Origin of the sequence: Streptococcus sp. CCH8-H5 (assembly GCF_001556505.1) — a bacterium.
Lineage (GTDB): Bacteria > Bacillota > Bacilli > Lactobacillales > Streptococcaceae > Streptococcus.
Genome location: NZ_LSIZ01000032.1, coordinates 1 through 57,671, shown reverse-complemented (window position 1 = coordinate 57,671; position 57,671 = coordinate 1). Strand labels below are relative to the sequence as shown.

Sequence of the window (57,671 nt, the reverse complement as noted above, 5' to 3'; positions counted from 1 at the left end):
CTTTCCGTCAAGTCAAAGGTAGCCATAAGATTAGTCAAACGTTCCTCAACCTGACTAGCTTCCAAATCATAGATACGTGTCAAAAAGTACCAATAGTCATTAGCAGTTAAATTTAAGAATAAGTCTGGTGAATCTGGCACATAAGCGATTTTTTTCTTGATAGCATCACGATGTTGGCTGAGGGCCATATCATCGACGTAAACTTCACCGTAGCTAGCTTCAATAATAGACGTCAAAATGGAAATAGTCGTGGTCTTACCAGCCCCATTGTGACCAATCAGACCAAAAATCTCCCCATCTCGAATCTCGAGGTTAAGATCTGAGAGAGCATCCTTATCTTCATAACGTTTCGTTACGTGTTCAAAACGAATCATCTTTTATCCTTTCTTGAGAATCTATTTAACAATAGTCTCATTTTGCACTTTATATTAGATTATAAATTAGAGTTATTACCTTGTTTTTTATGGACAATACTCTAAGAACACTGGCAATAGATTTAGATAAGGCTATTGCCTTACCTTCTCATTTATTGTATCATTTCAAAGGTACAATTTCAAGAAAACGTTTGTAAAAACGAGACAATTTTGCATTCGATTTTTGATAATGCTAAACTTATAGTATTTAGAATAAATAGGAGGAAAATCACTGATGCCAACTGGAATTATCATCAACTCGCTATCTATTATCTTAGGAGGAATCGCTGGAGGGCTCTTCGGGGACTATCTCAGAGACGATTTCAAGGAAAATCTTAACCTTATCTTTGGTCTAGCCTCTATGGTTATGGGGATTAGCGCTATTATGAATATGGTTAACATGCCTGCCGTTATCTTTGCGGTAGTTATCGGTACCATCATTGGGCTGGCCCTAAAGTTTGGAAACCTCATCAACAAGGGAGCTGGGCTTATGGAAAAAGGCTTGTCCAAGATTACACCAAGCAAGCAAACAGGGTTAGCTCACGATGAATTTTATGCGCAGCTCTTGACAGTTATCGTCCTTTTTTGTGCGAGTGGTACAGGAATTTACGGGAGTCTTGAGTCTGGGATGACAGGCGATGCTTCTATCTTAATTTCTAAATCTATCCTAGATTTCTTTACGGCTATGATTTTCTCTTGTAGTCTAGGCTACATCGTCTCCATGATTGCCATTCCACAATTTATCGTTTTCTTCCTCCTCTTTGTTAGTGCTGGTTTCATTCTCCCTCTAACAACAAAAGCCATGATTGGAGACTTTAAGGCTTGCGGGGGCTTCCTCATGATTGCGACCGGTTTTCGTATTATGAAACTGCGTCAATTCCCAACAGCAGATATGATTCCAGCCATGATTCTGGTTATGCCTATTTCCTGGGCCTGGGTCAATTGGGTAGTGCCTTTGATTAGTTGATATTAGGATTAAAATAAACTAAAACCGTCAGTCTAATGCTGGCGGTTTTTGTCTCTATTTATTGCTATTATGGATTCTAACTATTAAAAACTAGTAATATTTGTGGCAGTTATTTCTAATTTTTCTAACCTTGTTTAGACTAAGATGAGTTTGTTATAATAGCCCTTGTAGGCCTAAGCAACCTACAAGATACTTTTTTTCATAACTATTTCCATCCTCTAATATTTTAACGAACTTACAATACTGATGGAAATCTATCGAAAAGACTGGTGTGTGCACACCGGTCTTTTTTGGTGGGATTAAGACACAAAAAAACCACTCTTTCACTATGAAAGAATGGTTATGTTATAGCTTATACTTCTACGACTTCCAGGTCTTTTCCACCTAGGAGAATAAGGTATTTATCAATCTTATCGATTTGATAGGCTTGGCTGAGTGCTTTAGCATAGAGGCTCATTTGCCCTTTGTAACGTTCCTTAAGTTCACTAGGATGAGTGAAGCGGTCCGTCTTATAGTCAAAGAGGACAATACGGTCTTCAAGAAGAAGGTAGCCATCGATGATACCACGGACGACAAAGTCTTCTTTACTAGCGGGATCTTCTGCCAACATAGCAAATGGTGCTTCACGACGCAACTTACCACGGTTAGCTAGAATGAGCTTCCCAAGTTCGGTGTCAAAAAAGCCTAATAGCTTTTCTAACTGCACACGCGCCTTAACTTGATCATCTGCCGATACCCGACTCAAGGCCTGTGTCAAATCTTGGAGGGTCACCTTGTCAGAAAGAATCAAGCGTTGCATGAGTTCATGGGTGGCTGAACCAACTGCAGCTCCAGTGACCTTAGTTTTTTGCCCAAAGTCTGGAAGCTCAAAGGTAGCGGTAGTCTCAAGAGGTTGCACTTCCTCTTTCTTGTCCATAATATCCACCCCTTCGGTATCCATAACAGGTTCGTAGAAGGCTTTGAGCTGGCTCGGCGTACGCACAGATGGTAGGTCAATCGCTGGTGCATAAAGCTGGTTGAGTTTTTCAACACTTTCTAAGACAGTTAGGGCACGCTTAATGTCTTCCGTCTGGCGGTTGTTAGATAAGTCATCGGCATCTACTGCCGCCTTGACTTGAACCTGACCAATAGCCTCTGGTGTCAACTCCTCAGCCTCAACAAAGCGAACAGTAAACTTGAGGTCCTTTCTCATAAAGGCGGTATCCAAAGCCATGACCCAATCCTGATAAGTAGCGATTTGGTCACGTAGAGCTACTGGTAGGCGATTATTTTCGACATCCGTGCCAAATTGCTGGGTTAATTTTTCCTTACTACCCTTACCAACCAGGTAGAGTTTTTTCTCTGCACGAGTCATTGCAACATAGAGCAGACGCATCTCTTCTGAGATACTTGCTCGACGCTCTTCCCTACGATTTTCCTGGAAGGTTAAGGTCTCTAGAACAACATTTAACTTGGGCAAATTGGTGTTTATCTGGTCTTTAAGGTCAGCTAGGTACTTAATGCCAAGTCCTTTTTCACGGTTGATAATATACTTACCACTTAGTCCATCCCTACTGTGACCAATGAACTTGCGATTCATCTGCAAGACAAAAACATACTTGAATTCTAGCCCCTTGGACTTGTGAATCGTCATAAGGCTAACGGCATTTTTAGGAACCAAGTCTGTCACTTCCTCTAGGTCGTTACCGCTAGAAATGATCTTATCAATCATACCAATAAAACGAGAAAGTCCCTTAAAACCAGTCTTTTCATAGGCATTGGCACGCAAAGCAAGGGCGTAGAGATTAGCCTGACGTTGCTCAGCTCGAGGGAGACTTCCAACATAATCATAATAGAAACGATCGTCGTAAATCTTCCAAATGAGGTCGTAGAGCGAGTGCCACTTACTGTAATCACGCCAATCTGCCAGAGTCTCAGTGAAAAGAGTCAACTTGGCATCAAGTCCTTGTGTGACAACTTCCGGATGAAGCCCTGTTTTAGTGCAAGCTACAAGAAGCTTGTCATAGAATTGTCCTTCGTCAGCCTGGACAGCAATACGAGCCAAATCATCCTCGTTGAAATTAAACATCGGTGAACGAAGGAGGGCAACGAGTGCATAGTCATTAAGAGGATTATTGATGGCACGAAGGGTATCCAACATAATCATAACTTCTAGCGACTCTAGGTAACTTGACTTGTACTCGTCAGGAACCAAAGGGATTCCATGCTCCTCGAAGCTTGCCATCAAGTCCAGATAGGTGTTGCGGGTTGGTGCTAGGAGGGTAATGTCCTCAAAACGTACACCCTGCTTATGAAGGTTGATAATTTCTTTGATAACCAAGGAAATCTCACCACTACTGATAGGTTGATCAGAACCTTCCTCGTCAGGAGTCACACTTGCTTCATCACTATTGTAAATCAGAACCTCAGTCTCATTTTCAGGATGGGGCTCTTTTTGCTTCTCGCTACCTGCTACCAACATATGCGTCTTGTCATAAAGGATATCTCCGATTTCCTGATCCATGAGGTGGCTGAAAACACCATTGGTCGCATCAAGAACTTCAGATTGGCTACGGAAGTTCTCTTTAAGGAGAATTAGCTTACCTGCATCTGGATTTTCAAGGAAGAGCTGGAACTTGCCATTAAAAATCTGAGGGTCTGCCTGACGAAAACGATAGATGGATTGCTTGATATCTCCCACCATGAATCGGTTGTGACCGTTAGAGAGGAGCTCCAACATGCGTTCTTGGGTATGGCTATTGTCTTGATACTCGTCTACCATTACTTCATGGTAACGGTCACGGTAGCTGGCTGCCACCTCTGGATTTTCCTCCAAAATACGGATGGCAAAGTGGGCAATATCTGAGAATTCAAAGGCATTTTCCTGAACCTTGGCCTGTAAATACTGGTCTGAAAAATCAAGCACAAAGGCCTGAAGCAGCTCTAACAGAGGTAGGATGTCATCATTATGCTTGGTCAAAACCTCGAGGACCGTTAGTTGGGTATCAATCTCACGCAACTGGGCCACAAACTCATTTTTGGTCTTGTTGTAAGCTTCCTTGTAGGCCTTGAGTTCCTCGTCTTTAGGACGGGTCATATTTGTCAAGCCAGTCCCTCCTGACAGAGTCAAGAGTTGTTTGAGCAAGTCCTCCATATCGGTTTGGTCATTGGCCAAGGCTCCCTCCAGAAGGCTAATGGCATCTGACACATTAATCAGATACTTGGCCTTGGCAAATTCACGCTGAGCTAGACCTAAATGGTCTCTTAAGAAGGCTAAGAAATCAGCCAACAAGCCATCTTTGAGACCCTCTAAAAGCTCAACTTTAGCCTTGTCTGGATTAGCATCCGTCTGCCCTTTTAAGAGATTCTGACGTAGCCATTTTTCAGGACCTGCAGTAGCCTGAGAAAAGTTATAGACATCGTAAACTAGATCACGGAAGGCCTTACTAGTCTTACCATTTCCAGCGAAGTTGCGGACCAATTTTTGGAAAAGTTGGGCATCCTTGGCTTGCATGTAATCATTGAAGAGATCAACATAAACCTCATTTTTCATGAGTATCTGCTCAGCAGGATCTGTCATGATGCGGAAAATAGGTGACACACCCAGGAGATAGCCATACTGATTAACCAATTTCTGGGTGAAGGCATCCATGGTTCCAATATCAGCCGTCCCAATCTTGGCTATCTGGTCTGAAAGAAAGGCACGCTCTTCATCCGTCTCAACTTCTCCCAACTGCTCTGTCAGACGCTTTTCCAGACGCTCTTTCAACTCACCTGCAGCCTTTACCGTAAAGGTTGAGATAAAGAGTTGGTCAATACCAACGCCACGTCCAATCATATCAAGGATACGCTCAACCATGACAAAGGTTTTTCCTGATCCGGCCGAAGCTGACACAAGAATATTGCTACCATTACTGTAAATGGCTTCAATCTGCTCAGGTGTTAACTTGCGTTCCTTGTCAGAAGCTGCTTCTTGGGCAATGCGTTCCTTAATCTCTGTTGGACTTAAAAAAGCTTTAGTCAACATGGTTGTCCTCCTGGTCTTTTTTGTCTGCTTTTACAGCTTGATCAGTGACTGGAAAGGGGATGATATTTTCAGCAACTTGCATCTGATTATTGTCCTCGTCTTTTGTCATCAGCTCCAAATAGGCTTCCTTCTTGCCCTTACTTGGTAAACGCAAGAGTTTACGAGCCTGTCCCATGTGGCGGTCGGCCTCAAAATGAGTAATAGACTTGATTTGATCCCCTTGAACAGACTTGCCATCCTCGGTATAAGGATTGACCGCAAAATTCCCACTTCGAATAATCTCAGCAGCATCTGTAAAGAGTTTTATATTGTAGTCTAACAAGGTTTCTAGGTACTCCTTATCATAGGTGACAGTCTTTTGTAAATCATAGTTTCCACCAGCCAGATGCTCTGTTTCTGAAGCCACAAAGAGCCCCTTATAGGTCAATTCCTTATGAGCCTGAGCTGCTAGCTTATCCAGACCAAACTGAGCCAAGTTAAGCTGTGGGTCCTGCATGTGAAGATACATGGCACCAAAAAACTGGTCAGCATCGACCTTATAGGTTTGTCGAAGGGCCTCCAGATAGGTCACCAATTGCGGACTGAGGCCATTGTAGAATTTCTGAATGTCAAAGACATTTTTACCTGATTTGTAGTCAACGACACCCAGAGCCCCATCCGTTAAACGGTCCACTCGGTCAATAATCCCTGTAATCTTGATGCTATTTGCTAAAAGCAAGTCAAACTTGGCTTCCTCACGCTCAACCTTAACCGCCGCATTGTCACGCAAAACACTGGCAGTTGAACGGGCGATATCTTCCAAGATCTGACGAGACAAGCGACTCTCTTGGTCCTCGGTATAGAGAATTTCAAAGGGTTGTTCCTGATTGGTCTGAGCAATAGCCTTTTCCAATTTATCATCGAAGTTTTCTGACGAAGAATCACCCATCACACGCTCAAAGACACGGTGTAAATAAGTCCCGTGGTGTCGGGCATCTGGATGGATGGATTCCAACTCTTCAAGTCCCAAAACATAACGCAAGAAATAAAGATATTGGTTGTTATAGAAGGTCGTCAGAGCCGAAGCTGATAATTTTAGTGGTTCTTCCCCCGGAAAGACCAGCTGCATGACCTGATCATCCACCTTGGTCGTCGTCACATCGTCAATCACATTTGGAATCAAGACTTGGTCCTTATCAAGTCGCTTACGGAGATAACGCACAGCAACTGACCAAAACGTCTGCGTTTCCTTGTCCAAATCAGCATCTAGATGGCTACTGTTAAGGGCAATGACAGTCGATAGGAGGTCCTTGTAGTTCCCAATCTGGTCACCCTTAGCCTCGAAACGATTACGTCCCTTTTCAACCAAAGGAAGACCAAGGTCAAGAAGTTCCTTCAAATAAACCGACATGTCATCCTGCGTCTCATTGAGAATTTGTGGCTGACTAAGCACCAATTGTTCACTAGCCGCATTGAAAAGCGACATAGCCACAAAATGCCCCCGCTGACTATTGCTCTGCGTAACAATATCCAAACTCCTATGCTCATCCGTCGCCTCATTGATACGACTACGTTCCTCATCAGACAGGAGACTCTTATTTTCCCCAACCTTTGGAAAATGCGACTGAGTCATGCCTAAGGCAAAAACGTAAGGAGCTGAATGTGGTTGAATCAAATCGTATTTCTTCACATTGACCACATCAACAGTGGCTGGAACCGTACGGTAATCACAGGCCAACATTCCCGAACGCAAGATGGACAAAAAGTCGTCCACTGACAGTGTTTCTTCTCCAAAAATAGTCTCAACCTGTTCCAAGAGTTGGGTGAAAGACTTCCAGACCTGTTCATTCTGCTCTTTTTCAGCTTCACTGGCCTTGGCAGTCAAACTAGCCATCTGACTTGGCACTTGCACAGCCTCTAAAAAGACCGCAAGTTTCTTAAGCAGACTAGAACCCTTTTGTTTGCGACTGTTAAGCAACTTGTCCAAAGGCTCTACCAGTTGTGAGCGCAAGGCATTAAGCTGGTCTAAATCATACTTATCACGACTATTGGCCGTAAAATCAGACAAGAACTTGTGACGCCCCTTGATATCTGCAAAATTGACATAATACTCAAAAAGGTCTAAGTCCTCTTGAGTAAAACCACCATAGAGACCGGATTTTACGAGATTAAGCAAATCCTCAGCACGATAATTATAGCGCTTGATACGCTCTAGCGAATCCACAAACTGCACTAAAGGATGGCTAGACATGGTTTCTTCCTTACCGAAATAATAGGGAATATCAAATTTTCGGAAAATCTGACCCACCTGAAGCTTATAACTCTCCTCATCACCAAGCAGGACCAAGATATCCTTGTAGCGCTTACCATCCGCCAGCAACTGACGAATACTCTTGGCAACCTGAGCCACCTCTTCCTTTTGGTTGACCACTTCCCAGACCTGCAAGGCTTGCTTGTCTTGATCAGTAACCTTCTCATCTACCGTACTAAAATCATGACGGCTCTCCAAAAGACGACTAATACGTGCAAAAGAAGGATTGCCCTCTTTGTCTGTCGTCACGTAGTCAGGTGTCACCTTATAGGTCTGAGCCAAAGTCCTCAAAAAATCCACTGAGGCCTGATAAACATTGCCATAAACAAAGTTAGCCTTATAAGCTTTTTGACTGGCATAAGTCCCAATGACAATCTGGTGGCACTTATCATTCAAGAGTGCAACCAGTGCTTCCTCCTCGGCAGAGAAACGCGTAAAGCCATCAATGACCAAAACCGTGTTACTCAAGGCCTTATCTAGGTGGCCTGAGGTAATCTCCTTGAAGAAGGCACTGAGTTTTGATTGATTGTCGAAATCTCCCGCCAACAAGAGATCCTGAGCCGCACTGAAAATCCTTACCAAATCCTCTTGTTTCTCCGCCTGATCCAAATGCTGCAAATCCAGAACTGTCATATTAGCCTGCTGCAACTCTTTGTAAAGGTCCACCAATTGATTAATAAAGTTACTATCCTTGCGTAAACGACCATAAACCTTGAGGTCATCATCACCCATATGTGACAAGACCTTATAAAAAATCATGGCCAGACCAGTATCATCCAGCTGAGTTTTCGGGTTACTCGTATTGAGAATAAAATACCTAGCCATCTGAGTAAAACGAGTCACCGTAATCTCAAAGGACGCTGACTGAGGCAGGTATTCCAAGACCTTACGCTCCTTCTCAAATGATAGGGCATTAGGGGCAATATAAAAGACCCTCTTCCCCTTTTGAGCATAGCTAGTCGCCTGCTCCGTCAGAATTTCAGTTAAATCCTGAGACATATCCGTATAAAGTAATTTCATAAGACGTCCCTTTCTTGTCTCTACACCAGTCGTTAGGCTAAGCAATCGCCATTCACCTAGCGCTAACAACCACTAATCCTTGCTATTATAACACAGAATGAAGCAACAATCAGACTCCTCCCTCACCCCTTCCTCCTCCGATGTCCTAAGGTTCAGACATAAGCATAAGCTCAGCAGCAAAGAGCCCTACTTTATGGATCTGTAACGAAAAAAAGAGCCAAATCCTTTGATTTAGCTCCATATATTTATTTAAAAATCAATTCCTGTTTGAAGAGGTAATCACCACTGCTTGTAATCAGATTGGCATCACTATACTTCCTAAGAATATCCTTGGCTGAGTGAAGGTTAAGACCAGAGGTCTTCTTCTGATTTTCTTCCTGCATAATGGCATCAAGGTCAACTTTTTCTTCTTGCGTCCTATTTTCCATGACGAAATGGTAACTCCCATCCTTATCATGACGATGAAAACTAAAATTGATTTGACTGGCAGGCACCTGCTTACTCTCATCAATCGCATTACTAAAGAAAATGGACACCAGCAAGGTCAAGTCAACCACGTTCATGGTAAAGCCTGAAATCTCCTCAGGAATATCACAAGTCACTGGAATATTACTACGTTTAGCCTCCATTATACGAGCCGAAAGAAGACTACGTAAGGGCAAGGATTGAATATTTTCTAGCTTAGGATTATCAATGACACGGAAACGTTCAAACTCCTTGGCACTCTCTCTAAGAACATTCTGATACACCTGTTCAGCAAGGGCCTCTTCCTGGTCACGCACTTCCTCTGAAAATTGTTCCACAACCGTCTGATAAGACTGTCTGTATTGTAACAATTCATTGTAGAGAAGATCAATCTTTTGGTTGGCCTTGGTCAAACTATTCAAATGCCGTTTTTCCTCCATGGCCAAACTCTCTTCCAAATACTGCCTAGACAGTTGATTAAGATGAGCAACTAGGAAAATAAAGGCCACTGCAGACAAGAGAACCCCTAACATACGAAGTCTCAATTCCAAATCTAAAGAATAACCAGGTAACCAGTCATCTAAATTCATACTGAGAAAGATTCCCACTAAATAAGTAGCCATGGCTAAGGCAGCTCTTCTAGAAATCTGGAGGTTATGGAAAGAGTCATCACTATAGACCTTCCAACGCTTCAAATCCAAGCCCAAGAAACGGTCAAAAACAAAATAAAGTGGCAAAATCAAACCGTAAGATAAGAGATAGAAAAGTGCATTAGACCCCACCTCAGCTACAGGGAGATTTAAGAGAAGGGGAATAAAGAAGAGCCCCAATAAACGATAAAGCAAATCTGATGTCACCACTGGAAACAAGGTATGAAAAGCATACTGCGTTACCGTCCAAGTCTTTCCTTTAGCCAGAATAGCCAAAACCATCAGAATAAAGACATCAGCAATCATGTTCATACTCTTAATATTATACTGAAGGACCACATCTAGCAGGGCTAAGGTCAGAAACACCGTCCAGGAGATACGAATGTCTGTCATTCGTTTGAAAATAGCACAGTTTATCGTCAGCGTTAAAATAATCTGAATGGCTAGAAAGGCATCTGTATTATAGAGATTTAAAAAATTTATTCCCAAAAACGATTCAAACATCGAATCTCCTTTCTATATATTTTTTCAAGTTGTTTAGTATTCAAATTGCTGTCTATAGATGAACTTATCATTCTTAAAGCTAAGTTTAGACTGAGGGTAACGCTCCATAATATCTTCGAACTGTTCATTGATTGACAGATGATTCTCGTACGCCTTGTGAGGTGCCTCAGCACTGTCTTGCGAAAGGGTTGTCTCTACAGAGAGGACCTGAACCTCTCCACTTTGGTAATAAGACAGACGAACTAAGCTATTTTCTTGACCATGAGCTCTCAATAAGGCATTGTCCAAGAAGGTCGTTAGGACAGCTGATAAATCCACTATATCAATATGGGATGGGGATATAGGGTCTGGAACCTCCATGATAAAATCAACTCCAACAGCATGAAACTCCATATACTTACTCTCAATGACGGAACGTAACAATTGAGAAAGCAGGTTGGGAATATCTGGCATAACCTTGCTGAAGGGAACTTCTTCCTCAGATAGGTTTTGACTGTCTCCCTCTTGACTAGTAGCCAGAACAGTCTTAGCCTTCTTAGGTACAACTACCTTAGGCACTCCATCACGGTATAACTCCTGATAAAGATGGAGGATATGCCTACTAGATTCCTGTAAGCTCTGGAAATGACGTTCCTGCTCCTCTTTCAACTCCAGAAAAAGTTCATCCTTTATCCACTGATTGGCATAGGAAACAACGATAAAGAAGGCGCCTGTTGCCAATAGAACGACCAACTTAGCATAATTGTTAACCACTTCCACAGGCCAGATACTAGCAAAGTAAGGCATGAATTCATTTAAAAGCCCATATGAAAGAAAGGCAAAGCTAACCCCAATAACAATAGGGGTGAAGTGTATGCGCAAGCGCTCCTTTTCCTCGACCTGCAAATATTCATAACCAATAAAACGGTGAACCAAGAGGTAAATAGGATAGGTAACTACCACACAGATAAACTCCGTTAAAGATTCTGGAATACGGCTAGTCAAGTCGGCTCCCAAAAGTAAAGGAAAGACGATTAATGACAGGCCCCGTATAATGATATTGGTTGTTCCCCAGGCATAAAAGCTATTAAATACCGGCTCTATCCATGGCAAGTCTGGACGTTTGTAATAACTAAAACAAAATAATATGAGAGGATTAAGTAAAAATTTGAATCCCATAGGAAGAAGGGGAGTCAAAACAACTGACAAAAGACCACCTAATAAAAGTAGCCTCCAAGAAATCTTGACCCTACCAGCTGCATGAAACATCAGATAATTGACAAAGAAAATCAAGAGTGTGTCTATAGATACTAGCCAATGAAAATCTTTAAAAACAGCAAATAGCGATTCAATAATAAAAGTCATTCTTTTCCCCCTCTCCCTTTAATCTGATTTAAGAAACTTCCTCAAAAATCCCCTAGGAAGCCCTTTTTACAACACTACTCATTATATAGCTTTTTGTAAGTTTTCACAATAATTAAATTTCTAATAAAGTTTATAATACCTCTAAGAATCCATTTATTTATATAAGATGGACTTACTATTAAATTAAAGTTACAAATGTAACATAAAAAGTTGAGATAATTTTATCTCAACTTTTTCATTAAAGACATATTCTTTTAGAAACTTTCTTTAGGTGACTACGGACCTCTGCGACCTTCTTAGAAGTTCCAAGACTTACTTTTAAGCCTAAGGTCTAGTCAGCCTTATAGTAAAATTGTTTGGCGTCAGATTGTGCATCCCCTGATTGGGTCACTAGGATACGGTCTTTGGTATTATCTGAAGCATCAGGATTATTTCCTGACACATTTGGTAATGTCGTACCTTTCGGGATGAAAAAGATTATTGCGCCATACATCCCTGTTCTTAGACTCGCTCTTAGGTAGCCATTTTCAAGACTTGAATTAGCATTTTGAACTTCATAATCTGTTGGTGCAGTTACTTGATCCTTAGAAAATGTCAAACTATTACCATTCCCATTCTTCCAAGTCCCTTCAAGGCTTTGGAAGTTATTATCCTTGATAGCATTAACATCCATGCCTGTTTGATCGGTCTTGGTTTCCGTTTTTGATTCTGTTTTGGCCTCTGATGAGCTTGACGATGACTCTGATGATTGTGAAGAACTTGAAGATTCTGTGCTATCAGACGTGCTAGCACTAGAGTAATGCTTGAGCAGCTCTTGGTAAGCCTCTTGCATGTCATCTGGTGCTACCTTATAGGTCTGAACAGCCTTCTTATCGTAATTGCCCTTCCAGTAGTTAGTTACATAATAAACAGTACCATTAGATCCGAGAACAATTTGGTAAGAATCCTTATCTTGGTCAACCAAATCCTTATAGAGCTTGTTGTAGCCATTATAATTGCCACCAGTTTTATCATCAGCTGAAAAGTCCTTAAAGAGGGCTTTTTGTTCAGCGGCATCGTCTTCATACATAGCATGTTTCTTATCCTTCAAGGTATAAAGACGGAAAGATGATGTTGGGCTATAGTCTGCGGTCTTACCACTATTTTCATTAATTCCTAGAGCAAAGGAATCAACCGTGTTTTTATAGTCCTTGAAATCATAGTTTGAGACTTCCTTACCATTGATGATACCACTCGGAACACCAGTAATATGTTCATAGCCATCTGCATTGATGAGATTAGCAAGGATGGTAATCGTTTGGCTGCTATCTTTTTCCTTAGGTGCCTTAAATGAAAGGAAGGTTGGACTACCATCATTGACCTTAGTGATACTGTCAAAGCTACTTTGAACTAAAACAGCATCCTTGGCATAATCAGACTGATAGAGCCATTTCCCAAAAGCTTCCGTGATAGACTTAATGTCCTCAGTCGAATAGTCTGCAATATAAGTGGTTTCCTTATCACCATTGACATCCGTCTTAGTCTTGATATCTGCATTTGGCTTATTTGGATCGTTAGAAGACGACTCTGAGCTTGCGTCGCTACCAGAGGATGATGAAGTACTTGATTCCAAAATATCCTTAATAATGCTTTTAACTTGGCTACTTGAAGAACTAGACGAAGCCTCGCTAGACTCAACGACTTCAGAACCTCCCTCAACCTGAGTATAGGTGTTTGAGTCAGTCATTTCAACCTTTGCATCTCCTCCAGGCACCATACTTGGTGTGATACGGATAGTACCGTCTGAGTTGCCGTTAGTTCCAGCCAACTTAAAGCTCAAAGAACGGTCTTCGCCGGCTTGGGCATTAGCCTGATAAGTATCCCCAGTCTCCGTATTTTTAACTTCGTATTTGTCTCCCTTGATTTTTCGGACTTCAAAACGCACCTTGTTCCCGGTATTCTTATCGACAACGGTTGTGGCATAAACTCTTGAAGACGATGTAAAAGCCGTGCTCTGAGTGTATTTTCCAAGTACCATGAAGACCAAAAAGACAAGCAAGGCCAAACCGATAAACTTTTTATGTTTAAACTGTTTCATGAGGTTCTCCTAGATAAATAGATAGCCAACAACATAGCCAAAGAGAGCAATACAAATCAAGAGCAAAATTTCCAAAACTAAAAACCAGCTAAACTTGAGATCTCCCAAACCAACCTTAGACAAGACTTGTCTGAATTTAGAATTTTTCTGTCTGCTTAAGCCACTAGAAAGAGCAAAACCAGTCTTAGCAGCTTCGGCAACTTCCTTATCACTTGGCTTGCGACCATACTGAACTTGGAAGTCAATTAGCCATTCATCATATTGTTGCATTTATTTCTCCTTCTTCTGAAGTGTGACGAAAAAGAGTAGGGCATAAACGAGGCAATGAAGTACCAAAGCCCACCATTGGCCCCAGAATTCACCTGTAGACCCTTGAAAGGCCTCCAACTGGCTCTTAGGAACAGGGACCCTGTACTTAGCCAAGCTAGATGGCAAGTCTGACAAGTCACTAGAAATCCCAAAAAGCTTGTGCCCATAACCTAGATAGATAAATTTTTGTACCCAATCAATGGCTTTTGGCAAAGATAGGATAGTTCCTGACAATGAAAATTGCATGATCCCCACAACAACTGCTAGGATAACAGAGGTAATCTCAGATTTGCCAACCAAGGCTGAGATAAAAAGGGCAATGAAATGCGAAGCCAAGAAAACCAGAAGCACTGTAATCCCAACTTCCCAACGGTAGGAACCAAAAATATGACCAGCGTCTGGAAATTCTTTGTCAAAGAACTTACTAAAAACAGAGTAAGATAGGATAAAGACAATAGTTTCCAAAACGGCAAAGAAGGCGTGAATCCCCATACTAGCCAAGGCAAAGGCCGAACGACTCAAACCTGAGAAAAAGTCACGGTTGAGGACTGAGCGTTCCTTAGAAATATAAATACTGTTTTGAACCACAATCAAGAGACTGGTTGAGAAAAGCAAGAGAAAGAGGGTCATTCGAGTTGTTTCGAAATCTTTCAAAAATCCCTTGTCTTGAATATAGAGGATTAAGCCTTCGAAAGCGACAATGCCCAGAAGAACCTTAACAAAATCCATGTAGTGGTGTTTAAATTTATACCAACTTAATCGTAATGCTGCGTTCATAAGTCTCCCTAAATCTTGTAAATACGTGTTGAAGCATTGAGCTCTTGGTAGACATCTGCGATATTCATATCCATATATTTACGAATCATATAAGGATCGCTAGTCTTGTATTCCAAAAGCAACTCTTCATAAGTCCCTGCAAATGTCGGACGTCCCTTAGACAAGAAGATAATCTTGTCAAAAATAGCCAAATTTTCTGTGTTGTGGGTAATAACCACAATAGACTTGTTAGCTGATTTAGCCAAGATTTTCAAGGTACGTAAGAGATTACGGTCACTAAGGGCATCCAAGCCTGAAGACGGCTCATCAAGGATAAAGTAGGGACTAGGGCTAAGAAGCTCGATACCAATGGAGACACGGCGTTTTTGCCCACCAGAAAGCTCTGAAATCTTCTTGTTTGCAAATTCCGTCAACCCTAAATCATCCATAATCCCTGCAATGCGATGCTTTTTAGTCAGCTTACCACTTCCTTTCAGATGATGGTCCGCATAAAAATCAAAGGTCTCAGATACCTTGAGGTACTCACGTAGAAGATTTTGTTGGGGCACATAGGACCAAGAGCGTGAACCAGCAGTCACAGGTTTGCCATTTTCTAAAATACGAAATTGTTGGCAGGTTGGTTTAAGCTGGCCAAGGAGAATCTCAGTTAAAGTTGTTTTCCCTGAACCAGAGGCACCCAAGATACCGACAACTTGGCCAGTCTCCATAGTAACATCCAAATCTGTAAAGAGCTGGTTATCATTTCCCTTATATTTGAAACAGATATGTTCAAATGTTAATTGATTGGTTTCCATTAATATCTCCTAAGACATAAGTAACATCAAAGCCACAATTAGAATGGCTCCGATAATAAGAACGATGACATTGATATTGAAAAAGAGAATCAAGCTTAGTAGAATCACAAAGGCGAAGGCGGCAAAGAGGTAATTTTTAAGAGGTGACTCTTTGGTCTGAGTCACCGCAACAGGTTCAAAAGGGATTTCCTTTTTACCTGATACATTGCTAGTATCAGTGGTCGTCCCCTTGTCAACTTCCAAGGTCTTTCTCTGAGCCTGTCTAAGCTTTCGGTCGTATTGTAACTTCTCATGGTCTGAGAAAAAGATTGAGCGAATCGTGTAGAGCTCACTGCGCAAACGCTCACCTTCTTTATCCAAGGTACCATTTGTCCAGAGCTCCTCCAGCTCCTCACGTAAAAAGGAAAGGGCCACGAAACAATCTTGAGCCGACATCTCTGGAGAGACACGGTTACTGACCTCTCTTAAATAGGGCACTTCCTGTCCTGTCTCTGTATCAATTGCTTTGTAGTAGTCTATCATGAGATGAATTTAGCAAAAATAGCTTGAAGTTCTGACAAATCTTCCTTAACCACTTCTTGGGTTTGGTTGACTTGTGCATTGACTGAAAAGCGTGCCACAACAGTATTGCTTCGAGGATCCGACACTGTCACAGTAACAATTTGTTCTGAGTCAAAGGCATAGGTGACTTGCGCCAAGAGCTCGCCTTTCTGACGAGGTTGTGGCACTTGCCCTTCCACTTGTCCTAAAATCTTCACAGCAAATGGATTCTCGTAATTTCCTTCTGTGATACGAAGTTTAAACTTGCTCTGTCCATCCACGACCGCAAAGAGATCCTTGGTAACAGCCAAAGGCAAGACCGAGTTACGTGGAACCACGACACTATTATAGTAGTCACCCACAAAGCTGTAGTTCTTGTTTGGATTTTTCTTGAAGAGCAGACCTATTCCCTGAGAGGTCACATCCTTGACAACTACTCTGTCTGTCTCAGTTGTCTTACCATCCTGGTGCTCAGAGAAGCTAACCTCGTTATTGACGATAAGCTCGGCCAAAATAGATGCCCCCTGTGCCACGATAGTGTCTGGATTAAGGTCAAACTTAGGTTCCAAACCACTCATCAAACGAATCATTTGACGAATCATTGGCATACGTGTTGAACCACCCACAAGCAGGATATGGTCGATTTCTTCCCATTTCAAGCCAGACGCTTGAAGGGTAGATTGTACCTTGATTTCAGTATCTTTGAGGAGGTCCAAGGTAATTTCATTGAAAATTGCTTGAGTAATCAAGACACCGTAACCTTGACCATTGACATAATGCTCATAGAGAGCTTGGTCATTCACAGATAGACTAGTCTTAATCTGCTCAGCCTTATATTGAAGTTGAATTTTTTCCTTCTCGGAAAGGTTAGTCATATTGACCCCTTGTTTTTCCAACTCTTGCATGATGTAGCCCACAAGACGCTTATCAAAGTCAATCCCACCAAGGCGTGAATTCCCGTCAGTCGCTAAAATATCATAGGCATGATCAGCCACGCGCATGATGGTAACATCAAAAGTTCCTCCACCAAGGTCAAAGACCAAGACATTTCCTTGGGCACTTTTAGTGTGGGCATAGGCAATGGCCGCAGCTGTAGGCTCATTGATAATACGCAAGACATTAAATCCTGCGATACGACCAGCATTCTTCGTTGCCGCACGTTGATCTGACGTAAAGTAGGCAGGCACAGTGATGACAGCATCCTTGATACCGTCTGCTTGTCCCATCTCCTGACCAACGACATAGGCGCGTTTACGGAATTCGTTCAAAACCAAGGCCGAAAGAATAATAGAATTAACACGTGTGTGGTCTGGTGTATCACTGGCAATCGGACGCCCGATGTCACGTTTGAAGTCAAACTTAAAGTTTTCTGTACTTCCGATTTCTGTCCCACGCTCGATGGCTTCTTTACCAAAAGATACATGGTTTTGGCCACTAATATTTGAGAAGTAAACCGCTGAACGTAAGACCTGATCGTCATTCGTCCCCATCGGAATAATCTCTGGCACATCTTCACGAACAACAGCCATAACGGAATTCGTTGTTCCTAAATCAATACCAATCGCTTTTTTTCTCATAACAATTTCCCTTCTAGCCTCATTCCTCATTCCTCATTTTGAGTTTTCTTGGCTATAGCTCCAAACAGGCAGCCGCTTAGATTGTCTCCATTCATCGCTGTCACATAAAACTCCAAAAGAGTAAAGTTATTCCAGTCTAGTTTTTTTCACTATACTATATTATCACAAATAAAGAGACTATAAAATAGGAAAAAAGGGAGTAGGACCGAACAACTTTTTAAAAATTGTTCCTTGCCCCACTCCCCTTGAGTATCAATCAATCTGATAGACTGGATGAACTTAGAAATACAGGAGTATTATCCACTTAAAGTGTCATGCTTTATAGCAACTAAGATACTCCTACTTTCTAAAAAAAGCTGAGAGTCTTATCTCAGCTTTCTTTGTTATAGTCAAAGTGGATGACTTGCTTCTTTGCATCTACATACGCGTGGACTCCGAAGGGAACAATGGCTCTTGGAGTTGCGTGTCCGACATTCAGATTATAGACAATTGGGATATTGCTATCAATGATGTCCATTAAAGCTTCCTTATAGTCGTCATAGAAGGTTTCATCCATAGGTTTCCCAACCAGGAGTCCACTGATGACCTCAAATATCCTAGTTTCTTTTAAAGTTTGCAACATTTTTTTGAAATCATCAGGTTCAGGCTTTTCTTCACTTGTTTCTAGCAATAGAATCTTTCCTTCCCAGTCGGATAAGTCAGGGAAAAGTTTGTATTTTTGGCAGAGGTCTGTGCTATCTGCGTGTAGAGAGTTGTCAAAGATATCGTAGAGGGATTCGAGGCAACCGCCGAGAATTTCCCCCTCGAACTGGGCAGTTCCTTGTAACAAGTCAAAACCTGTATTTGCATGGCTGACACGAGGTGTTCCCAAAGCTTTGGGACTAAAATCAGTCCGTTCCTCATACCAAACGTTACTAGGTCGAATTTCTGAGATTTTTCCAGTCTCAATCAATTCTTTAAAGTAGTGGAGGCTATATGGCAACATTTCTTTGTCTAACTCACAAATGTCTGCTAGAAATGATTGACCGTAAAAAGTATTGATTCCTAGTTTATGCAACATGAGGTGGTTCATGGTTGTATCCGAGAAACCGAGAAAAATCTTTGGTTTGATAACCTTTTGTAGTTGGTCATTTTCAAAGAGGTAGGGTAGCAAGCGATAGGTATCGTCCCCACCGATGGCGCATAGAATCATGTCGATGCTATCATCAGAAAAGGCATGAATCAAATCCTCTGCACGAGCTTCAGGGTGTTCTTTGATAAAGTCTAATCCTTTTAGTGAATGGGGCAAAAAGACAGGTTTGAGTCCGAGGTCCTTGAGACGTTGAATACCCAAGTCCACTTCGTGCTTGACAAAGTCTTCACCGATAATCCCACTAGATAAACTTATAATACCAATAGTAGAAACCATGTCTTGTCCCTCCTGAAAATAGATTGAGCCTATCTTATCACAGGAGATGAGATAAAACAATAGGTATTATATTAATCAGAGGTTCCCTCCACTAACTTAATCAATCGCATTCTCACCAACATAAATAATTTCTAAATTACCCAAGGAAACATCACCTTTGATGTAGAAGTCCTTGTTAGTTAAGTTGCTAGGATTTTCCTCATGCTGTACAGCTGAAAGAGAGTTATCCACATTCACATGTACCCGCCAATCACTGGGCACATAGAGGCTAAGACTTCCAAGAGAAACGTCCACATCAAACTGGGCAGATGGCCCCTCAATACGGCAATTATCAAAATAAACGGAAGCCTGTCCTAAACTAACTTCCGCACTCCCATGCGTAAATTGCTGGTCATTGAGATATTTGGTCACTACTGAAAAAGTGACATCAATATCATTTCCACCATTATTAGCGTCTGAACCAGTAGAACCCAGTCCAAAGCGATTCTTTGTTTTACTAGAAGGATTGAAGAGAATGTTCAAGCCAATAACTGCAAGAATGGAAGAAAAGATAAGGACCGAATTAGATACTGGAAGAAAATGGAACTGTCCATTAAGTGAAAATAGAGCCACAATGCCATAGGCGAAACCAAGACCAAAATGTCGCTTCAAAAGACTAGAAAGGGACAAAATTGCCAATAAGACTACCCAGGCCAACATCCAAATACTAATTTCCCATTTTATAAAATAGTCTTGTACAATTACCAAAGCTGCCAAAAGGATCAAGAGGATCCCAATTAATTTCTTTCTCATTATCTTACCTCATTTCGTTTAGTCGTTCTTTTAAAACTTGATAGTAGCGTCTTGATACATGGACCTGCTTGTGGGTCTGATAGAAATTCACCGTACTAGTCCCCGAAAAAGACTTCTCTAAAGAATAAATCTGCTTAGCATTAACAATCGTCGATTTGGAAATCCGACAAAAGGCAATCGGGAGCAACTCTTCTAATTCGTAGAGCTTTTGCTTCACCTCATAGGCCTCATCCTTGGTATGTCCAAAAATCTTTTCCCCGTCTGTTTCAAAAAAGAGAATATTTGCCAAATCCAGAAAATATTCGCTTCGATCCTTGTAAAAGGCTAAAGGAACTAACTTTTGCTTTAGAATAGATTCTTGGAGCTGGGCCAATTCCTGTGTTAACCGAGGAGCTCGAATCAAGATTTCAGGCTCATCCATGGATGGGTCCAATTCGATTCTAACTTTCATAATACTCCTTTCCTGTCCTTTTGATGCTTCCATTATAACAACTGCTTTACACAAAACAAGGCCTTTTAGGTAAGTGGCACGGTTTAGCCCCTAAGAGGTAATAACAGACAAACAAAAGAACCTGGCAATTGCCAAGTTCTTCATTTTTTAGTCTGGAGGACTAACCTCCTATTTGTAATCAGTTCAACAATGACTAGCTCTATGAGAAAGCATCTACTATTTCACAGTATTTTCACGACTCACATTTTGTGATTCGCCAGCCTTGCCATTGATACGGTAGTCGCTGTAGTTAGAACCATTGCTGCTAGAGTCACTATCATCACCAACATATTCTACATTACATGACCATGAGATTTTATCTTTGATATCTCCTGATGACTTGAATTTCGAATCATAACCATAGTAGAAATCATAAACGGCTGTGAAGGTCACCTTGAAGGTCTTCTCACCAGTCTGAACGACTTCTGTGACGTCAACGTCCGAGAAAGTAATACTATCAGCAGCACGGTTTTTAGCACCTGTAGTATTTTTATCAATATCAGCCGTTACATCCTTATACATGGTATCATCAGTACCATTAAGGAAAATATCGGATACACCATCTGGTGTCATGTTGTGATTAGATGCGTAGCTACCAAATTTACCGTAAGCAGCGGTCAAAAGACGATCTGCCGTATCACGGTCAAGAACACCATCAGCATCAAGAGTAACCGTTTGGCCTTCAGAGATTTTCTTAATAGACAATGTCTCTGTTTTAATAGAGCTACCATCTTCGAAATTCTTCTTAACATAAACAGCTGATGAACCTGCTACTGCTACCTTGTTAACATCTAGTTTCCCTGAGTTAAGGGTTCCAACTTTGGTACCACCAACGTAGAGGTCTCCGTCCTTAAGATTAGACTTAACGGTAAAGCTAAGATACTCTACAGAAAGGTTGACTTCTGTTTTAGAGGTCACATTTTCCTCAGATGAGACAGTGATATCTTGGTCATTGACCTTACCAGAAGCCACAAAATTGTAAGTTCCTGGATAGAGATGGTTCAATTTAGCCGTGTAGTTATTGCCATCTGTAGTAGCATAAGAAACCCCGTTAATAGTCACATTCAAATCAGCTGTATTAACGGTTAAATCAACCGTTCCAGGATCTACCACGACTCTCCACTTAGGAAAAATAAGGAACTGACGTCCAACCTTTTGCATACGTTCGCCAGACAGGAGTTGGCTCTTGCTATAGGCTTGTGTACTTTTAGTGTCTGTGTACTTGACTTCGGATGTTTTAATTTCCTTTTTAGTATCAGACCATACTTGGTATTCCAAGCTATCTTTAAAGCTCTTCTTAGCTGCTGCTTCATAACGCTCTGCTACTTGACCACGTGAGTAGTAGTAAGAACCAAAGCCGTAACCAGCAAGTGCCAAGACTGCTGCAACAACACCAGCAATAATCAAGATTTTCTTCCCTTTAGCCATGGCTGGCTTGGCTGGTTTCGCAGCCTTACCATCTGAGATAAACTGATGGATGGTTGACACATCATAACCTGAAGACTTACCAAGTAGGAATTCCTCAGGAAGAGGTTGACGTCCAACATAGGTTTTAAAAGCCTTCATCCAGATGGCTTGTGCTTCTTTAGAAGCGGCCTCTGAATTCTCTTCAGTTTGACCTTGATCTGCTTGAGGTACTGGTGAAAGCTCCTCAGTTTCTAAAGGAGTCGTTTCCTCTTCATCACCAAGCGGTACATCTTCAAACACTTCCTCGGCAACGTCATACTCATCAACTTCTTCTGTTGGTTCAGAAGGAGTGGCTGCTTGGTCCAAGCCCATTGCCGAAATGCCTTTAATAGCCTTTAAGTCAAAGTCTGCTTTCTGGCCTTCTTCAATCTCCAAAGCATGGGGCGGACGACCAACTGCCTTTTCAAATAAATCAATCCACTTTTCTTTTGTTGCCATAAAGACTCCTATAAACTTGCTTTTTCAAAAATCGTCAGAGGTTTACTTAGAATAGAAGACCTACTGTAAATGATGACATGATAGCAAATACGATTGCAAACAAGATTGACAAAATCACACCATTCAAAAGTGCTGCCAAAATCATTTGATAGAACTTATCAGCCTTCCACGCTGTTGTTACAGGAACAATTGTAAATAGATTAGCAATGGCAAATAAGAAGTAAACAACATAGAACAAGAATCCTGGGAAGGCAACAAGTCCAATAGCTCCCAACAAGATTGTTACAAGCAAGATTGGCAAGGCTAATGATGTCAAACGACCAAAACGGTCAAAGCTATTCAAGAAAGTAGTCTCAGGGTCACGGAAGATGGCCTTACGTGTCACAAAACCTGCCAAGATAAAGGCAAAGATAAAGAGGAAGGCAGCTAGGATACTTGCAAAGAAAGCTCCAAAACCAATGCTAGATGTATGACTTGAAAATGAAGATGAGTAACTATCTGTTCCGTAAGAACCAAACATACTAGACAATGCGTTTGTTGTTGATACAACTGGGCTAACAAATTTACGTGCCATAGCGCTCAAGATTGCAAAGAAGGCAAGTCCAGTGAAGAGTGACAAGAAGATATAGTTAAGCCAACCATTGTGTTTACCATAATCTGTCATGTCAGCTGGACGACGCCATGCATTAAGCAACCATGTCCAGTAGTTTTTGAAAGTTGTCCCAAATGCTGATGGTTGTGCTGGAACAACTACGGCTTGACCGTTGATAAATTGAACGTTTTGACCTGGTTGAAGAGGTTGACCGTTAGCAAAAGCTGCTTGTTGACCAGCTTGAGCATTCGCAAAACCAGCTTGTGGTTGGGCCGCTTGATTTGGCACTCCTTGTACTGGTGCAGTTTGAGCACCCGCAAAGGTTGGTTGTGGTTGTGCTGCCTGAGCAGTTGCAAAAGGAGCTTGCGCTTGTGCGTCTTGTGCACTCGCAAAAGTCGGCTGTGGTTGCGCTTCTTGGGCACCAGCGAAAGTTGGCTGTGGTTGAGCCTCTTGGGCTGGTGTTTCTTGGGCACTAGCGAAAGCTGGTTGCACTGGCGCTTCTTGTGTTGGGGCAGTTTCTACTGCTGGTGCGTCATCTTGGAACTCACCAGCTGCAAGTGCTGCTGCAATTTCTTCTTCAGTCGCTGAACGACCATTGATGGCTTCAAAAAAGTCTAACCAATCTGCTTTAGTCATAATAATCTCCTTAAAAATACATAGAATGTCTTTATTTTATCACAAATAAATACATTAATAAATGTCATTTTTATTAGAAAAAGGCTTGGAGCAAACTGTCCAAACCTTTATATTTTCTATTTACTTCTTTGTAGAGATTTTTGAATCTGACGATCCAGCTCTCGTTTAATGTGTGGTTCTGGTGCAAATCGCTCTTCCCAGTCACTTGGTTTAAGAATTTTGTGGGTCACGGGATCAAAGTGAGCCTTTCCATCGGGGAAAATTTTCCCCATATTAGCCTCATGAACCGTATCAAAGAAAGGCTTAGGATCGACCCCCATAAGGACAAATGAACCATAGGTCAAGTAAAGCAAGTCAGTCAAAGCATCCACCTGACCAACCATCGTTGACTCTGAGTGCTCTTTAGAACTAACTTTGAGGGCTGCCTTATCAAGAGCAGCATGCAAATCCAGAACAGCCTGACCAAAGACACGCTTGTCCCCACCTGATGAAGCATAAAGAAATTCGACGATTTCTTCCAACTTGAAGTCCGCACGGTGACCAGCTTTCTCGATACCGTAAACACGAGGCATGTCGTTAGTTGAGCCATCCATCAAATGGTGGAAATCCTTAACCTTGTTGAAGTTGCCATCATCACTGGTAAATGAATTCTCTGTTTCAAAGTGAATCAAACCGTAGTGTGACAAGGCTTTGGCAATCCCATTCTGGTTATTAGTATCAGTGACATGGGTAGCCTGGTCTTTCAGTTCGTCTTCACCATTTCCCATGGCAACACCAACGCCAACGCCAGACAGCATTTCTAGGTCATTTTCCGAATCCCCAAAGGCCATAACCTCACTGAGTTCGAAACCAAAAACCTCACCTAGATGAGCGATACCTTTCAACTTAGATTGATCCGCTGAAATAATATCGGCTGAGTAAGGACTTGAGCGGGTAATCTTCACATGAGGAAATTTTTCTTCAATATCTTGTGTTTCGCCCACCGTCGCTACCATAACCACCTGATAAATAGGCTCACGCATGATAGTTTTAAGGGTTTCAATGCTTTGTGGCTTGAAACGACGAATCAAAGACTTGAAACTACGCTCCACCATCTTAGCCCAGGACTTAGGGACAATACGGCTGACGATTTGTCCAAACTTACTCGTCCCCATACTGATAATATTGGAACCAACAAGACCTGTACTAGTCCCTAGAGAAATCTCTCTACGGTGCTTGGTGGCATAGCGAATCAAGTTGTAGACTGTTGATTTAGGGAGCTGGTTTTGATAAAGGACCTTGTCGTGAGTCAAAATATACTGACCGTTATAAGTGACTGCAAAATCCAGACCCAGATTGTCCATGAAAGGCTGGACAAATCCTGGACCACGACCTGTTGCCAAACCAACTAAGATACCATCTTCCTTCATTTGACTGATGGCTTTTTTGGTTGAACTAGACACGCGTTTTCGGTCATTTAGAAAAGTCCCATCAATATCAAAAAAGACTGCTTTAATGGCCACAGAGCTCCCCTCCTTCTAACATTTTATGCTAAAATAAATTATAACATAAATATGATAGTGAGTAGTATAAATGATAAAAAAAATCCTAGTCCTTCACACTGGAGGGACCATTTCCATGTCAGCGGATAATGATGGCAGGGTCAGCCAAAACGCTGATAATCCCATGAACCATGTGGGACTTGATTTAGATAATTTAGAACTAACCGTTCTCGATTTTCTTAATATCCCAAGCCCACATATCACACCCTACCACATGCTGGATATTTACAAAAAAATCAAGGAAACAGCTGGTCAATATGATGGTGTGGTCATCACTCATGGGACAGATACCCTGGAAGAAACAGCCTACTTTCTAGATACCATGGCCGTCCCTGAGATTCCAATCGTTCTAACTGGTGCCATGCGTTCGTCGAACGAACTAGGTAGCGACGGGGTCTATAACTATCTCTCAGCCCTACGTGTTGCTAGCGACGACAAGGCCGCCGACAAAGGAATCCTCGTCGTGATGAATGATGAAATCCATGCAGCCAAGTATGTGACTAAGACCCATACCACAAACGTGGCAACCTTCCACACACCAACTCATGGTCCACTAGGTATCATCATGAAGCATGATATCCTCTGGTTCAAAACTGCTGAGCCTCGGGTTCGCTTTGACTTGGAACAAATCACAGGAACAGTACCAATCATCAAGGCCTATGCTGGGATGGGTATCGGAGATGGTATCATCAGTCTCCTGGATCCTGAGAAGATTGACGGTGTCGTCATCGAAGCCCTGGGTGCTGGAAACCTCCCACCACTAGCTGCAGGAGAAATCACAAAGCTTATGGACAAAGGAGTCCCTGTTGTGCTCGTCTCCCGCTGTTTCAACGGTATCGCCGAACCTGTCTACGCCTATGAAGGGGGTGGGGTCAAACTCCAAGAAGCTGGCGTAATGTTTGTTAAAGAACTCAATGCACCAAAGGCACGCCTCAAACTCCTCATCGCACTCAGTGCCGGACTAAAAGGCCAAGAAATGAAAGATTATATCGAGGGATAAGACATGAAACTTAGCATTGAAGCAACCGATAAATTGGAAAATAAAGATTTCCACTATGAACTAACCATCTCAAAAACACATATCGCCATGGTCTGTGGTACCGTGCTAGCCAGTCTAGCCCTGGTCGCATGGTTGAAGAAAAAATAAAAAAAGCTTGAAGCATGGTCACCAGAAAGGTGACTGAACTGCTTCAGGTTTTTTACTATAATATTCAAATATGTATTCTTGTTTAATTTTTTATTATATTTAGTGATAAAATAGATAGTGCCTATTAGCTGAGAAAGGGATAACTATGAGCACATTACTAGCATCTAGAATAAAGAACAGAAGAAAAGAATTGAAGATGTCACAAAAAGAGTTAGCAGAAGGAATCTGCAAACAAGGACAAATTAGTCGCCTCGAGAATGGGGAATATATTCCCGGTTCAGTGCTTCTTCATGAGTTATCTAGAAAATTAAATGTCAGTATGGATTATTTCTTTGATGAACAAATTTCAAGTGACAGTAACAAGCTCAATAATTTCAAAAAGTTATCAAAAACGTTTATTACGCAGAGAGATTATGAGTCTTTAAATTATATCTATGAGTTAGAAAAAGAAACTTCACATCGTCTACCACTTTCAGACAAGATATATATGGAATGGATTGCCTCGCTACTCGACTTTTACTTTTATAACCAAAAAGAAGAAGGAATTTCTAGGTTAGAAAAAGCTATCAAGCAACTTAAGGAGACTGATATACACTATCTTCAAATTTTAAATAGTCTATTTAATTTCTATTATGAGACAAAGAACTTGGATCGTTTTAAGGAAATTGAAAATGATTTATCTGTAAGAGTTGAGCAACTGAGTCTAGTAACAATAGAAGAGTTAGAATTAGCCATTAAGTTCAATTACAATTTAGGACGCTACTTATGGCTCCAGAGTAAAACTGAAGAGGCCATAAAAAAACTATCTCTAACTATAAAATTATGTAAAGAGTTCAAATCGACTTATTTACTTGCAGATTTGTATCTATTGTTAGGTAACATTTGTGAAGATTTTTCTGATCAAAATGAAGCTAAAGAATATTTTGATAATGCTCTCTATATTTACAAGCACCTAGATGACAATAAGGAAATGGCTTTAAGAGTTGAACATTACATATCAAAAACATTCAACTAACTATACTCTATAATAATACAAAAGGCTTGAGAGATGCTTTTTCAGCATGTTTCAAGCCTTTTGTATATACTTATATTATATATTTTCGAATAAAATAACAATACATTATATTGACACGCATAAGCTACGGTGATAATATTGCAGTATCTATAACCAAGGAGAGACTAATGAAATCTGTTTATAAAGTTGTTAAAAAAGATATCCTAGTATATTCAATACTTACTATCTTATTGTCTATTGCAATGGTAAGTGAAGCCTATTTGATGCAACTAATCATTGACTCTATCAAACTTGGAGTGGGTCGCTATGTTGTTACATCTATTTTTGTAGTTGTGTTCTTGTTGATTCAAACACTTATCTACTATTTTCAACAATCACTAACAGCAATCATTAGTAAGAAGTCTGCATATGCTTATAGGAATGTTATTTTCCAAGGTATTCAGAAAACACCTTTAGAGTTACTCACAGGAAATAAAAATGACAAACTTCTAGCCTCATTAACTACTCAAATAGATCAAATTGAATTTAATTATTTTTATTCCGTATACTGGGGTGGCTACTTAATCTGCCAATTAATTATTGCCATAATTGTTTCTCTCTACCTTAATCCTTTATTAGCAGCTTTAACTCTGCTTTTAAGCCTACCAAATCTTTTTGTAGCTGTACTCTTTAAAACTCCTTTAGAAAAGAAACAAGAAGAGTTAATTGAAACTACTAATACTTCAGTATCAGCTATTCAAGATCTCATCGAAGGTATACCTGATTGGAAAATTGCAAACAAGAGTTTCGACATTAATAGAGTCTTTGATATTCAAACTTTAAAGTTACTTAAACGCCAAACAAATGTTGAAAAATCTCAATATATTGTTGTTAGTTTAAATCAGCTGTTTTCAAATGTTCTTTATTTTGGTAGTTGGATTATTGGGGGACTATTAATTATAAATAGTCAACTGACATTAGGGAGTTTAATAGCATTCTCACAATTATTAGTCAGGATTTCTTACCCAATATATGCTTCTTCTGATTTGTTAGCTAAATTCATTAGTGGTAAGAAAACTATAGAGACTCTTTCTAGTGAATTTCAAGTAGTAGATGAAAATCTTAATACTCTGGAACATATTGAAGTTATTTCATTTGATAATTTTCGTTTTAAAAATAATTCGGAAGCTATACCTTTTAATGGGCAGTTTTATAAACATAAGAAGTATCTATTAAAAGGAAAGAGTGGGACAGGTAAAACCACGCTATTAAAAGCAATCCTACGAGAGTATAACGATTATACAGGAACAGTTAAAATTAATGGTATTGATGTTAAAAGAATCAAAGAAAGTAGTATCTTTGATAATGTAGCTTATGTACCCCAACACCCCCATATGTTCAATGCAAAACTTCGTGATAATCTCACTCTATTTTCTGAGAATGTTTCAGAAGAGGAACTGTTTGAGACATTGAAATTTGTAGAATTATCTAAGTGGGCTAATAGAGAGTCTTTAGAGTTAATGCTTTCAAATGATGCCATAAAACTTTCAGGTGGAGAAGCCAAGAGAGTTGCTTTGGCAAGAGCCTTATTGATGAAGACGGATATCTTATTTTTAGACGAATTTTCTTCTGGTATTGACCTTGAAACCTTATCAAAAATAGAGAATCGCCTTTTACAAACGAGTAAATTAATTATTTACATCACACATGTAGACACCGATAGAATTAACCAACAATTTGATGAAATAATAGATCTAAATGAGTACATAGACTTATAAAACGATGATACTCTCAAAAAATCAACTTGATATGTTCTATGACACTATTAGCCAGTCTAGCCCTAGTCGCATGGTTGAAGAAAAAATAAAAAAAGCTTGAAGCATAGTCACTAGAAAGGTGACTGAACTGCTTCAGGCTTTTAGTTTTCTTCATCTGATCTATATTCAAGAATATCTCCTGGTTGGCAATCTAACTCCTTACAAATAGCATCTAGAGTTGTAAAACGGATTGCCTTGGCCTTGCCTGTCTTAAGAACCGAGAGATTGGCTGGGGTAATACCAATCCGTTCTGCCAGCTCACCCGAGCGCATCTTCTTCTTGGCAAGTTCAACGTCCAAATTGACAATAATCATAAGCCCCTCCTAAATCGTATACTCATTTTCCTCAGCAATGGCATTAGCCTTAGTCAAAATCATAGCGACAGCATAGAGGACAAAGCTAACTAGCAAATAACTGATGTTAAAGAAACTATAACTCTGGTTGCCAGTTCCAAATGTAAAGATACCATTATTGATAAAAGCCCCAAGAACTAGCAAATGCGCTGACCAACGAACCAACTTAGCATTTTTAGCGATGAAAATATCAGAACGATAAAGGTTAATCAGAAAGGCACGTAGGCACAACAAGAAACCTATGTTAACTACCATACGAAGGAAATCAATGGTTGCTGCAAAAAGCGTCAGACTAGTGCTACTACTTTTCACGGTAACTCCCGATCCGAGAAGCATACGCAAACCTTGTTGTAAGAGTCCTTCATGACCAGTCAGGATAAAGGCATCATTAAGAATAGTAATAACAAGACTTAAAAAACCCGCAAAAAGGAGGACATTAACGAACAGGAGAACACTACGCAGACGTTTCTGTTCTTGCGTTTCTTGACGATTTTTAGCACTTTTAGCCGATTTCCAACCATAATAACTAGAGCCAGCCAAGGCTAGGACGATTAAAAAATAGAATAAGATAGTTGTCATGTGTTACCTCGATTGTAAATACATTTTGATTTTTTGGGAGTATAGACTAGAGAAAGCCAAGGTGCCTCTAGGAGCCCTTGACCTTATACTAAATCAGCAGCTAACTATTAACAGTATCAATTATATCGAATATCAATATAAAATACTAGTTTATAGATAAGATTTTACTACTTTTCAACTAAGATACATTCAATTATTTGACAGCTGTTTGTCCCTTACGAAGACGGACAGCATCACAAGCTAGAGAGACCAAGAGAAGCCAGACTGATGTGCTGAAGTCCATTACAAGGTGATTAGTCGTTCCCAACTGCAAGAAGATATTCAAGGCTGATGGCACAAAGGTTAAGAGAGCAGCCTTTTTCAAGAAGAGAGAGAAATCTTCTGTCCAAAGTGCCTTCCAAGTAAAGTCTTTTAGCTCTTTACGAAGAAGACAAATCAAGGCAAGATAGAAGGCAAATTGTAGCTCTGCGACCAGCCAGTAACCCCAACCAGAAAGGTAATGAACCTCAGCACCTGGGAAAAGATTAGTCACATCCACAAAAGGAAGGATAAGTAAAGCAAGCATTGCAAGACCGTAACTTGCCATAAGAAGAATAAGAAGAGCGTTGATGATTGGTTTAAGTGTTTTCATGATAAGTTTTTCCTTTGTTAAATAGTTTTAGTAAATAATTTCTCTTTTTCGCGAATAAGATTATCTTTATCGAAAACTTATTATCGTTTATCGATAACTATATATTACACTCTTTATTTCTCCTTGTCAACACATTTTTATCGTTTTTCGATATTTTTTATCTAAATTTCAAAAAATAAAAACCAGTCAAGAAAATCTCAACTGGTTAGCTTACTTATGTTAATCGCCTAGACTGGTCAAGCTTCCGTCTAGACTTTTTATGAGTTTAAGAAGAGGGATTCTACGTTATGAAAAAAAGGAAAAAGGGATTTTGGAAAATGAGGGATGAAAGTTGTAGAATATGGGTAAATTTAGCCTCTTCCTAGCATCAATACTAGTTTTGATAAACCTTAAAGTCTTGAGGATGCTTCTGGAAATTTCGGTTGTAGGTTACTTTAATTTTTACTGTCATTGTTTTGTCCTCCTTTTTAGGAATGGTTTGGCCTAGCCAAAACGTTTTATTATCAAAACCTATCTCGTTTTGATGGTTTTATTATAGGTTGCCTAACTTAAAGAAAGCTTGTAATAAGCTTGAAGGGAACTTAAAACTCTCAGTGAGTTTACTGAGAGTTTTTCTGTCTAAAGCATGGATAAAATAATTCCCAAGACCAGAGCCACCCAAACGGCATAGCGAATTGTCGCATGATAGCGGTAACTTTCAATAACCTTGGGTAGCTTTGTAAAGAGATAGGCAATGTAGGCAACTATGGAAAGAAAATACCCTTTAAAATTCCAGGACGAGCCTAAGATACTAAAATCTTCGAATAGGGGCACAAGCATCAGTACAGCTGTAAGCATGCACCAAACTGGCAAAAGCGTCCTTTCCTTTTGATGCTGTATATGGATAATCAGTTGAGCTATAAGACCCGCGACGTACATAATCAGTAATACCGAACAAGCTAGAGAGATAAGAAGTGAATAAAGATATAGGGTATGAAAGTCTGTCTTTCCTTCTATCAGCTTTGTCAATTCGGTAATAAACCAAATCAAGATGAAGGCGAAAAAATAAAATATAAGACCTAACATCATAAGAAATAAGGGGTGCAAGATAGCAAAAAAATCGAGATTTAACCGTCTTTTGTTCATTAGTTTCCTCCTCAATCAAACTCGCCTTGGCTTCTCAAATGTGCTCCTAGCACCTGCCATTCAGGACTCTCTCGCCAGTTAGGGTCAGATACAATTTGGCTAGCCACCCGTCTGGCTTCCTCTAAGATATTGTAGTCTTCCACAATATCGGCCACCTGAAATTCAGGAATACCTGACTGACGTGTCCCAAAGATTTCACCTGAGCCACGCATTTTAAGATCCTCCTCAGCTAGAACAAAGCCATCCGTGGTCTCACACATGGCCTGCATGCGTTTTTTACCAGTATCATTTTTAGGATTAGCCACCAAAACACAGTAGGACTGCTTGTCGCCACGACCTACACGCCCTCGAAGCTGGTGAAGCTGGCTAAGTCCAAAACGATCTGCATCCATAATGACCATAACTGTAGCATTTGGCACGTTAACCCCTACTTCGATAACTGTAGTTGATACTAAAATCTGAGATTTTCTGTCCTTGAAATCTTGCATAATTTGGTCTTTTTCATCATTTTTCATACGACCGTGCATCAGAGCTACTGTCGCTGAATCGCCAAAGAAATCTGTGAGTTCCTGATGAAGGGCTACCGCATTTTTCAAATCAAGAGCCTCAGACTCTTCAATCAGAGGAGAAATAAAATAGACCTGAGCATCTTTTTCCAACTCCCCCTTAATCCAAGTCAGTACGGTATCTAGTTGCTCATGTTTAACCCAACGGGTAATAATGGGCTTACGTCCAGCTGGCATCTGGTCAATGATAGATACATCCATCTCCCCAAAGGCAGTGATCGCCAAAGTCCTAGGAATAGGGGTCGCTGTCATCATGAGGACATCAGGATTGTCACCCTTCTCACGGAAAATACGACGTTGATTAACCCCAAAACGGTGCTGTTCATCAGTAATGACTAGCCCAAGACTATGATAAGTCACTGCATCTTGAATCAACGAGTGGGTTCCCACAATCATTTGAGCCTCCCCAGACTCGATTTTGGAAAGGGCTACTTTCTTATCCGCCGCCTTCATTCCAGAAGTTAGGAGCACTACCTCTAACTCAGGAAAAAGCCCCTGTAAACTCTGATAATGCTGCTCTGCTAAGATTTCCGTCGGTACCATGAGGGCAGACTGAAATCCTGCCGTATAGGCCCCATACATAGCCAAGCTAGCGATAACTGTTTTCCCTGAGCCCACATCTCCTTGCAAGAGACGGTTCATATGAGCCCCAGATTTCATATCAACTAGGATTTCCGATAAACTACGCTGTTGGGCCTCAGTTAAGGGGAATGGTAATGCTGCAATTTTGGCTTTGATTTTGGCTTCATCGTAAGCAATTGCTAGACCATTGGTTTCGGACTTATTTTCAGCCTTCAGCACCTGTAAATTCATTTGGAAATAAAAGAGCTCCTCAAACTTGGTCCTACGTAGAGCCTGCTTATATTCAGCCAAATCTTTCGGAAAATGCATGGCACGCACAGCCTCTTGACGTCTCATGAGACGGTACTTGTCCAGCAGCACCTGAGGGAGATTTTCCTCCAACAAATTAAGGGCCCCACTATCAAAAGCTGCCTTTATGGCCTTTATCAGTTGGGCCTGACTAACACCCTGGGCCACATGGTAGACTGGCTGCATATCGTCCTCAACTTGAGCCAGGACTTTCATACCAGTCACAGCAGACTTCTTCTGGTCCCATTTGCCAAAAATAGCCACTTCTGCCCCCATCTCAATCTTATCCACAAGATAAGGTTGGTTGAAGAAACTAATGGCAATCACAGCCTCTCCTTGCTTGATTTTAAAACTCAGACGATTCCGTTTAAAGCCATAATACTGCACATTGGCAGGTGTCACCACTGTTCCCGTAATAACAGCCTTTTCGCCATCCATCAGTTCAAAGATAGACTTACTCTTAAAATCCTCATATCGGAAAGGAAAATAAAGCAAGAGGTCCCCAACCGTGTATAAATCTAATTTGGTAAATTTTTCAGCGGACTTAGGCCCAAAGCCTTTCAAATCCGCAATTGGTGAATCTTGTTGAATCATATCCTCTATCATTTCTATCGTGTTCTTCTTCCCGTGAAAAAGGAAGCCTTATCAGCTATTATAACACATGAAAATGGTCTTCACTAAAACCAAAAAATCCAGCATCAAACTGGATTTCTCTTTTTATTGATATTAGTCATAGCTACGAGGTACACGGTCACTAAGTAAACAAAGAACTTCGTAGTTGATAGTGCCACGTTTTTCAGCCACCTCTGTCGCAGTAATGCTTGCTCCACCATTTTCACCCATAAGAGTGACAGGAGTTCCTAGGGGATAAACCTTAGGAAGACGAACGGTAATCTGATCCATAGACACACGCCCAACAATAGGACAAAGCTGTCCATCCACAATAACATGGAAACCTTGTAAATCTCTAGTCCAACCATCCGCATAGCCAATCGGAATGGTTCCAATAACCTCATCAGCTGTCGTCGTATAGGTTGCACCATAACCTACATCTTGACCTGCTGGCAGGGTCTTAACATGAACAAGTGCAGTCTCCAAACTTAAAGCAGGACGAATCCTATATGGAAGGTCTAAAGCACTGCCACTAGGATTGAGACCATAGATAACAACACCCAGACGTACCGCATTAAAGACTGTTTCTGCATGCCAGATACTCGTCGCAGAGTTGCTAGCGTGTACCAAGCGAGGACGGTCCACCAAGTTATTAACCAAATCCGTGAAGAAGGCTAATTGACGCTTGAATTTACTATCATCTGCCTCATCAGCCGTTGCAAAATGGGTAAAAATACCTTCGACATCCGCACCAAGTGATTTCAGACCAGCAATCAAGCTAACCGCATCCTCTTGGTTACGCACCCCAATACGGCCCATACCTGAATCAATCTTAATATGGCAGGTCAAACCAGTTAAATCAAGCCCTTGATTCTTAGCCATTTCCAACCACTCAAGCGAAGCTACCGTCAGAGTGATGTTTTCTTGAATAGCCAAAGGAACCTCGTCTGGCAAGACGACTCCTAAAATAAGTATCGGTTGTTCTAAGCCAGCTTGACGAAGTTCAAGCGCCTCGTCTAGGTTGGAAACACAAAAACCATCCACCTGCTTAGATACATGCTTGGCCACTTCGACAGCGCCATGACCATAAGCATTGGCCTTAACAACTGCAAAAGTCTTTACCTGTTTAGGGATGTGACTAACCACTTGTTCAATATTTTCTGAAATTGCTGATAGATCAACCTTTGCCAAGGTTGGTCGATGTAAACTTGAAATCATAAGCTATCCTCTTCCAACATCTATCTCTTAGTTTTTTTCTAAAATGACACTTGCCTGAACAAAATCACCGCTATGGGAAATCGAGATAAAAACCTTGCCTTCAAAAGGTGATTGGGTCACCACTGGAGCTCCCTTGTCATTGGTCAATATTTCAATATCCTTAAAGCCGACTGCTCCAATACCAGTACCCCAAGCCTTTGAAAATGCTTCCTTACCGGCCCAGCGCCCTGCTAAATAGGACATCTGACGATTACCAGAAAGGGATTCAAAACGCTCCCACTCTTTTGGTGTCAATACCTTTTTTGCAAAGCGTGGATTGCGGTCATAAGCCTTTTTTACAGCTGAAATTTCCTGCAAGTCTATACCATGTCCAAAAATCATAATTATAACGAAAGTCGATTGTGGATTTCACGAATAAGGCTATCTGTCTTAGCCCAACCAAGACATGGATCTGTAATTGATTTACCATAAACTTCAGGTGTGTCTTGACGACCATCCTCAAGGTAAGACTCAATCATAAAGCCACGCACGGTATCCGCGATACGCTCATCCCACTCACGGTTAAGAAGGACTTCACGCACAATGCGAACTTGTTCCATGAAGTTTTTACCTGAGTTATCATGGTTTGTATCAACAAGAATAAATGGGTTTTCCAAATTAAATGCACTATACTTGTCCAAAGCCTTAACCAAGTCCTCGTAATGGTAGTTGACAATGTTCTGACCATTTTCATTGTTGGCACCACGCAGGATAGCGTGAGCGAGTGGGTTACCATCTGTTTTAACTTCAGCACCATTGTAAAGGAAATGCTGTTGGTTCTGCGCCGCATAGATACCATTAAACATGACATTCAAATTCCCTGACGTTGGGTTCTTCAAGCCAATTGGCACATCAATACCTGAAGCTACAAAGCGGTGTTCTTGGTCCTCGACAGAACGTGCTCCAATAGCGTGATAGCTAAGCAGATCATCAAAGAAGGAAAGATTTGACGGATAAAGCATCTCGTCAGCGATTGGAAGGCCTGTTTCAGTAATAATACGTGACTGAAGGTGGCGAACCGCCTTAACCCCAGCAAGAAGGTCTACATCACCCTCTGCATCTGGCTGGTGGATAAGCCCCTTATAACCGTCCCCATTAGTACGTGGTTTAGCTGTATAAACACGCATAACAATAAAGATTTTGTCCTTCACTTCTTCCTGAAGTTTGGCCAAACGGTGAGCATAGTCAAGAACGGCTTCTTCATTATCAGATGAACATGGACCAATAACCAAGAGAATACGTTTGTCCTCACCCTTGATAATTTTTGCCAAGGCCTCATCATTAGCCTGTTTAGTTACTAGTGCGTCTCCCGTAAGAGCATGCAATTTCCTTACTTCCGCTACATCAATCAGCGGACTATTTTGATGAATTCCCATCTATTTCCCTCTCTTTGTGAAAAGAGAGCGAACCGCTTGGTCATCCAAACGGTTCACTCCCCATATATGGTTTCTGTTACCTTATTATTTTGACAAAGTATCGTGGATTTCACGAATCAATTCTTCTGTCTTATCCCAACCAAGACATGGGTCAGTGATTGATTTACCATAGACATCTGGCGCATCTTGACGGCCATCTTCAAGGTAAGATTCAATCATGAAACCACGTGCCACTTTGTTGATTTTTTCATTCCAATCACGGTTAATCAAGGTTTGACGAACGATACGGATTTGTTCCAAGTAACGTTTACCTGAGTTATCATGGTTTGTATCAATAACGATGAATGGATTTTCAAGGCCCATTTGTTCATAGTGTTCGATTGTTTCAAGAACATCATCATAGTAGAAGTTAGGCACGTTTTTACCATATTCATTCGTTGAACCACGAAGAATAACGTGTGCCAATGGGTTCCCTGGAGTTTCAACTTCTTCACCGTTAAAGAGGAAGTTTTGTTTGTTTTGTGCGGCGTAGATACCGTTAAACATCACGTTAAGGTTCCCTGATGTTGGATTCTTCATACCAGTTGGAACATCAATACCTGACGCAACAAAACGGTGTTGTTGGTCTTCTACAGAACGTGCACCAACGGCAATGTATGACACAAGGTCATCTACCAAAGGAAGATTTTCTGGGTAAAGCATTTCGTCAGCAGTTGTGATACCAGTTTCAGTGATAACACGGTAGTGAAGGTTACGCACAGCCTTGATACCGTTAATTAGGTTTGGTTTCCCTTCAGCATCAGGTTGGTGTACAAGTCCTTTATAGCCATCACCATTTGTACGAGGTTTAGCTGTATAGACACGCATAACCATAAAGACTTTATCTTTAACTTCTTCTTGAAGTTTAGCCAAACGGTGAGCATAATCAAGAACAGCTTCTTCATTATCAGATGAACATGGACCGATAACCAAAAGCGTACGGTCGTCTTCACCCTTGATGATTGCTTCAAGCTCTTTATCACGAGCTTGTTTCTTGGCAAGGGCTTCACCTGTTAATGTAGTTGATTCTTTAACTGCATCAAAATCAATTTTTTCACTTACTGCTTTAAAAACCATAATAATTACCTATTTTTTCCTAAAATTGTTTACGACCGTGACAATTTTTAAATTTCTTACCAGAGCCACATGGACAGAAGTCATTACGACCAACCTTACTAAAGTCAATTTCTTGACCATTAGCATCTGCTTGGTGGGCCTGGATATTGCCTGTTGCTGTTGTCGAAACACGTTCATTCACATTTTCACGAGATTGCTCATGAATTTGTGCTTTCATCATTGTACGTGTCACATCATATTCAATTGCCCCAATCATATCTTGGAACATCTTGAACCCTTCAGATTGATACTCAACGATTGGGTTGTTTTGTGCATAACCACGCAAACCAACGGCATTACGTAATTGATCTAGGGCATCGATGTGGTCCGTCCACTTGTTATCAACAACCATCAAAATCAAGACTTTTTGGAATTCACGGATAGCTTCCTCTGAACGCAATTTCTTGATTTGACGATCATAAACATCATCTGCTAACTCATTCAAGTAAACTTTAATAGCGTCATAATTAACACTACGTTTCGTTACCTCTCCCACTTCTTGTAAATCTTCAAGTGAGATGGCATTCTCAGGAACCAAGGCCTGACGAGCAAAGTTCAAAATACCTTTAAGAGCTTCCTCTTGATCATTGCGGCTGTGACCATCTACCGTACGGTTAATCGTACGCCTAATCATAGCCTTAATCTCAGGTTCAAGGTCACGTTCCGCTGTGATAACATCATAACGCTCAGCGTAGATGATTTCACGTTGTTCACGCATAACGTCATCGTACTGAAGGACTTGTTTACGAGTATCGTAGTTATTTCCTTCGACACGTTTTTGAGCCGCTTCCACTTGGCGTGTCAACATACGTGATTTGATAACAATATCTTCATCATCAGCATTCAAACGTTCCAAGACTTGTTTGATACGATCAGAACCGAAACGACGCATCAATTCGTCTTCAAGTGAAAGGTAGAATTGAGATTCCCCTGGGTCCCCTTGACGTCCCGCACGACCACGCAACTGGTTATCGATACGACGGCTTTCGTGACGCTCTGTACCAATGACACAGAGTCCACCAAGGTCAAGAACACCTTCACCAAGTTTGATGTCGGTACCACGACCGGCCATGTTGGTCGCAATCGTAACGGCACCACGTTGACCCGCATTCATGATAATATGCGCTTCTTTTTCGTGGTTCTTGGCATTAAGCACTTCATGAGGAATACCTGCTTCAACCAACATCTTAGAAATCAAGTCAGATGTTTCAACGGCAACCGTACCAACAAGGACTGGCTGTCCTTTTTCATAACGACGTTTAACATCTTGTACCACTGCACGGAATTTAGCATCCAAGGTAGGGTAAAGAAGGTCATCGTGGTCAATACGTTGAATTGGACGGTTAGTTGGAATCGGAATGATTCGCATGTTGTAAATTTCACGGAATTCATCTTCCTCAGTTTTACCAGTACCAGTCATCCCTGACAATTTCTTATACATACGGAACATATTTTGGTAAGTGATTGAGGCAGATGTCTTCGTTTCTTCTTGAACTGGTACACCTTCTTTTGCCTCAATGGCTTGGTGGAGTCCATCTGAGAAACGACGACCTTCCATGGTACGACCTGTAAATTGGTCAACGATAAGAATTTCTTGCTCAGGACTGACCACATAGTCAATATCATGCAACATGATGTAGTTGGCACGAAGGGCGTTGTCAATATAGTGAGTCAAGGCAACATTATCAATATCGTACAAGTTGTCCAAGTTGAAGAATTCTTCGGCCTTGTCAATACCTGAGTCATTCAAACCAATCGTTTTTGTTGGAATATCAATGGCATAATCATCCTCTGTCAAGGTCTTAACAAAGGCATCCGCACGGTGATATAACTGATTAGTTTCTGAACTTACAGGACCTGATACAATCAATGGTGTACGAGCTTCGTCGATAAGAACTGAGTCAACCTCATCGACCAAGGCATAGTTCAATGGTCGTTGTACCATGTTTTCCTTACGAACAACCATGTTATCACGAAGATAGTCGAAACCTACCTCTGAGTTGGTTGAGTAAGTGATGTCACAGTTATAAGCTTCACGTTTTTCAGCTGGCGATTTGGCTGAAAGGTTAATCCCTACTGACAAACCAAGCCAACTATAAAGCTCACCCATTTCAGTCGCATCACGCTCTGAAAGGTATTCGTTAACGGTGATAACGTGCACACCTTCACCTGAAATAGCATTTAGGTAAACAGGCATTGTCGCAGTCAAGGTTTTCCCTTCCCCTGTACGCATCTCTGGGACGTCACCATGGTGAAGAACGATACCACCCATGATTTGCACACGATATGGGAAAAGTCCAAGGACACGTTTTGCCCCTTCACGAACAACTGCAAATGCCTCTGGCAAGAGTTGGTCTAGGCTTTCTCCGTTTTGATATCGTTTTTTAAATTCTTCTGTTTTTGCCTGAAGTTCTTCATCTGAAAGAGCCGCCATTGCATCAGCATAGCTCTCGACTTTCTTGGCAGTTTTTTCTAGTTTCTTAATTTCGCCTTTATCATTTTCAATGATTTTGCGTAATATATTTGCCATCTTTTTTCCTTTCGACAGTCTTTATCTCCATATTTTACCACAAAAGCCCCCTTTAAACAAGAAATCACTCAAGGATTGACAAAGAAAAAAGCCCTAGTTTAAGGGCTTTCACAATGGATTTGCAAATAAACGAAAACTTTTTTATTAGATTCACTGAAAATATCGACAATAATGCTTTAAAACTACTTCTTAGAGTTCTCTTGGCTCTCTAGGATATCCTCAAAATCATGCAAGAGATTTTCAAAAGCCTGCTCAAAGAAGGCATGGTCGGTGCTACTATAGGTCTTCATTATCATAGGACTAGCTTCAAAATCAACGTAGAATTGATAGTCCAAGACACCATTTTTCCAGTAAAATTTGATGCTAGGGGAAGCTGTTTTTTCACCGCACATACCCGGAATGGCCCGTTGTAAGCCAAAAATGTGGTCGCCATAGTCTTTCAGACGATAGTAAGCTCCCTCAAAATAATAGGATTTGCCGATTTCAAAACACTCAAATAGTGCAGCTAAAACTTTTTCATTATTCATACTTAAGCCTCGTTAGGGTGACTGACAATCATCTCCAATTGTCCATCAATTTCCCAATCTGTCACATCATTTGGCAGAATGAAGTGATCACCTTTTTTTAGACAATAAATGTGTGAATCGATAGTCATAGTCCCATTGCCAGAAAGTACCGAACAAAGCAAATAAGGAGCTGATTGCTTGAAGTCAACCAAGCCACTGAGTTTCCATTTATATACGGTGAAGAAGGAGTTTGATGTCAAACAAGTCGACTCTAATTGCAAGGTCTTAACAGTTGCTGGGACGCTATTTTCTGGGTCCCCTAGATTCAAGACATCAAGAGACTGTTGAATATGAAGCTCACGTTTATTGCCCTGATCATCCCTACGATCAAAATCATAGACACGGTAAGTGGTATCGCTAGATTGTTGAGTCTCTAAGATCAGGATACCTGGACCAATAGCATGCATGGTACCACTTGGTACAAAGAAAAAGTCACCTTTTTTAACAGGAGTTTTCGACAAAAGTCCGTCCCAATCACCTGCTTCAATTAAGGACGCCAATTCTTCCTTTGTCTTAGCCTTGTGACCATAAATAATCTCTGCACCCTCTTCAGCATCAATAATATACCAACATTCTGTCTTTCCTAGCTCACCTTCATGCTCTAGTCCATAAGCATCATCAGGGTGTACTTGTACTGAGAGCCAGTCATTAGCGTCCAAAATCTTTGTCAACAAAGGAAAAACACTAGTCTTGGGATTTCCAAAAAGTTCTGGTTTATCCTTGTAAAGCTCTGCCAGGTGGAAACCAGCATACTTTCCGTTTTTGACATAGGATACACCATTAGGATGGGCAGAAATTGCCCAGTATTCACCAGTGTGTTCACTGGGAATATCGTAACCAAACTCTGTCTTAAGTCGATTACCTCCCCAGATTTTTTCATGCATTGGCGAATCTAAAAATAAAGGTTCCATTACATCCTCCTGTATAGAGCAAAACGCCTTAAGATCATGTCTTAAAGCGATTTTACATATTTTGCTTATTTGCGTGAGTGTTTGTCAGCTACATCTTTGGCAAGTGCAAAGTTACCAAGTGTTGCAGAGCCATTACCTGAAACAGCAGGTGTCACAATATACTCAGTCACGTCTGGCACTGGAAGGTAACCATTCAAAAGAGCTGTGAATTTTTCACGGACACGACGAAGCATGTGTTCTTGTCCCATAACACCACCCCCAAAGACGATAACTTCTGGACGGTAGAGCACAGTTGCCTGGACAGCAGCTTGAGCAATGTAGTAAGCTTGAACATCCCAAACCTCAGAATTTTGCTCAATCAATTCGCCACGAATACCTGTACGGGCTTCAAGTGATGGACCAGCAGCCAAACCTTCCAAACATCCGCGGTGGAATGGACAAGTTCCGTTAAATTCATTGGAAACATCATTTGGGTGAAGAGGTACATATACGTGACCAGCTTCAGTGTGACCCATACCACCAATGAACTCACCATTTTGAATAGCACCGGCTCCAATACCAGTTCCGATAGTGTAGTAAACAAGACTCTTAACACCTTTACGAACAAGTGTCTCACCATAAGCAGATGAGTTAACATCAGTCGTAAAGTAGAAAGGAATATTAAACTCTTTAGCAATCAAACCAAGAAGGTCGACATTTGACCAATGTGGTTTTGGTGTTGAAGTCACAAAACCATATGTTTCAGAGTTTGGATCAACATCAATTGGTCCAAATGAACCAATTGCAATTCCAGCCAATTGATCTTCATAACGTTTGAAAAATTCAATAGTACGGTCAATTGTTTCGTAAGGTGTAGTTGTTGGGAATTGAGTTTTTTCAACGACTTGGAATTTCTCATCGCCAACAGCACAAACAAATTTTGTACCACCAGCTTCCAAGCTTCCGTAAAGTTTAGCCATAGGTAAAGCTATCTCCTTTTATGATCAATAATAACTATTTATACTATTATAAATAAAAGCTAGGCAAAAGACAATCTAAATAAGACCTTGTTTAAGGAGGTACAGACTACTCTGCTTCATACTTTTCTTTATGAGCCATTTAACTAAAAAAGCCGAATTGGCTTCGACTTTTCTAGCTTATTATTTAACTGCGATGAAGTCTGCACCTTCAGCAACTGAACCAGTCGCTACTGATGAAACATCTTCGAAGTCTGCAGTGTTTGTAACGATAACCATAGTTGTATCGTCAAGACCTGCTTCAGTGATTACTGAGCTATCGAAGGTAGCCAAGACATCACCTTTTTTAATACGTTGATTTGCTTGAACTTTAGCATCAAATCCTTTACCGTCAAGTGAGACAGTGTCGATACCGATGTGGATAAGCACTTCAGCACCTTTATCAGATTTAAGACCGTAAGCGTGACCTGTTGGGAAGGCGATTTGCACTTCACCATCAAATGGTGCGACTACTTGGTTTCCTGAAGGTTTAATAGCGGCACCTTTACCCATAGCTCCTGATGAGAAGACTGGGTCATTAACATTTTCCAAAGCTACAACTTCACCTTTAAGTGGTGCAGCGATTGTTTCGGCTTGCAATGCAACTGGAGCTGATTCTGCAGATGCAATATCTTCAGCAACAACTTCTTTTTGAGCTTCAACTTCTTCCTCTTTGTAACCGAAGATCCAAGTAAGAGCAAAACCAAGAGCAAGTGTTACAAGTACCATGATCACATACTTAAGCACTTGACCGTTAAGGTAAAGAAGAGTACCAGGAACGATTGTTACACCAAATCCTGTACCAGCGAGGTTAAGGATTGAGGCCAACCAACCACCAGCAGCACCAGCGATAAGACCCATGATAAATGGTTTACCGAAACGAAGGTTAACCCCGAAGATAGCTGGTTCAGTGATACCAAGTACCGCTGAAAGAGTTGCAGGGAAAGCAAGTGCTTTCAATTTAGCATCTTTAGTTTTAACACCCACTGCAAGTGTCGCACCAGCTTGGGCAGTCATAGCAGCTGTGATGATAGCGTTAAGTGGGTCTTTACCAGTATTAGCAATGAGGTTAGCTTCAAGCAAGTTAAAGACGTGGTGAACCCCTGTAACGACGATAACTTGGTGAACTCCACCAAGAACAAGACCAGCAAGACCAAATGGCAAGTTAAGAATCCATTCTGTAGCAGCAAGAACATAGCTTTCAACAGTATGGAAGACAGGACCAATGATAAAGAGGGCCAAAGCTGACATTACTGCGAAGACGATAAGTGGACGCAAGAGAAGGTCAAGAACGTCTGGAACCCATTTACGAACCCATTGCTCGAACTTAGCACCAAGCAAACCTACGAAGAAGGCTGGAAGCACTGAGTTTTGGTAACCTACTACTGGAATAAAATCAAAGAAGTAAATTGGTTTAGCAGCACCTGATGCAACATCCCAAGCGTTAGGAAGGGCGTTGTTAACCATCATCAAACCAAGAACCAAACCAAGAAGTGGTGAACCACCAAATACGTTAAAGGCTGACCAACAAATCAAGGCTGGGAAGAAGGCGAAGGCTGTATCTGTCAATACAACTGTGTAAGTATAGAAATCAGTAGCAGCAAAAGCTTTTGATGTTGTACCGAACAAACCAAGAACTGTATCGTTATTGATTGCTCCACGGATACCCATGAAAAGACCAGTCGCTACGATTGCTGGAAGCAATGGAACGAAAACGTCACCGAATGAACGGATAGCACGTTGGAACCAGTTACCTTGTTTAGCAGCTTCTGCTTTTTGTTCGTCTTTAGATGCTGTTGGAAGACCTTGAGCAACGACTTCGTCGTAAATCTTGTTAACAGTACCTGTACCAAAAATCATTTGGTATTGACCTGAGTTAAAGAAAGCACCTTGAACTTTTTCAATGTTCTCAGCCTTTTCTTTATTGATTTTGTTTTCATCTTTGACCATCACACGTAGACGAGTCGCACAGTGAGCAACACTGTTGACGTTTTCACGTCCACCGAGGGCATCGATGACTTCTTTTGCAATTTGTTTGTTATCCATTTGCAAAATTCTCCTTAATAAAATTTGGTATGAAAGCGTTTAGCTTTTCTTTACGATAACTATTTTAGCATCTTTCTGCCATATGTCAACCGTTTAGCATATTTTTTTATTTTTTGTTATAAATCGTTGATTTTTATAGGTAAAACGTTTACTATATTATTAACAAATAGATTAGGAGATTACTAAATATGAATCTACCAACAGAAGTTCGTTACCGTCCATACGCAGATTGGACAGACGAAGAAAAAACAAAGATTAGAGAAAATGTCGCTAAATCACCTTGGCGTGCAAGTTACCATATCGAACCAGAAACAGGGCTTCTTAATGATCCAAACGGTTTTTCTTACTTTAATGGTAAGTTCCAACTTTTCTACCAAAGTTGGCCATTTGGAGCTGCTCATGGTTTGAAACAATGGGTGCATACTGAAACTGAAGATTTGGTTCACTTTACAGAAACTGGTGTCAAACTCTTGCCAGACCATGAAAATGATAGCCACGGTGCCTACTCAGGTTCTGCTTATCAAATCGGTGATAAACTCTTTATCTTCTATACTGGGAACGTTCGTGATGAAAACTGGATTCGTGACCCACGTCAAATCGGCGCTTGGATGGATAAAGACGGCAAAATCGAAAAATTCGACAAGGTTCTTATCAAACAACCTGCTGACGCTACTGGGCACTTCCGTGACCCTCAAATCTTCGATTACAAGGGACAATTCTATGCTATCGTAGGTGCTCAAAACCACGATAAACAAGGTTTTATCAAACTTTACAAAGCTGTTGATAATGATGTCGAAAACTGGGTTGAAGTTGGAGACCTAGACTTTGGTGGTACTGGCTCAGAATACATGATTGAGTGTCCTAACCTTGTCTTTGTAGATACCAAACCTGTTCTTCTTTATAGCCCACAAGGTCTTGATAAAGCTGAACTTGACTATGGCAATATTTACCCTAATACTTATAAGATTTTCCAAGATTTCGACCCTGAGAAACCTGCCCTTGTTGATGGCACACCAATTATTAACTTGGACTACGGGTTCGAAGCTTATGCTACTCAAGGATTTAACACTCCTGATGGTCGTGCCCTTATTGTTAGCTGGATTGGTCTCCCAGACGTGGACTATCCAACTGACAAATACGACTATCAAGGTGCTATGAGCTTGGTTAAAGAATTATCTATCAAAGATGGTAAACTCTACCAATACCCAGTAGAAGCTATTACAAGCTTACGTGCTAGTCAAGAAGATTTCTCTGAAAAAACGGCAACAACTAACACTTACGAGCTTGAACTTAACTTTGAAGCTAACACTCAAACAGAACTTGTCCTCTTCGCAGACCAAGAAAGAAAGGGCTTGTCACTTACTGTTGATACTGAGAACGGAAAAGTTATCCTTGACCGTTCTAAAGCTGGTGAACAATATGCTACTGACTTTGGAACAAGTCGTGAATGTACACTTGATGCCGGTCAAGCTGCAACAGCAAACATCTTTGTAGATAACTCAATCGTTGAAATTTACTTCAACAAAGGTGAGAAAGTCTTCACTAGTCGTGTTTTCCCAAGTGCAGAACAAACTGGTATCAAAGTAACGTCAGGAAACGTTTCTGGACACTACTTCGACTTGAAATACTAAGGTGATTTATGGTCGCAAAGCTTACTGACGTTGCCGAACTGGCTGGTGTGAGCCCAACCACAGTTTCTCGCGTCATAAACAAAAAGGGCTACCTCTCACAAAAGACCATTGACAAAGTTCACGCTGCTATGCAAGAACTCAACTATAAACCAAATAATTTAGCTCGAGGCCTCCAAGGAAAGTCGGCCAAACTCGTTGGCTTGATTTTCCCAAATATTTCCAATGTATTTTATGCCGAACTTATTGAACGTCTTGAGGATGAACTCTTTAAGCAAGGCTATAAAACCATTATTTGTAATAGTGAGCATGATCCTAACAAGGAGAGAGACTATTTGGAGATGCTTGCCGCCAACCAATGTGACGGCATCATCTCGTCTAGTCACAATCTTGGTATTGAGGATTATGAGAAGGTTGAAGCTCCCATCGTTGCCTTCGACCGTAATCTCGCCCCAAAGATTCCTATTGTTTCGTCTGACAACTTTGAAGGTGGCAAGTTAGCCGCAAGAGCTATGGTCAAGGCTGGCTGTCAACGCATTGTCATGATTACAGGCTATGATAATTCGGATTCTCCAACAGGACTTCGTCAACTAGGTTTTAATTATGAATTGGACAAGAAAGGTATTATTTGTCCTGTTCCAAACGATTTGTCTCTCATGCGACGAGAATTAGAAATCAAATCTATTATCTCTCGTGAAAAACCAGATGGCATCTTTGTTTCGGACGATTTAACAGCTATCTTGGTTATGAAGATAGCTAGACAATTGGGACTTTCTATCCCAGATGACCTAAAAATCATCGGTTATGACGGTACCGCCTTTATCCGTCACTTCTACCCAGAGTTAGCAACTATCCAACAACCTTTGGATGAAATTGCTAAGCTTTGTGTCGAAATTCTTCTCAAGAAAATGAAAGGCAAAACAGTTAATCGTGATTATGTACTTCCAGTGAGTCTGATTGCTGGTGGCAGTATATAAATGAAAGTCGCAAGAAATCTCCGCTTGCGACTTTTTCTTGTTACATTTGTAGAAAAAAAGAAGTTGAAACAACGTTCAACTTCTTTTGCTTATGCTTCATCTGTCACAAACTGACTAAGTACACCATTAATGAACTTAGCAGATGTTTCATCAGAATATTTTTTAGCGATTTCAATGATTTCGTTAATAGCTACACGTCCTGGTGTTTCTTCAAATGACGTGATTTCATAAAGTCCCAAACGAAGGAGAGTACGATCTGTCACAATCAAACGTGAGAGGCTCCAACCCTCTTTCAACTTTTCTTCAATTTGACTATCAAGTTGGGCCAACTCTTCACGGACACCTGTTACTAGGCTAAGAAGAAAGGCTGGTACATCAACTTCAGTTTCTTCGTCAATTGGCTTGTCATAAGTGTAAGCGAAATGTGCTTGTTCCAGAGCTTCTCCACCAAATTCAAGGGCAAAAAGCGTTTGAAAAGCACGCTCACGAAGGTCACGACGTGAATCTTTAAAGATATTAGTCATTCAAAAAATCCTCGTTAAACAATTCAGCCAAGTCTGGTTTTTGTGACTTTTCAGTAACAATAGATTCAACGTGAACATTGACTTCTGAAATTGCCACTTCTGCCATATCATAGACAGCTGCTTTAACAGCCTTTTGAATTTCAATTGAAACCGCTGGTACGTTAACCCCATACTGAAGTGAGACGTAGATATCAGCATTTACAGTACCATCTTCTTCTGTTCGGAGGTAAACACCACGTCCCAAGCTTGTTTTGCTGAGACTATCCGTAACATTTTTATTTTGAAGGGCGTAAACACCTTCCACTTTAGTTGCAGCGATACCTGTAATCACTTCGAGCACGCGAGGGGCAATTACAATTTCACCGATATTTTCTGTAGTCATCGCATGTTTCCTTTCCGTTAGTTTGGAAAATAAAGCCTTCAAACCAGTGGTTTGAAAGACTTAGTTGGGCTTAGGCACGTGATACGTAAGTACCTTCAGCTGTGTTGATAACCAATTTTTGACCAGCTTCGATAAAGTCTGGAACGTTAACCACAAGACCAGTTTCAAGTGTTGCAGGTTTACCTGAACCTGTAACTGTTGCACCTTTGATTGATGGTTGTGTTTCAGTAACAGTCAATTCAACAGTTGTTGGCACTTGAACACCAATAACTTCTGTTCCGTAGAATTGGATTTTTACGTCTGAGTTTTCAAGGATAAATTTCAATTCTTCTTGAACGTTGGCTACTGGGATTTCATATTGGTCATATGTTTCAGTGTTCATGAAGTATGCAGTATCATCCATTTGGTACAAGTATTGTGCTGGTACTGTTTCGATGATTGCTTGTTCAAATTTTTCTTCTGGACGATAGCTAGTATCAAAAGTTGAACCTGAACGAACATCACGCAATTTCATACGCATGATTGTGTTACCTTTACCAGGTTTGTGGTGGCTAGCTTCAAGAACTTTGATCAATTTGCCATCGTTAGTTACGAAAGTCATACCCGCACGGAGTTTACTTGCTTCAATCATTATTAAATACCTCTTTGTAAAAAATTATTATCAGTTTATTTTACCATAAATGATAGCATGGCTCAAATGTTTTATAGATTCAAGCCCAATCCTCAGGCTTTTTTCAAAGAACAAACTAGTCATCCATTCCTAAGTGAACCTCTGGAACATCATGTTGCAAATAAGAAACGCCTTTTTGTTCCATCAATTCAATCGCAAAGGGATGGGGCCTATAATTGGCCTTGTATGTAATCTTAACAATACCAGCTTGCAAGAGGGCTTTGGTGCAGTTGATACAAGGAAAATGAGTCACATAAATCTCTGTATTTTTGGTAGAAATCCCCTCTTTGGCACATTGGATAAGGGCATTCATCTCTGCGTGTACCGTACGAATACAATGACCATCTTCCATATAGTGGCCTACTTCGTTACAGTTATCAGTCTCAGAAACTCCGCCGTTATAACCTGTAGCGATAATACGCTTGTCCTTGACTAAAACAGCTCCAACAAAGGCACGATTACACGTAGAACGCTTAGAAATCAGCTCTGCATTAGCCATAAAATAATCTTGCCAAGATAAACGGTTTGGCATAAAGTATTCCTCCAAATCTTAGAGAACAATCAATTCCTTAGGCGCAAGGGTAATCAATTCACAACCATTTTCTGTGATAATGATGTCATCTTCGATACGAACACCGTATTTGTCAGCCAAATAAACACCTGGCTCGTCCGTCAAGACCATACCAGCTTCGATAGTCTCATCAGAGTTACCAAAGTAAGGAATCTCGTGAATGTCAAGACCGATACCATGTCCAATACCATGTGTAAAGTAGTCACCGTACCCCGCTTCGACAATAACATCACGCGCAACCTTATCATAGTCACGACGTGTCATACCAGCCTTAGCTGCGTCAATCAAGGCCTGGTTAGAACGTAGAACGATATCATAAATTTCACGCTCCTCATCAGTGGTGTCACCAATATGGATAGTACGAGTCATATCGCTAACGTAGTGGTTGTAGTAGCAACCAAAGTCCATCGTTAAGGTTTCACCAGATTGGATAACCTTTTCTGAAGCAACCCCATGAGGCATAGCAGAACGGTAACCTGAAGCAATGATAGACTCAAAGGAAACCCCTGAAGCTCCGTACTCACGCATACGGAAATCTAGGAAGTTTGCCACTTGTAGTTCTGTTGTTTGACCTGGTTTAATAAAATCAAGTACATCTGTAAAGGCACGGTCTGAGATAGAACAAGCCTTACGGATAGTTGCCAATTCTTTTTCGTCCTTGATCATACGCAACTCTTCCATGAAGTTGCTTTGTGGTGATAAAGTGTAGCCTTCAAAAATCGCTTGAAGACCTTGATAGTAAGCAAATGATACCTGATTATCAAATCCGATTGTTTCCAGTTTATCAGCCTCGATAATTTTAACAATATCCTTAAGTGGGTCCTTACTTTCGATAATATCAAAGCCATGCACGGATTGTTTGGCAATGAGGGTATAACGTGAATCGGTTAAGAAGAGGCGACGATTCTTAGTGATGAAGACAGTCGCATTTGTCCCCCAGAAATCTGTCAAATAATAAATATTGTTTTGTCCTGTCACCAACAAGGCATCAAGGCCTGATTGGGCAAGTTTGGCATCAAATCGTTCAAGTCTACGTTGCATTATGAATTACTCCTTTGGTATTTTAGGTTAATTATACCAAATTTTCAGATTTTAAAGGATTAAATTGACATTTTAGATTGTTTTTTTGAGGTCATAAAGAAAAAGCCAGATCAAACTCTGACTTTATTAGCATTACACAAAGGCTCGCTTTTCGTAGATAGTTGGCATAAAAAGGAGCAAAACCATAGTCCAAACAAACAAAACAAAGGCTTCGCGAAGATTAAAGAACTCTTGACCACTAGTAAAGACTGCTCGCATAAAACTAAATGGCACATAAGTCATCAGCTTAGTCATGGTATCCCCTAAACTAGCCAAATAGAGCGTGAAGAAAGTCATTCCTGTTACTCCAAAATAAGCCGTTACAAAGGCCGTTAAGGTATTCTTCACAAACAAGACAAGCAAAGAGGAAATCATATAAATAAAGGCTCCATAGAGTAGAAAATCAATATAGATGTTTCTGATATAATCCCACAAAGGAAAATCCACATGTTGCACAGAATACTTATAAAAAGCCAACTCTAAAACCAGAATAGTCGCGGCGACTATAGACAATACAAGGAAACTTAAGAGTTTTCGAAGAATGACCTCCCATCCAGATAAGGAAGATACCCGAATCATATTAATTGTTCGATTCTGAAATTCTCGTCCAAGACTAGATACTGCTAGATAAGCAAAGACGATATCCACGATAAAAGAATAACTGGCAATAATCGCAGATGCCCCAAGGTAAGCTCCCTTATAGCCATCACAAAAGATGACAATTGCACCAATCAATGCTACCAATCCAAGACAAATAAAGACGCTTCTTGTCATACATTCCTGCTTCAAAAATACCGTTCTTAATTTATTTTTCATTGAATAGCACCTCACTTAACCCTTCTTTTTCATAAGTAAAAGGAATTCCCTCCCGATCCATAACTTGCTTAACAGCTGCTAATCCTTTGACTAAGATATCATGTTTTTGTCGGTCAAAAACGAGACCATTTAATTTGAGTAGGGTCATTAATGACTTCAAACTTAAATCCTCAGTATAAATCTTATATTTGACATTATCACTATCATCTAAGTAAATTAGCTTATGATTCTTCAACAAATAATTTTTCGTACAAACCTGTTCAAGATTAGACAGGATATGACTTGAGATAATAAAGGTTAGACCATGGTTTTTAGCTAACTTTTTAATTAATGTGAGGAGACTGTTGATTCCATTAGGATCCAAACCATTTGTAGGCTCATCAAGAAGGATGAGTTCATCTGAAGCAATTAAGGCGATAAACAAACCCACACGTTGCTTCATTCCCAAAGACAATTTGGAAGCTTTGCGTTTAAGATAGGCCGCCACCTCCAACTCGTCTTTATAACGGTCAATCAACGCGTAATCTTTACTGTACAATTTACAATAAAATTTAAGGTTAGCTTCAACAGTCATATTGGGATATAGGGCTGGAGCTTCAATCAAGGCTCCTACTGTTTTTGTTTTTAAGTCAATAATATCCTTGGGTTCTGCCAAGATACCCGAAACTAGTTTCATCAGGGTCGTCTTCCCTGCACCATTATTACCAATCAAACCAGCAATATCCCCCTTCTCTAACGTGAACGAGATATTATCCAAAACGGTTTGCTTTCCAAAACTATAGGTTAAGCCTTTCACCGCTAGCACTGTCATGTATTTACCTTTCTTTGTTTAAATAACTAGCCCAATCGCTTATGATACACGAAGAAATGACCTTGGACCAAGTCAGATGAAATCATATTTGATAAATTCTTTTATTTCTCCAACTTAAAAAATAGTCTGTTAGATAAATTTCCCTAAAAGACTTATAAACAGATCTGTTAGATTCCTAAAAACTTGCTTAATTTGAGACATTAGGCTAGTAACAGACCCTTCAGTATGATTAATTACATCCTTATCACTATCCTTGATAGTATCTTCAGAAGGGGACTCAGGCAAGGGATTTTCCACCTTCTCTACTACTTCTGTTCTCTCTGGTGTCTCTGTTTTCTCAGTTTCTTCCTTGAAAACAGCCTGATAAATATCTCGGGCATCTGGAGCACTGCCAAGATAGCCAGAAACCAATTGACCATTTTTGAGACGAATGACACTTGGAGTCCCTGGAATTCCTAGCTTATCAAATAGTATTTTACGAGACTCACGGTCCAACTGATCTGAATCTGTATTGTAATAAAGAAGCTGACCATCAATCAGGGTATTGAAATCCTTCAAAACTGGAGAATTTTGACGACAATAGTAGCAGGTTGGCCGGCCAACATAAAGGATATGGTCCCCGCCATCTTCAGTCAACATATTTGTGACATCACTATAAGAGACTGGCTTCAGGTTTTCAAGATTCTTTTCATAAGTTTCAACCGAGACCTCTTCGGACCTTACTTCTGTCTCAACCACTCCTGTCTGTGATGATTGAGGAAGCGAATTTTCCTTTGTCTCGCTAATAGATTCAACTTTCTCAGCTACCTGTTGAGAAGCTGTTTCAGAAGAAACTTCCACATTCTCTACTTCACCATTCTCAACAGAATTATTGGATAATTCGACTGTAGACTCCTTAACATCTAACTCATCCGCTGCTCCACTAAGCACTGCTAACTGGCAAGTACCTAAAACAAAACTCGCCATCAAAATAAATTGTATTTTCTTCATGTATTCTCCTTATTTGTTTACTGTGTTACATCTTACTTTTTACCAATTAACAAAAGCAATGGTACCATGACACTAATTACCATGTTCCTCTCCTTTTCTATTTATATTAATACTTTAGCCACTAAGTCCAAGCTATGACTTCATTATAAGAGCTTAACGAAATAAAAAATAGTGACATAAATGTCACTATTCCATAGGATTAAAGATAAAAAGAAAAGGCTAAGCAAATAAACTCAACCTAAGACTATAATAATCAGCAGAGAAAATCATTTCTCCTTATCCTTACTCGCTACTCTAAGCGCAAACAAAGAAAAAGCTAGTGAAAAAGTTGACCAGACGAGACAATGGTCAATAAAGGCAACGCCTTCGGTGAAACTTAACGTAACATTTATCATCACAATAAATAGCCAGACGATCACGATAACAATGCTTAAACTTCTAATAAGATTATTCTTCTGTTTATCCATATTTCTCTTTCCCATATTTGGTGCTCATGGTAACTTCTAATCGCCATAAGGAGGTCTTCTTTTCAACCACCATTTGTTCCAACCCAATCGTTCAGGTAAGGTTTGAGGTTTAGATACAAAACCACCCCCTGTAACATTTTCTAAGGTTTCAGCATTGAGCTCTTCACCATATGCCTTAGTTCGCATTCTTATTTCTCCTTTCTTTTCAAAAATAAATACAGCAATAACCACTTGGACTATACAAAGATTTAGTCGTCTTGAAGACCTAGTGGATTTGGGTATAAGGTCATTATAAGTTCTCCCTTTTCAAAAAAATAGTGACATAAATGTCACTACCACTGAACACAAAAAGACAGGTCTTTATAAGACCTGTTCTAAAACTTGTTTACTTCTACGGTGTTTCAGAATAAGATAAAAAATAACTTCAAAAAGAAGAAAACTAAAATAAATTCCTAAAACATAAAGCAAAGTTTCCCATTTATCTGTTGCTGATTGAAAATGGCCGTGATGATCCACTGTACGAATACTAATTAAAAGACAAATATCTAGAAATAAGGCTAGAAGAATACCATTAAATCCTATAAAAAAACGCTTTTTAACCATAGTCTGGCTCCTGTATCTTTTTTCTTAACCATAGAATAGCAAACTCAACTTAAACCAGCCTAAAGCAAAAAAAACTAGGAAGATCATCTTCCTAGTTTTCTATAATTTATCTTAGTGTTTACGTTTGTAAGTTGAGATACCAAACAAGGCCAATGCTGATGTCACCATAGCTGCACCTACTGCTGCACCTACTGCTGTTGATTTTTCACCAGTAGATGGAAGAGCTGGAGCCTCTTCTTTAGCTGCACCTACTGCTGCAGAAACTGCTGTTAGTTTTTCACCAGTAGATGGAAGAGCTGGAACCTCTTCTTTTACAGGAACTGATGTTGGTGTTACAGGTTTAACTAGAGCTTTACCTTTAAATTTAGATGTTTTAGCAAATCTTTCACGTTTAACATTTGATACAGTGTCTGGAGTTTTTGTATCATTTGCCAAGATTTTTTCTAAATCTTCAACAGATAATTCTGGTAAATCAACTACTGGTGGATTATTTGTAACCCCCCAAGTATAATTTTCCATATCATATTGACGTTTGATTTGTAAATATTTATCGTATGTTTCTTTCGCTTCTTTTTCAAGAGATTTAAGTGCTTCTAAAGCATCTTTAGCGTTTTTACTAGAAACTTCTAAATCTTTACGAGTTTTTTCTAACTCTTTAAGAATTAACGTATGATTATTTTTAATATATTCTAAACGTTCTTTCTCTTCAGTACTATTTAGAATTTTATTATTTAAGCTAGTTAATTCAGTTTCTAAAGATTTTAATTCAGATTTTAATTTTTCTTCATTCTTTTTAGCACTATCTAATTTTGATTTTGCATCTTGTAATTCAGAATTAGCCTTAGCTAAATCACTTAATAATTTAATAATGTCGTTTTTCACTTGTTTTGCTTGACTATTATCATTATCAATTACAGCATTAACTTTATTTATTTCAGCTTTTGTTGAATTTAAAATTGATTCATTATTATCATTAGCTTCTTTTGCACTATTGAATGCTTGAGTAGCTGTATTAAGTTTAGATGGTTTATTTTGCTCTTGTTTTAATTCATCTTCACGTTTTGCTAATTCTTTTTCTTCAGCAGCTTTTTCATTTTCAATACGTGTTATTTCAGATTTCGCTTTTTCTAAATTAGCTTTTAATTCTGTAGTATCTTTAACTTCTAATAACGGTAGAGTTTTTTCAGATTTAGCACCCCATAATTTATCGAATTTTTCATAAATTGGGTTCCCGTTGTCATCATAGTCTGTTACTCCATAACGCGGAGGTACACTTACTACACCTAATCTTAGCCAGTTATAGTATTTACTATCTGATGGTGTTAACACGAAGTATGTTCCAAACGTTTGGTCTTCTGTATTCATTAAGTGTTTAGCATGATAATAATGATTATTCGCTCTTCCTTCATGGTAGAAACGTTGTACTGATTGATAGATAGAATCGAATAGGAATTTTCTTGCTACCATATTTGATTGAGAGTCGTCTTTATCAACCGATTTTGCATCTAAACTTTCAAATCTATTGTACACTGTTCCTCTATCAGTTTTATCAATTCCATTTTCGTATGCAGCTTTGTTAATAGAGCGATTATCGTGGTCTGGATCTTTAAATCCACTTTCTTTTGTATATTTAGCAATATCTTGTGCAAATTTTAATACGTTTAAGTTTGTTTTAGCTGGCGCTAGGCCAAATTGTTTACGTACTTGATTATTTAAGTAGTTAAAGTATTGTGTTAATAAAATTTGGTCTTTTTCAGATAAATTATTAACATCTACTTTTTCACTATTAGAATAATCAATAGAATCTGTATCTAAGATTGGATATTTTTTAACTGCTTCTTTTTCTTTAGCAACTACACTTCCAATTGTTTTTTGTTGTTCTTCAAATGAAGCTTTTTGATATGCTTTTAATGCATCAACAAATTCTTGATCGAATTTAATTTCTGTTAAGATTCCTTTAATTCCAAAAATAGCTTCATTAATAGCTTCATTTTTCTTAATTTCATCTTCGGTTTTTTCTTTTTCTGCTTTTACATTATCTAATTGTTTTTGTTTATTATTTAAAACAACTTTTTGATTATCACGCTTAGCTTCTAATTGTTTTATTTTGTTTAGATTTTCTGCTTCTTCTTCTTTTGCCTTGTTTAAAGCGGCTTGAGCTTTTTCTAACGCTTTTTCAGATTCTTCTTTCTCTTTTGCTATTTTATTTAATGACTCAGTTAATGTATTTAGTTTATTTTTATCTTCTTTTAACTTCGCTAAAAGTGAAGATTCTTCACTTTGTTTTGATTTAAGATCTTTTGCAATACTAGATGAATTTTCTTCTTTCTCTTTTGCTACTTTTTCTTTATCTTCTTTATCTTTTTTCGCAGTTTCAACTTCTGATTTAGACTTATCGATTTCCGTTGCAACATTTTCTTTATTAGATTCTAACTTTTTAAGTTCAGCTGCTTTTTCATCAATCACTTTATCCGTAACATTTGAACCTTCTTCAGCATCTTTTTCCAGTTTATTAACTTTTTCAGAATCTTTTTTTGCTAACTCAACCTTTATATCTGCTTCTTTTTTTTCTAGTTCCAGTGTTTTTTCAGCTTCATCAGACTTTTGCTTTTCTTTAGCAACATCAGCTTCTGTTGTTTTTCCAACTTCCGTTTTTATCACTAAATTACTCTCATTATTTGGAGTTTCTGTTTCTGCTGTAGTGGCTGCTGAACTTGGTGTTGCTGAAGGTGCTGACGCTGTCCCTGTTGCTGGAGTAACAGAACTTGAAGCCACTGGTGCCTCTGATACGCTACTTGTAGCAGGCGTCGCACTTGTATTCAGCAATGACTGTGTCGTTTCAGTTAACGCTGTTACTGGTGCAGAGGCTGATACCGACGTATCAGTGTTTTCATCTGCTTGTGCACTTGTGCCAATCATGACTAAAGTACAAAGTAACACCGAACAAACCCCGATATTCAATTTTCGAATTGAAAATCGACTTTTCTTTTTGTTGAATAAATCGTTAGACATTATTTTTCACTACAATTGGAAATCTCACTATCCAATTGCCCTTCCTAAATAATACTCTAATCCCCCTTTCCATTATATTATCACAAAAATGTGGATTTTCAATAGAAGATAACATTTATTTATTATTTTCTTATTTTATAATCTTAGAAAGACTAATTTCTACACACTTATTACAAGAGTCAAGACAGCCAATGTATTCTCATATAAAGAGATTTTATTGAGAAACACTCTACACTTAGCCTCGAACTCCTCTCCTTAGTTTTTAAAATATAATAATCTGACAACTATTTTTATCAGTCTTTTTTAATGTTTGTTTTAAACACAAAAGAGACCCACCCTTTCGGGATGAGTCTATTTTTTCGAAAACTGAAATAGTCTAACTAACTATGTTGAGGGATTTAACCTATTAACTATTTAGTCTTCTTTTTTGCGTTTCCCTGCCAAACCAAGTCCAGCTACCGCAAGGATTCCTCCGAGAGCCATAGCTGCCATAGACGCATCATCACCTGTTTC

Annotated in this window: 50 protein-coding genes and 1 pseudogene (1 of these 51 running past the window's edge); 7 read left to right on the top strand and 44 right to left on the bottom strand. The window is 40.0% G+C overall.

The window, feature by feature from the left end:
• Positions 1-374, bottom strand: the 5' portion of a protein-coding gene (locus AX663_RS01910) for an ABC transporter ATP-binding protein (RefSeq protein WP_002891761.1). Its footprint begins 358 nt before the window's first position; 374 of the gene's 732 nt are visible here — the first part of the coding sequence; its start codon is at positions 372-374; its stop codon lies beyond the left edge, outside the window.
• A 274-nt stretch (positions 375-648) separates the two neighbouring features.
• On the opposite strand from AX663_RS01910, the gene AX663_RS01905 reads away from it, so the two are divergent.
• A complete protein-coding gene (locus AX663_RS01905) occupies positions 649-1,380 on the top strand; it encodes a DUF554 domain-containing protein (RefSeq protein ID WP_002891763.1) in 732 nt (243 codons plus the stop codon).
• A gap of 352 nt (positions 1,381-1,732) precedes the next feature.
• Here the strand turns inward: AX663_RS01905 and addA are convergent, their stop codons facing one another.
• The 16 genes from addA to AX663_RS01825 all read right to left on the bottom strand — a co-directional run bounded on the left by addA (position 1,733) and on the right by AX663_RS01825 (position 25,058).
• Positions 1,733-5,386, bottom strand: coding sequence for a helicase-exonuclease AddAB subunit AddA (gene addA / locus AX663_RS01900; RefSeq protein ID WP_060972538.1), 3,654 nt, complete (start codon positions 5,384-5,386; stop codon positions 1,733-1,735).
• Positions 5,376-8,696, bottom strand: coding sequence for an ATP-dependent nuclease subunit B (gene rexB, locus AX663_RS01895; RefSeq protein ID WP_060972675.1), 3,321 nt, complete (start codon positions 8,694-8,696; stop codon positions 5,376-5,378). Before rexB ends, addA begins: the two co-directional genes overlap by 11 nt.
• Before the next feature lie 245 nt (positions 8,697-8,941).
• Entirely contained in the window at positions 8,942-10,315 is a 1,374-nt protein-coding gene (locus AX663_RS01890; protein ID WP_060972537.1) for a GHKL domain-containing protein, read from the bottom strand.
• Between the two features lie 33 nt (positions 10,316-10,348).
• Positions 10,349-11,659 carry a hypothetical protein gene (locus AX663_RS01885; RefSeq protein WP_060972536.1) on the bottom strand — a complete coding sequence of 437 codons (1,311 nt, stop codon included), beginning with the start codon at positions 11,657-11,659 and terminating at the stop codon, positions 10,349-10,351.
• Between the two features lie 331 nt (positions 11,660-11,990).
• Complete coding sequence (locus AX663_RS01880) at positions 11,991-13,736, bottom strand: DUF6287 domain-containing protein (protein WP_060972535.1); 1,746 nt, start codon at positions 13,734-13,736, stop codon at positions 11,991-11,993.
• A gap of 9 nt (positions 13,737-13,745) precedes the next feature.
• Positions 13,746-14,006: a hypothetical protein gene (locus AX663_RS01875; RefSeq protein ID WP_002891774.1), complete on the bottom strand. Its 261-nt coding sequence runs from the start codon at positions 14,004-14,006 to the stop codon at positions 13,746-13,748.
• A complete protein-coding gene (locus tag AX663_RS01870; protein WP_002891777.1) occupies positions 14,007-14,822 on the bottom strand; it encodes an ABC transporter permease in 816 nt (271 codons plus the stop codon).
• An 8-nt stretch (positions 14,823-14,830) separates the two neighbouring features.
• Positions 14,831-15,616: an ATP-binding cassette domain-containing protein gene (locus tag AX663_RS01865; protein WP_002891779.1), complete on the bottom strand. Its 786-nt coding sequence runs from the start codon at positions 15,614-15,616 to the stop codon at positions 14,831-14,833.
• Between the two features lie 9 nt (positions 15,617-15,625).
• Positions 15,626-16,138 carry a hypothetical protein gene (locus AX663_RS01860; protein ID WP_060972534.1) on the bottom strand — a complete coding sequence of 171 codons (513 nt, stop codon included), beginning with the start codon at positions 16,136-16,138 and terminating at the stop codon, positions 15,626-15,628.
• Entirely contained in the window at positions 16,135-17,733 is a 1,599-nt protein-coding gene (locus AX663_RS01855; protein ID WP_060972533.1) for an Hsp70 family protein, read from the bottom strand. Before AX663_RS01855 ends, AX663_RS01860 begins: the two co-directional genes overlap by 4 nt.
• Before the next feature lie 370 nt (positions 17,734-18,103).
• Positions 18,104-19,141 (bottom strand): S66 family peptidase, encoded by a 1,038-nt coding sequence (locus AX663_RS01850; RefSeq protein WP_060972532.1) that lies wholly within the window; start codon positions 19,139-19,141, stop codon positions 18,104-18,106.
• A 96-nt stretch (positions 19,142-19,237) separates the two neighbouring features.
• The gene (locus tag AX663_RS01845) at positions 19,238-19,933 is read right to left on the bottom strand and encodes a hypothetical protein (protein WP_060972531.1); all 696 of its coding nucleotides are present in this window, start codon (positions 19,931-19,933) and stop codon (positions 19,238-19,240) included.
• Positions 19,934-19,937: 4 nt separating this feature from the next.
• Entirely contained in the window at positions 19,938-20,384 is a 447-nt protein-coding gene (locus AX663_RS01840; protein WP_037598460.1) for a LytTR family DNA-binding domain-containing protein, read from the bottom strand.
• 216 nt (positions 20,385-20,600) lie between these two features.
• Positions 20,601-22,328, bottom strand: coding sequence for a zinc ribbon domain-containing protein (locus AX663_RS01835; RefSeq protein WP_060972530.1), 1,728 nt, complete (start codon positions 22,326-22,328; stop codon positions 20,601-20,603).
• A gap of 46 nt (positions 22,329-22,374) precedes the next feature.
• Positions 22,375-23,556 (bottom strand): DUF6574 domain-containing protein, encoded by a 1,182-nt coding sequence (locus AX663_RS01830; protein ID WP_060972529.1) that lies wholly within the window; start codon positions 23,554-23,556, stop codon positions 22,375-22,377.
• A 116-nt stretch (positions 23,557-23,672) separates the two neighbouring features.
• Positions 23,673-25,058, bottom strand: coding sequence for a Cof-type HAD-IIB family hydrolase (locus AX663_RS01825; RefSeq protein WP_060972528.1), 1,386 nt, complete (start codon positions 25,056-25,058; stop codon positions 23,673-23,675).
• Positions 25,059-25,131: 73 nt separating this feature from the next.
• Between AX663_RS01825 and AX663_RS01820 the strand changes: the two genes are divergently transcribed.
• The 4 genes from AX663_RS01820 to AX663_RS01810 all read left to right on the top strand — a co-directional run bounded on the left by AX663_RS01820 (position 25,132) and on the right by AX663_RS01810 (position 29,016).
• Positions 25,132-26,097, top strand: a complete 966-nt coding sequence (locus AX663_RS01820; protein ID WP_060972674.1) for an asparaginase — start codon at positions 25,132-25,134, stop codon at positions 26,095-26,097.
• A gap of 3 nt (positions 26,098-26,100) precedes the next feature.
• On the top strand, positions 26,101-26,244 hold the full coding sequence (locus AX663_RS10720; RefSeq protein WP_171966960.1) for a hypothetical protein: 144 nt from the start codon (positions 26,101-26,103) through the stop codon (positions 26,242-26,244).
• A 145-nt stretch (positions 26,245-26,389) separates the two neighbouring features.
• On the top strand, positions 26,390-27,259 hold the full coding sequence (locus tag AX663_RS01815) for a helix-turn-helix domain-containing protein (protein ID WP_060972527.1): 870 nt from the start codon (positions 26,390-26,392) through the stop codon (positions 27,257-27,259).
• A gap of 167 nt (positions 27,260-27,426) precedes the next feature.
• Positions 27,427-29,016, top strand: a complete 1,590-nt coding sequence (locus AX663_RS01810; RefSeq protein WP_060972526.1) for an ATP-binding cassette domain-containing protein — start codon at positions 27,427-27,429, stop codon at positions 29,014-29,016.
• A gap of 140 nt (positions 29,017-29,156) precedes the next feature.
• On the opposite strand, the gene AX663_RS01805 is transcribed toward AX663_RS01810, so the two are convergent.
• The 14 genes from AX663_RS01805 to AX663_RS01740 form a co-directional block, all read right to left on the bottom strand.
• Positions 29,157-29,369 carry a helix-turn-helix domain-containing protein gene (locus tag AX663_RS01805; RefSeq protein WP_022496194.1) on the bottom strand — a complete coding sequence of 71 codons (213 nt, stop codon included), beginning with the start codon at positions 29,367-29,369 and terminating at the stop codon, positions 29,157-29,159.
• A 9-nt stretch (positions 29,370-29,378) separates the two neighbouring features.
• Positions 29,379-29,987 carry a DUF2975 domain-containing protein gene (locus AX663_RS01800; RefSeq protein WP_060971686.1) on the bottom strand — a complete coding sequence of 203 codons (609 nt, stop codon included), beginning with the start codon at positions 29,985-29,987 and terminating at the stop codon, positions 29,379-29,381.
• Between the two features lie 193 nt (positions 29,988-30,180).
• Positions 30,181-30,618 (bottom strand): hypothetical protein, encoded by a 438-nt coding sequence (locus AX663_RS01795; RefSeq protein WP_060972525.1) that lies wholly within the window; start codon positions 30,616-30,618, stop codon positions 30,181-30,183.
• A 618-nt stretch (positions 30,619-31,236) separates the two neighbouring features.
• Positions 31,237-31,743, bottom strand: coding sequence for a hypothetical protein (locus AX663_RS01790; protein ID WP_060972524.1), 507 nt, complete (start codon positions 31,741-31,743; stop codon positions 31,237-31,239).
• 11 nt (positions 31,744-31,754) lie between these two features.
• The gene (gene recG, locus AX663_RS01785; protein WP_060972673.1) at positions 31,755-33,773 is read right to left on the bottom strand and encodes an ATP-dependent DNA helicase RecG; all 2,019 of its coding nucleotides are present in this window, start codon (positions 33,771-33,773) and stop codon (positions 31,755-31,757) included.
• A 132-nt stretch (positions 33,774-33,905) separates the two neighbouring features.
• Positions 33,906-35,009, bottom strand: coding sequence for an alanine racemase (gene alr, locus AX663_RS01780; RefSeq protein ID WP_060972523.1), 1,104 nt, complete (start codon positions 35,007-35,009; stop codon positions 33,906-33,908).
• 27 nt (positions 35,010-35,036) lie between these two features.
• Positions 35,037-35,390 (bottom strand): holo-ACP synthase, encoded by a 354-nt coding sequence (acpS, locus tag AX663_RS01775; RefSeq protein WP_002891813.1) that lies wholly within the window; start codon positions 35,388-35,390, stop codon positions 35,037-35,039.
• Between the two features lie 2 nt (positions 35,391-35,392).
• Positions 35,393-36,424 carry a 3-deoxy-7-phosphoheptulonate synthase gene (locus AX663_RS01770; RefSeq protein ID WP_060972522.1) on the bottom strand — a complete coding sequence of 344 codons (1,032 nt, stop codon included), beginning with the start codon at positions 36,422-36,424 and terminating at the stop codon, positions 35,393-35,395.
• A gap of 84 nt (positions 36,425-36,508) precedes the next feature.
• Entirely contained in the window at positions 36,509-37,540 is a 1,032-nt protein-coding gene (locus AX663_RS01765) for a 3-deoxy-7-phosphoheptulonate synthase (RefSeq protein ID WP_002891816.1), read from the bottom strand.
• A gap of 19 nt (positions 37,541-37,559) precedes the next feature.
• Entirely contained in the window at positions 37,560-40,109 is a 2,550-nt protein-coding gene (gene secA, locus AX663_RS01760) for a preprotein translocase subunit SecA (RefSeq protein WP_049545353.1), read from the bottom strand.
• 182 nt (positions 40,110-40,291) lie between these two features.
• Positions 40,292-40,636 (bottom strand): hypothetical protein, encoded by a 345-nt coding sequence (locus tag AX663_RS01755; RefSeq protein WP_002891820.1) that lies wholly within the window; start codon positions 40,634-40,636, stop codon positions 40,292-40,294.
• Positions 40,637-40,638: 2 nt separating this feature from the next.
• Positions 40,639-41,586, bottom strand: a complete 948-nt coding sequence (gene manA, locus AX663_RS01750; protein ID WP_002891822.1) for a mannose-6-phosphate isomerase, class I — start codon at positions 41,584-41,586, stop codon at positions 40,639-40,641.
• 65 nt (positions 41,587-41,651) lie between these two features.
• Positions 41,652-42,545, bottom strand: a complete 894-nt coding sequence (gene scrK / locus AX663_RS01745; RefSeq protein ID WP_002891824.1) for a fructokinase ScrK — start codon at positions 42,543-42,545, stop codon at positions 41,652-41,654.
• Between the two features lie 180 nt (positions 42,546-42,725).
• On the bottom strand, positions 42,726-44,627 hold the full coding sequence (locus AX663_RS01740; protein ID WP_002884626.1) for a sucrose-specific PTS transporter subunit IIBC: 1,902 nt from the start codon (positions 44,625-44,627) through the stop codon (positions 42,726-42,728).
• Positions 44,628-44,815: 188 nt separating this feature from the next.
• Here AX663_RS01740 and AX663_RS01735 point away from each other — a divergent pair, with 188 nt between their 5' ends.
• The gene (locus tag AX663_RS01735) at positions 44,816-46,258 is read left to right on the top strand and encodes a sucrose-6-phosphate hydrolase (RefSeq protein WP_002891827.1); all 1,443 of its coding nucleotides are present in this window, start codon (positions 44,816-44,818) and stop codon (positions 46,256-46,258) included.
• Between the two features lie 8 nt (positions 46,259-46,266).
• Positions 46,267-47,232, top strand: a complete 966-nt coding sequence (locus AX663_RS01730) for a LacI family DNA-binding transcriptional regulator (RefSeq protein ID WP_002891828.1) — start codon at positions 46,267-46,269, stop codon at positions 47,230-47,232.
• 89 nt (positions 47,233-47,321) lie between these two features.
• Here the strand turns inward: AX663_RS01730 and nusB are convergent, their stop codons facing one another.
• From nusB to AX663_RS11075, 13 genes and pseudogenes are all read right to left on the bottom strand, one after another.
• On the bottom strand, positions 47,322-47,756 hold the full coding sequence (gene nusB, locus AX663_RS01725) for a transcription antitermination factor NusB (RefSeq protein ID WP_002884506.1): 435 nt from the start codon (positions 47,754-47,756) through the stop codon (positions 47,322-47,324).
• Positions 47,749-48,138: an Asp23/Gls24 family envelope stress response protein gene (locus AX663_RS01720; RefSeq protein ID WP_002884704.1), complete on the bottom strand. Its 390-nt coding sequence runs from the start codon at positions 48,136-48,138 to the stop codon at positions 47,749-47,751. The genes nusB and AX663_RS01720 overlap by 8 nt, the downstream gene beginning before the upstream one ends.
• 70 nt (positions 48,139-48,208) lie before the next feature.
• Complete coding sequence (efp, locus tag AX663_RS01715) at positions 48,209-48,769, bottom strand: elongation factor P (RefSeq protein WP_002891830.1); 561 nt, start codon at positions 48,767-48,769, stop codon at positions 48,209-48,211.
• A gap of 115 nt (positions 48,770-48,884) precedes the next feature.
• Complete coding sequence (locus AX663_RS01710; protein ID WP_037598468.1) at positions 48,885-49,340, bottom strand: deoxycytidylate deaminase; 456 nt, start codon at positions 49,338-49,340, stop codon at positions 48,885-48,887.
• 18 nt (positions 49,341-49,358) lie between these two features.
• Positions 49,359-50,420 carry a M24 family metallopeptidase gene (locus AX663_RS01705; protein ID WP_002891832.1) on the bottom strand — a complete coding sequence of 354 codons (1,062 nt, stop codon included), beginning with the start codon at positions 50,418-50,420 and terminating at the stop codon, positions 49,359-49,361.
• Between the two features lie 132 nt (positions 50,421-50,552).
• On the bottom strand, positions 50,553-51,233 hold the full coding sequence (locus AX663_RS01700; RefSeq protein ID WP_231724197.1) for a hypothetical protein: 681 nt from the start codon (positions 51,231-51,233) through the stop codon (positions 50,553-50,555).
• Between the two features lie 31 nt (positions 51,234-51,264).
• Positions 51,265-52,086 (bottom strand): ABC transporter ATP-binding protein, encoded by an 822-nt coding sequence (locus AX663_RS10715; RefSeq protein ID WP_060972521.1) that lies wholly within the window; start codon positions 52,084-52,086, stop codon positions 51,265-51,267.
• A 129-nt stretch (positions 52,087-52,215) separates the two neighbouring features.
• Complete coding sequence (locus tag AX663_RS01690) at positions 52,216-53,076, bottom strand: thioredoxin family protein (protein WP_060972520.1); 861 nt, start codon at positions 53,074-53,076, stop codon at positions 52,216-52,218.
• Between the two features lie 503 nt (positions 53,077-53,579).
• Positions 53,580-53,729, bottom strand: a complete 150-nt coding sequence (locus AX663_RS10710) for a hypothetical protein (protein WP_171966959.1) — start codon at positions 53,727-53,729, stop codon at positions 53,580-53,582.
• A gap of 174 nt (positions 53,730-53,903) precedes the next feature.
• Entirely contained in the window at positions 53,904-54,146 is a 243-nt protein-coding gene (locus AX663_RS01680; protein WP_082759633.1) for a DUF3923 family protein, read from the bottom strand.
• A 111-nt stretch (positions 54,147-54,257) separates the two neighbouring features.
• On the bottom strand, positions 54,258-56,921 hold the full coding sequence (locus tag AX663_RS01675) for an SEC10/PgrA surface exclusion domain-containing protein (RefSeq protein WP_231724206.1): 2,664 nt from the start codon (positions 56,919-56,921) through the stop codon (positions 54,258-54,260).
• A gap of 168 nt (positions 56,922-57,089) precedes the next feature.
• Positions 57,090-57,158 (bottom strand): annotated as a pseudogene (locus AX663_RS10905) (YSIRK-type signal peptide-containing protein); the annotation flags it as partial.
• Positions 57,159-57,572: 414 nt separating this feature from the next.
• Positions 57,573-57,671, bottom strand: a 99-nt coding sequence (locus AX663_RS11075) for an LPXTG cell wall anchor domain-containing protein (protein ID WP_156430747.1), incomplete at its 5' end; no start/stop codon positions are given.

Coding starts and splice junctions, on each gene's coding strand:
- AX663_RS01905 (WP_002891763.1), top strand. CDS start 649: ATGCCAACTGGAATTATCATCAACTCGCTATCTATTATCTTAGGAGGA.
- addA (WP_060972538.1), bottom strand. CDS start 5,386: ATGTTGACTAAAGCTTTTTTAAGTCCAACAGAGATTAAGGAACGCATT.
- rexB (WP_060972675.1), bottom strand. CDS start 8,696: ATGAAATTACTTTATACGGATATGTCTCAGGATTTAACTGAAATTCTG.
- AX663_RS01890 (WP_060972537.1), bottom strand. CDS start 10,315: ATGTTTGAATCGTTTTTGGGAATAAATTTTTTAAATCTCTATAATACA.
- AX663_RS01885 (WP_060972536.1), bottom strand. CDS start 11,659: ATGACTTTTATTATTGAATCGCTATTTGCTGTTTTTAAAGATTTTCAT.
- AX663_RS01880 (WP_060972535.1), bottom strand. CDS start 13,736: ATGAAACAGTTTAAACATAAAAAGTTTATCGGTTTGGCCTTGCTTGTC.
- AX663_RS01875 (WP_002891774.1), bottom strand. CDS start 14,006: ATGCAACAATATGATGAATGGCTAATTGACTTCCAAGTTCAGTATGGT.
- AX663_RS01870 (WP_002891777.1), bottom strand. CDS start 14,822: ATGAACGCAGCATTACGATTAAGTTGGTATAAATTTAAACACCACTAC.
- AX663_RS01865 (WP_002891779.1), bottom strand. CDS start 15,616: ATGGAAACCAATCAATTAACATTTGAACATATCTGTTTCAAATATAAG.
- AX663_RS01860 (WP_060972534.1), bottom strand. CDS start 16,138: ATGATAGACTACTACAAAGCAATTGATACAGAGACAGGACAGGAAGTG.
- AX663_RS01855 (WP_060972533.1), bottom strand. CDS start 17,733: ATGAGAAAAAAAGCGATTGGTATTGATTTAGGAACAACGAATTCCGTT.
- AX663_RS01850 (WP_060972532.1), bottom strand. CDS start 19,141: ATGGTTTCTACTATTGGTATTATAAGTTTATCTAGTGGGATTATCGGT.
- AX663_RS01845 (WP_060972531.1), bottom strand. CDS start 19,933: ATGAGAAAGAAATTAATTGGGATCCTCTTGATCCTTTTGGCAGCTTTG.
- AX663_RS01840 (WP_037598460.1), bottom strand. CDS start 20,384: ATGAAAGTTAGAATCGAATTGGACCCATCCATGGATGAGCCTGAAATC.
- AX663_RS01835 (WP_060972530.1), bottom strand. CDS start 22,328: ATGGCAACAAAAGAAAAGTGGATTGATTTATTTGAAAAGGCAGTTGGT.
- AX663_RS01830 (WP_060972529.1), bottom strand. CDS start 23,556: ATGACTAAAGCAGATTGGTTAGACTTTTTTGAAGCCATCAATGGTCGT.
- AX663_RS10720 (WP_171966960.1), top strand. CDS start 26,101: ATGAAACTTAGCATTGAAGCAACCGATAAATTGGAAAATAAAGATTTC.
- AX663_RS01815 (WP_060972527.1), top strand. CDS start 26,390: ATGAGCACATTACTAGCATCTAGAATAAAGAACAGAAGAAAAGAATTG.
- AX663_RS01810 (WP_060972526.1), top strand. CDS start 27,427: ATGAAATCTGTTTATAAAGTTGTTAAAAAAGATATCCTAGTATATTCA.
- AX663_RS01805 (WP_022496194.1), bottom strand. CDS start 29,369: ATGATTATTGTCAATTTGGACGTTGAACTTGCCAAGAAGAAGATGCGC.
- AX663_RS01800 (WP_060971686.1), bottom strand. CDS start 29,987: ATGACAACTATCTTATTCTATTTTTTAATCGTCCTAGCCTTGGCTGGC.
- AX663_RS01795 (WP_060972525.1), bottom strand. CDS start 30,618: ATGAAAACACTTAAACCAATCATCAACGCTCTTCTTATTCTTCTTATG.
- AX663_RS01790 (WP_060972524.1), bottom strand. CDS start 31,743: ATGAACAAAAGACGGTTAAATCTCGATTTTTTTGCTATCTTGCACCCC.
- recG (WP_060972673.1), bottom strand. CDS start 33,773: ATGATTCAACAAGATTCACCAATTGCGGATTTGAAAGGCTTTGGGCCT.
- alr (WP_060972523.1), bottom strand. CDS start 35,009: ATGATTTCAAGTTTACATCGACCAACCTTGGCAAAGGTTGATCTATCA.
- acpS (WP_002891813.1), bottom strand. CDS start 35,390: ATGATTTTTGGACATGGTATAGACTTGCAGGAAATTTCAGCTGTAAAA.
- AX663_RS01770 (WP_060972522.1), bottom strand. CDS start 36,424: ATGGGAATTCATCAAAATAGTCCGCTGATTGATGTAGCGGAAGTAAGG.
- AX663_RS01765 (WP_002891816.1), bottom strand. CDS start 37,540: ATGGTTTTTAAAGCAGTAAGTGAAAAAATTGATTTTGATGCAGTTAAA.
- secA (WP_049545353.1), bottom strand. CDS start 40,109: ATGGCAAATATATTACGCAAAATCATTGAAAATGATAAAGGCGAAATT.
- AX663_RS01755 (WP_002891820.1), bottom strand. CDS start 40,636: ATGAATAATGAAAAAGTTTTAGCTGCACTATTTGAGTGTTTTGAAATC.
- manA (WP_002891822.1), bottom strand. CDS start 41,586: ATGGAACCTTTATTTTTAGATTCGCCAATGCATGAAAAAATCTGGGGA.
- scrK (WP_002891824.1), bottom strand. CDS start 42,545: ATGGCTAAACTTTACGGAAGCTTGGAAGCTGGTGGTACAAAATTTGTT.
- AX663_RS01740 (WP_002884626.1), bottom strand. CDS start 44,627: ATGGATAACAAACAAATTGCAAAAGAAGTCATCGATGCCCTCGGTGGA.
- AX663_RS01735 (WP_002891827.1), top strand. CDS start 44,816: ATGAATCTACCAACAGAAGTTCGTTACCGTCCATACGCAGATTGGACA.
- AX663_RS01730 (WP_002891828.1), top strand. CDS start 46,267: ATGGTCGCAAAGCTTACTGACGTTGCCGAACTGGCTGGTGTGAGCCCA.
- nusB (WP_002884506.1), bottom strand. CDS start 47,756: ATGACTAATATCTTTAAAGATTCACGTCGTGACCTTCGTGAGCGTGCT.
- AX663_RS01720 (WP_002884704.1), bottom strand. CDS start 48,138: ATGACTACAGAAAATATCGGTGAAATTGTAATTGCCCCTCGCGTGCTC.
- efp (WP_002891830.1), bottom strand. CDS start 48,769: ATGATTGAAGCAAGTAAACTCCGTGCGGGTATGACTTTCGTAACTAAC.
- AX663_RS01710 (WP_037598468.1), bottom strand. CDS start 49,340: ATGCCAAACCGTTTATCTTGGCAAGATTATTTTATGGCTAATGCAGAG.
- AX663_RS01705 (WP_002891832.1), bottom strand. CDS start 50,420: ATGCAACGTAGACTTGAACGATTTGATGCCAAACTTGCCCAATCAGGC.
- AX663_RS01700 (WP_231724197.1), bottom strand. CDS start 51,233: ATGACAAGAAGCGTCTTTATTTGTCTTGGATTGGTAGCATTGATTGGT.
- AX663_RS10715 (WP_060972521.1), bottom strand. CDS start 52,086: ATGACAGTGCTAGCGGTGAAAGGCTTAACCTATAGTTTTGGAAAGCAA.
- AX663_RS01690 (WP_060972520.1), bottom strand. CDS start 53,076: ATGAAGAAAATACAATTTATTTTGATGGCGAGTTTTGTTTTAGGTACT.
- AX663_RS10710 (WP_171966959.1), bottom strand. CDS start 53,729: ATGCGAACTAAGGCATATGGTGAAGAGCTCAATGCTGAAACCTTAGAA.
- AX663_RS01680 (WP_082759633.1), bottom strand. CDS start 54,146: ATGGTTAAAAAGCGTTTTTTTATAGGATTTAATGGTATTCTTCTAGCC.